Source organism: Serratia sp. B501, assembly GCF_051172315.1.
Lineage (GTDB): Bacteria > Pseudomonadota > Gammaproteobacteria > Enterobacterales > Enterobacteriaceae > Serratia > Serratia ureilytica.
This window is the reverse complement of record NZ_JBPIZB010000001.1, coordinates 728,465-786,135: the sequence shown is the minus strand read 5'-3', so window position 1 is coordinate 786,135 and position 57,671 is coordinate 728,465. Positions and strand designations below refer to the sequence as shown.

Genomic DNA, 57,671 nt, shown 5'->3' with positions numbered 1-57,671 from the left:
TCACGTGGTGATCCTGGAGGCGCTGCTCGCCGCCAAAGGCATTGAAAGCTCGCCGGTGCTGATCGGCATGGATGAAGGCCCGATACTGCCTAAAGTGCCGCTGCTTGGCCGCTTCAATCACGCCATCACCTACGTGCCGGAATTCAAACTGTACCTCGATTCCACCAATCCCTGGGCGCGTTTCGGGCAACTGCCGGAGGGCGATTTGGGCGCGCCGGTGCTGCTGACGCGCGACGCCAGGCTGGCGCGCACGCCGGGCAGCGATGAGCAGCCGGTCAAGAGCGCGCTGAACGTCGATTTCGTGTTCGACAAGGCGGGCAATCTGCGCGGACAGACCGAGCGCCGGCTGAGCGAAGTGGAAGAAATTGACCTGCGGGGCTACTTCTCGCAGATCAACCGTCAGAATCGGGCGCAGGCCGAAGCGACGATCATGTCCGCTTCCGGCATCGACGGCAACGGCGAAGTGGCGATGAACAGCGATCCGCTGGATCTCAAAAAGCAGTTCGGCTATCGCTTCCGCTTCAAGGCGGACGACTACGTCGATTTCGGCGTGGTGGGCGGCATGACGTTGCCCAACCCGCCCGGCGGCAAATCGTTCCGCACGCTGTATACCACCACGGCGGCGCCGGGCAACGAAACGCCGTTCTACTGCACCGCGCAGCGCTACGACGAAACCTACCGTCTGCAGCTGCCGGCCAACGTGCCGATCATCGCCATTCCGAAAGATCGGCAATTCCGCAATGCGGCGGGCGACTATCGCGTCGAGTGGCGGCGCGACGGGCAGCAGGTGACCGTCAATCACCGCCTGCAGGTGAATGCCATTCGCGGCAAGGAAGCGCTGTGCCAGGCGCAGGATTACCCGGCATTCCGCGAGCTGTTCCAGCAGGTGCGGCGCGGTTTCCGCGGCCAGGTGGTGTACGGTGAATTGGCCAACGGCAAATAGGCCGCTGTTCTTACTCTGATAAAAATGGCCCCCAACCAGACGCCGGTTTGGGGGCCGTAGTGTGCCCGTCAGGCGATATCGACCGCACGCACCTCTTTGGATCTCAACTTCACGCGGATCGGCACCGATTTATACGAAGGCGTGCCGCTCTCCTCATCGATGTAATGCAGCGGCACCAGCACGTTGGCCTCCGGGTAGTAGGCGCCGACCGAACCGGCTGAGATGTTGTAGGCGATCACCGTGATGCCTTCCAGGCGCTGGGTGCTGCCGGGCAGCGCCGTTTCCAGATCGACCACGTCGCCATGTTCCAGCCCCAAACGTTGCAGATCGCTGTCATTCATGAACAGCACGTCGCGCCGGCCGAAGACCCCGCGGTAGCGATCGTCCAGAGCATAGATGGTGGTGTTGTACTGATCGTGGCTGCGCAGCGTGATCAGCCGCAGCGTGTCTTTGTCTGCTGTTGTCTCGTCCTCATGCAGCCCGCTGAATACGGAAAACATCGCCTTGCCCGTCGCCGTCGGCCACTGGCGCTCGGTCGGCGGCAGCGGCATGCGGAAACCGCCGGGTTGACGAATGCGCGCGTTGTAATCGTCGAAGCCGGGGATGGTTTTTTCGATCAAATCGCGGATCACGTCGTAATCTTCGATCAGTTCATCCCAGGGCACCTTGCTGGCAGGCATCACCGCTTTGGCCATGCCGGCCACAATGGCGGGTTCCGAACGCAACAGCTCCGACGCCGGTTTTAATTTGCCGGACGAGGCGTGAACCATCGACATCGAATCCTCCACCGTCACCGATTGTCGCCCGCCGGCCTGCATGTCCAGTTCGGTACGTCCCAGACAGGGCAGAATGAGGGTTTCTTTCGCCACCAACAAATGGCTGCGGTTGAGTTTGGTGCCGATATGCACGCTTAATTCCAGCGCTTTCATCGCCGGGAAACTCTGCTCGGGGTCCGGCAGCGCCACGGCGAAGTTGCCCCCCAGGCAGATCAACGCCTTCGAGGCGCCGTCGATCATCGCCTGCATGCATTTCACGGCATCGTGACCGTGGGCTTTGGGCGGCGTGAAGCCAAACACCGTTTCCAGCTTCGCCAAAAAATCGGCCGAGGGTTTTTCGGTGATGCCGACGGTGCGGTTGCCCTGCACGTTGGAGTGGCCGCGCAGCGGGCAGATGCCGGCGCCCGGTTTGCCGATGTTGCCGCGCAGCAACAGCAGATCGGCAATCAGGCGCACGTTGGCGGTGCCTTTATTGTGCTGCGTAATGCCCATGCCGTAGGTCACGATGGTGGCGTTGGATTTCGCGTAAGCGGCGGCGACCTGTTCCAGATCCAGGCGCGCCAGGCCGCTCTCCGCCTCAATCGCATCCCAACCGGTGGTCTTCAGATCGGCGGCGAAATCCGCAAAACCTTCCGTGTGCTCGGCAATAAAGGCGTGGTCCAGCGCATTGCCATGTTCGTCATCCAACTGCAGCAGCGCTTTGGCGATGCCTTTGAGCGCTGCGGCGTCGCCGCCGGCTTTGACCTGATAGTAGGTGGAGGCGATAGGGGTCGAACTGTAGGTCGCCATTTCGATGACGTTTTGCGGATCGGTGAAACGCTCGAGCGCCCGCTCGCGCAGCGGATTGAACACGATAATCGGCACTTTTTTGCGCGCCAGCTCATGCAGCGTGCCCATCATGCGCGGGTGATTGGTGCCCGGATTGTGCCCGATGGAGATAATCAGCTCCGCGCTGTCAAAGTCGTCCAGCGACACGGTGCCTTTGCCGATGCCGATCGACTGGGGCAGGCCAACGCTGGTCGGCTCATGGCACATATTGGAACAGTCGGGGAAGTTATTGCTGCCAAATTCCCGCGCAAACAGCTGGAACAGATAGGCAGCCTCATTGGACGCCCGGCCGGAGGTATAAAACTCCACCTGCTCCGGCGGCAGCGTCTGCAAAACGGCGGCAATGCGTTGAAACGCCTCATCCCAGGCCAGCGGGCGCAGCGTGTCGGTCCCGGCGTCATAGAACAGGGGCGTGGTCAGGCGACCATAATCCTCCAGTTCATAGTCGGTTTTCCGCAGCAGTGAGGTCACTGTATTTTGCGCCAGGAATTCGGCCGTCACGCGTTTGCTGGTCGCTTCCCAGGTCACGGCTTTGGCGCCGTTTTCGCAAAACTGGAAGGTGGATCGATGTTCTTTATCCGGCCATGCGCATCCCGGGCAATCAAACCCGTCGGGCTGATTGGTGCGCATCAGCGTTACCGGCGCCTCCAGGGTATCCATCTGTGTGCGCACGGCGATGGCCGTCGCTTTCAGCGCGCCCCAACCGCCGGCGGGCCCATCGTAGGGATGAACCCCGGGAACTGCTCGTCTTTTCGCCATTATTGATTGCCTCCGACACCGCTTACGATAAATGCAGGTGATTGATTTACTATGAATATTATCCTTATCGTCCAAGGCGGACCGCAGGCGCCGCCGTCGTTGAACGCAGGCCTGTCGATTCAGTATAGATGAGTGAAAAAGGAGACAGCGGCCATCTGTGCGGGGAGAGCGGCGGCCCGTCTAATCGGAGGCGGGCCGCCGGAGGGTTACTTTTTCACCACCAGCCCCACGCCGCGGCCGCGCGGATCGGACGCGGTTTCCGGCGTGCGGCCATCGATGCGGATAGCCTGAATATCCCCCATGTTCCAGCCCTGATCTTCCAGGGTGTAGCCCATGGCTTTCAGCTCGTCCGCCGGTTTGCCGGTCAGCGGCGCGAAGCTGTCGTAATAAACGGTGTCCTTCGGCAACAGTTGGTGATGCACGCGCTGGGCGGCCACCGCCTGCGCCAGCGGCAGATGGTAATCGTAGAGATTGTTGATCACCTGGAAGATCGAGGTGAAGATGCGCGATCCGCCCGGCGTGCCGATCACCAGGGTGACGTCGCCGTCGCGGGTGATGATGGTCGGGCTCATCGAGGAGAGCATGCGTTTGCCCGGCTCGATGGCGTTGGCGTCGCTGCCCACCACGCCAAAGGCGTTGGCGACGCCGGGTTTGGCGCTGAAGTCGTCCATCTCATCGTTGAGCAGGAAACCGGCGCCTTTGACCACCACGCCGCTGCCGAAGTCCCAGTTGAGCGTATAGGTGTTGCTGACCGCGTTGCCGGCCGCATCGACGATAGAGAAGTGGGTGGTTTGGTGGTTTTCCAGCCCCGGCCGCACCTGCTCGGTCGGCGAGATCGCCGTCGGGTTAATCTCGGCGGCGCGTTTTTGCAGGTAGTCGGGGGCGATCAGCTGCGCTTCCGGCACGTTAGTGAAATCCGGGTCGCCGAGGTAGTCGGCGCGATCGGCGAACACGCGTTTTTCGATTTCCGCCAGCAGGTGGATATAGCGCGCCGAGTTGAGCGGCACGCCCTTGAAGTCGGCGGCGCGATCTTCTTTGATCCCCAGCAGCTGCGCCAGCGCGATTCCGCCAGAGCTGGGCAGCGGGGCGGTATACACGGTGTTGCCGCGCCAGCTGATGCGCATCGGTTCACGCCATTTCACCCGGTAGTCGGCCAGATCCGCCGCGCCGATCAGCCCGTTGTCGCGCTGCATTTGCGCCACCAGCAGGCGGGCGGTTTCGCCGTGATAAAAATCGTCGGCGCCCGATTTGGCGATGCGCTCAAGGGTGGCGGCCAGCTCCGGCTGTTTGAACACCGTGCCGGGCTTCATGGCGCCGAAATAGTCGCCGAAGTTGGTTTTACCGGCAAACAGCTTGTTGGCGTCTTCGCGGTACTGATACTGCTGATCCGCCACGGTGAAACCTTGCCGGGCGTAGCCGATCGCCGGCGTCAGCAGTTCGGCCCACGGCAGCTTGCCGAAGCGTTTATGGGCTTCCCACAATCCCAGCACGGTGCCCGGCACGCCGGCGGCGCGACTGCCCACCAGGCTGAGATTCTCGATCACTTCGCCTTTCTCGTTCAGGTACATAGTTTTGCCGGCGGCCTTGGGCGCCACTTCGCGGTAGTCGAGGAAATAGGGTTTGCCGTCGACGTACAGCGTCATAAAGCCGCCGCCGCCGATATTGCCGGCTTCAGGGTAGGTGACCGCCAGGGTAAAGGCGGTGGCGACCGCCGCATCGACCGCATTGCCGCCGGCCTGCAGAATATGCGCGGCGACTTTTGCGCCATACTGATCCGGAGCGGCGACCGCGCCAGCGGTCAGATCGGCGGCAAAGGCGGCGGGAACGGTGCAGGCCAGGGTCACGCTCAGAGCTATCGTTTTCAATAAACCGGCAGACATAGAAGATCCTTTTAGCGATGTTCAGTTATCAGGTGAATTCAACTAATTATTTTTGAAACAGCGGGTTAGCGCGTTTTATTCGGGCTGTTGCGGCGCTTTATTGAAAGTAGCAGCGGTCAGGCGGGGCCGCCTGACCAGAGTAGCAAATCGTGATGTGGCGCGTTATGCGTCGGCCGGCAGCGTCGATTGCAGCCATTGGCAGAAGTGCCGGGCGAGCGGATTGTGTTCGCTGTCGCGATGCAGCAGCCACGCCCAGTTGGCGCCGCGCACGCGTTGCTCGGTTAACGGATGCAGCAACCCGGCGTCACGCGCTTGCTGCGCCAACAGCTGACTGACCAACGCGATGCCCAGCCCCTGGCAGGCGGCGTCCAGCAGCAGGCCGGGATCGGAGAAATTCAGCCCGCTGTCGCGCTGGCCGACGTGCGCGCCGCCCGCCACCGTCCAGTGGCTCCAGTCCATTTCGCGTTCGCCGTGCAGCGTGACGCGCTGCTCCGCCGCCAGCGCCAATAGGCTGGGGTGGCAGGCGGGATAAAGCCGGTCGGTGCAGAGAACCTTAAAGGTGCAGTCCGCCTGCGCGCTGAGATCGTCGCGGATCGCCAAGTCGATGCTGTCCGTCGCCATATCCGGTGGCTCGAAGCTGGTGAAGAGCCACAGATCTATCTGCGGATGCCGCTGGTTGAACTCGCCCAGCCGTGGCGTCAGCCAGTGGCGGGCAAAGGCCGGCGTCGTGTTGACGATCAACTGATTGGGTTTGCGGTACTGGTCCAGACGACGAATGCCGACGGCCAATTGTTGCAGCATCACCTGCGCGGTGCTGAACAGATCGTGGCCGGCATCGGTCAGCGTCACGCTGCGGCCGGTGCGGAAAAACAGCGGCTGTTCCAGAAACGCCTCGAGGCTGCGGATCTGCTGGCTGATCGCCGACTGGGTAAGGTGCAGCTCTTCGGCGGCCTGATGAAAACTGCCCAGACGCGCCGCCGCTTCAAAACCGCGCAATGCGCTTAACGGGGGCCAGTGTTTTAACATTATCAATAAGCCTGTCTAATCAGATATCCACTAAATATATCGTTTGTCGCAGCGGCAGGGGAAGACTAGCATGAGATTCAATTCCCGGAGAGCGAAAAAACCGGTTAACCAATTGAATTTAAATTAATTAAAAGAGGGCGTTTATGTCAACGCGTCGCACCTTTATCAAGCAGCTTTCGGCGGTGGCCGGCGTTGGCTTGACGGCATCATTGGGTATTTCGTTACGCGGTCACGCAAAAGCTGCGCTTAATCCGGCCTGGCGCTTGCCGGATGAAGGGGAACCGCAACAGCGGGCGTTTATCGCGTTCGGCGCGCAGCGCGCGATTTGGGGCGACTTCACGGCGGACGTGCGGGCGGCACAGGGGCGTATCGCCCGCGCCATCGCCGAATTTCAGCCGTTGACGGTTTTTTGCCGCGAGCGTGAACGGCAATTGGCCGAGGCCATCTGCGGTAGTCACAACGTCAGCTATGTCGTCACCGAGCTGGATGATATCTGGATGCGCGACATCGGCGCCAATTTCGTCGTCAATGATGCCGGCGAACTGGGCGCGGTGGATTTCAACTTCAACGGCTGGGGCGATAAGCAGCAGCATGCCAGGGATGCGCGTCTGGCAGGGTTTGCCGCCAGGCGATACGGCGTCGCTCAACCGCGCCGCAGCGCACTGGTAGGCGAAGGCGGCGGCATTGAAGTGGATGGGCGCGGCACCGGCATCATGACCGAGAGCAGTTGGGTTAATGCGAACCGCAACCCGGGCTGGAGCAGGGATCGGGTTGAGCAGGAGCTGAAGGCGATGCTCGGCCTGCGTAAAATTATCTGGCTGCCGGGCATTAAAGGCCGGGACATCACCGATGCCCACGTCGATTTTTACGCCCGTTTCGTGCGGCCGGGCGTGGTGGTGGCCAATCTGGACACCGACCCGACCTCTTACGATCATGCGGTCACCCAGGCGCATCTGGCGATCCTCAAGACAGCGACCGACGCCGACGGCCGCACGCTGCAGGTGCATACGCTCTCGCCGCCGCAGGCACCGCGCGACAGCCGTTTCAGCCGCCGCAATCCCGATTTCGCGGCGGGCTACATCAACTATTTCGTTATCAACGGCGCGGTGATCGCCCCGGAGTTTGGCGACCCGCAGGCGGACAAGGCGGCGTTTGCGCTGCTGTCGGCGCTCTATCCGCAGCGCAAGGTGGTGCAACTGGAGATCGACGCGATCGCCGCCGGCGGCGGCGGCATTCACTGCGTGACCAGCCAACTGCCGGTGCATGGCAAACCAGACCAGTGAATGTTCAAAAAATGCGCGTGCGGTTGTTTGTCATCATCGGGTGTGGTTGGCTGAGTGGAAACATAAGGAGGCCATAATGAACGACTCATCCTCGAGCATTCCCACCTGGTATCGCGATCCGCACGCAGAACAGGCTATGGCCGAAGGCCATGCGCCCATCTGGCGGCATCTGCTGAGCCTGGTGCCGGAACGCGAACTGTCCGGCGTCAGGGTGCTGGACTTCGGTTGCAATCAGGGCGGTTTTCTGCGCCTGTTGCATCAAATTCGGCCATTTAGTGAGGGGATCGGCGTTGATATCGCCCGCCAATCCGTCGAACAAGCCAACCGCCTGAAAGGAAACCTGCCGATCGTTTATCAGACCGACACGCGGTTGACGGGCTATGAGAATCACTTCGATATCGCCTTCAGTCATGAAGTCATCTACCTGATTGAAGATATCGCGCAGCATGCCGCCGATATGCTGCGGGTGCTGAAGCCGGGCGGCGTTTATTATGCGGTGACCGGTTGCCACACCGATAACCCGCAGTGGCCGCAATGGCGCGAAAGGGTGGCTGAACAGACGCATACCGTGGTGCAGGATCGTTCTCTGGACGATTATGCGCGTATTTTCTCCGCCGCGGGGTTCCAGGTCTCTGCCCGCAGGCTGGGTTTTTCCGGCTTCGTGCCCTATGAGCCGGACGACTGGATGCCGACTATTTCGGCAGCGATCGACTACTATTGGCACACCAAAACGGTGTTTAGGCTGGTTAAACCCTAAAAATCCCACGCGGCGCTGCCCCCGGCTGAAGTGGAACGCTTTATTGCATTGGCTAAAAACCGCTGCGGCAATGTGCTGAAACCGCGCTGAACGAGATTGCGCCACTGTTTTCCGCTTCGAAAAGATTTTACGCAATCCTTACGCAACCCTTTCAGAAGCGCATTCCGGCATTCGATATATTGAGAATAGTCATTCTCAATAGGATCGTATTGCAATGCAGAGGAAAACGCTTTTGGCGCTGGGGCTTTCGCTGTCGCTGGCCGCCTGCGATGGGCAAAACGCCGGCGCGCCGACGGGCGCAGGCGGTGAACGGGAGGTCGGCGTCGTCACGTTGCGCAGCCAGTCTGTAACCCTGAGCAGCGAGTTGACCGGCCGGGTTAACGCCACCATGACCTCCGACGTGCGGCCGCAGGTCGACGGCATCATCAAGCAGCGGCTGTTTACCGAAGGGGCCGAGGTGAAAGCCGGGCAGGTCTTGTATCAAATTGACCCCGCCAGCTATCAGGCCAGCTACGATCAGGCCGCCGCCCAGCTGAAAAACGCTCAGGCCACGGTGCAATCCACCCGGCTCAAATCGCAGCGCTATGCGGCGCTGGTGAAAGAGAACGGCGTTTCCAAACAGGACGCAGACGACGCCAAAGCCGCGTATCTGCAGGCCGTGGCGTCGGTGGCGCAGTATCAGGCGGCGCTGGAAACGGCGCGCATCAACCTCGCCTATACCCAGGTGCGGGCGCCGATCGCCGGCCGCATCGGCATTTCGTCGGTGACGCCGGGCGCGCTGGTCACCGCCGGCCAGACCGATGCGTTGGCCACCATCCGCGCGTTGGATCCGATCTATGTCGATCTGACCCAGTCCAGCGCCCAGTTGCTTAAACTGCGCCGTCAGCAGGCCGCTTTGCAGCGCGGTGCGGTCACGCCGGTCGCCATCAAGCTGGAGGACGGCACGCCTTATGCCCACGCCGGCAAGCTGGAGTTGACCGAGGTGGCGGTGGATGAGGCCACCGGTTCGGTCACGCTGCGCGCGGTGTTCCCCAACCCCGAACATGAGCTGTTGCCCGGCATGTATGTCCACGCCACGGTGGATAACGGCGTCGATCCCAAAGCCATCCTGGCGCCGCAGCAGGGCATCACCCGCAACGCCAAAGGGGAAGCCACCGCGTTGGTGGTAAACGAGCAAAACAAAGTGGCGCAACGCACCGTCAGCGCCGAACGGGTGGTGGGCAGCAACTGGCTGATCGACAGCGGGCTGAACGACGGCGATCGCCTGATCGTCGAAGGCACCGGCAAGGTGACGATCGGCGCCGCGGTGAAGCCGGTAGACGTCTCGGTCGACAAAACCCAACGCGGGGAGCAGTGATATGGCGCAGTTCTTTATCCGGCGTCCGGTATTCGCTTGGGTGATCGCCATCATCATCATGCTGTGCGGTCTGATGTCGATCAATTCATTGCCCGTCTCGCAGTACCCGGACGTCTCACCGCCGCAGATCGCCATCTCCGCCACCTACCCGGGCGCGGACGCGGAAACGCTGGAAAACAGCGTCACCCAGGTGATTGAGCAGCAGCTCACCGGCCTGGACGGCCTGCTGTATTTCTCATCGACCAGCAGCGCCAGCGGCTCGGTCAGCATCAACGTCACCTTTGAGCAGGGCACCGATCCGGATATCGCTCAGGTGCAGGTGCAAAACAAGGTGCAGCAGGCGGAAAGTCGTCTGCCGAGCGCCGTCACCGCGCAGGGCGTGACGGTCAAAAAATCCCAGAGCAGCTTTCTGCTGATCGTCGGGCTGTATGACGAAAGCGACAAGGCGACGATGGCCGATATCTCCGACTATCTGGCCAGCAACCTGCAGGATCCGCTGTCACGCATCGAGGGCGTCGGTGACGTGCAGGTGTTCGGCTCGGAATACGCGATGCGCATCTGGCTGGATCCGACCAAACTGGCGAGCTTTTCGCTGATGCCTTCCGACGTGCAGACGGCGATCGAGGCGCAAAACACCCAGGTGTCCGCCGGCAAGATAGGCGATCTGCCGGCCGCCGCCGACCAGCAGCTGACCGCCACGGTGAAGGCGCAGTCGCGGCTGCAAACGCCGGAACAGTTCCGCAATATCATCCTGAAAAGCGACAGCAGCGGGGCGCTGGTGCGGCTGGGCGACGTGGCGCGGGTTGAGCTGGGCAACGAAGACTACTCCGCCAGCGCGCACCTCAACGGCCACCCGGCGGCGGGGATCGCGGTCAAGCTGGCGGCGGGCGCCAACGCCCTGAGCACCGCCAAACTGGTAAAGGCCAAGGTGGTGGAGTACCAAAGCGCCATGCCGCAGGGCTACAAGGTGGCCTACCCGAAAGACAGCACCGACTTCATCAACATCTCGATCGAAGAGGTGGTGAAAACGCTGTTTGAAGCGGTGGCGTTAGTGGTGGTGGTGATGTTCGTGTTCCTGCAAAACCTGCGCACCACGCTGATCCCGACCATTACCGTGCCGGTGGTGTTGCTGGGCACCTTCGGCGTGCTGGCGGCGTTCGGCTATTCGATCAATACCCTGACGCTGTTCGGCATGGTGTTGGCGATCGGGCTATTGGTGGATGACGCCATTGTGGTGGTGGAAAACGTCGAACGGGTGATGCGCGAGGATAAGCTGCCGCCGCGCGAGGCGACGGAGAAATCGATGCGCGAAATCACCGGTGCGCTGGTCGGCATCGCGCTGGTGCTGTCGGCGGTGTTTCTGCCGATGGCGTTCTTCGGCGGCTCCACCGGGGTGATCTACCGCCAGTTTTCGATCACCGTCGTCTCCTCGATGGTGTTGTCGGTGGTGCTGGCGTTGACGCTGGCGCCGGCCTTGTGCGCCACGTTGCTGAAACCCGCGCACGACGCGCAGACTGACACCGGGCTGCTGGGCAAATTCAACCGCGGTTATGACCGGTTGCAGGCGAAGTACGCCGACAAGGTCGGCGCAGTGATCCACCGGCCAACGCGCTATCTGCTGCTGTACGGCCTGCTGTTGATCGCCGCCGCCGTAATGTATCTGCGTTTGCCGACCGGCTTCCTGCCCAACGAGGATCAGGGCTCGGTGATGGTGCAGTACACCTTGCCGGCCGGCGCCACCAACTCGCGCACCTCGGCGGTGAGCGAGGCGGTGACCGCCTATTTTCTTGAGCAGGAAAAGGCCAACGTCAGCACCATTTTCACCATCAACGGTTTCGGCTTCAGCGGCAGCGGGCAAAACGCCGGTATGGCGTTCGTCAGCCTCAAAGACTGGAGCCAACGCGGCGGCAGCGAAAACACCGCCGACGCCATCGCCAAACGCGCCATGGCGCACTTCGCCTCGCTGCGCGACGCCCAGGTGTTCTCCATGAGCCCACCGGCGATCGACGGCTTTGGCCAGTCCGATGGCTTCACCTTCGAACTTCAGGCCAAGGGGGCGACCACCCGCGCCGAGCTGCAGGCGATGCGCGATCAGATCGTCGCCGCCGCCAGCAACAATCCGGCATTGCTGGCAGTGCGAGCCAACACCTTGCCGGACACCCCGCAGCTGCAGGTGGCGATCGACAACGGCAAACTGCAGGCACTCTGCCTGAGCGCCGCGGACGTCAACAGCACCCTCAGCAGCGCGTTCGGCAGCACCTACATCAACGACTTTATCGACCGCAACCGGGTGAAAAAAGTCTATATGCAGGGCGACGTGCAGTACCGCGCCAAGCCGGAAGACCTCGACCGCTGGTTTGTGCGCGGCACCAATGCATCGGGCGCCAGCAGCATGACGCCGTTCTCCGCCTTTGCGTCCTCGCACTGGATCTACGGGCCGGAGAACCTGTCGCGCTATAACGGGCTGTCGTCGTTCGAGATCACCGGGCAGGGCGCCGCCGGTGTCAGTTCCGGTACGGCAATGAGCGAGATGGAGAAACTGGCGGCGAAATACTCCGCCGGCAGCAGCTACTCCTGGAGCGGGCTGTCCTATCAGGAACGGCTGACCAGCGGCCAGGCGTCGTCGCTGTACGCCATTTCGCTCATCGTGGTGTTCCTGTGCCTGGCGGCGCTGTATGAGAGCTGGTCGATTCCATTCGCGGTGATGTTGGTGGTGCCGATGGGCGTGGTGGGCTCACTGCTGGCGATCACGCTGCGCGGGCTGGAAAACGACATCTACTTCCAGGTGGCGCTGCTCACCATCATCGGGCTGTCGGCGAAGAATGCCATTTTGATCGTCGAGTTCGCCGAGGAGATGCACCAGCGGGGGGAAACGCTGATTGGCGCGGCGGTTCACGCGGCGCGCATGCGCCTGCGGCCGATCCTGATGACCTCGCTGGCGTTCACCGCCGGGGTGCTGCCGCTGGCGGTATCCAGCGGCGCCGGCGCCAACAGCCGAATCGCCATCGGCACCGGCATTATCGGCGGCACGATCACCGCCACCGCCTTGGCGATCTTTTTCGTACCGCTGTTTTATGTGTTGGTGCGCCGCATGTTTACCCGTCGGCCCACCAACTCGCCGTCGCAGGCAGGAGAATAACGTGTTGCAACGAGTCATGATGTTAACTTTACCGCTGCTGCTGAGCGGGTGTCTGTCGCTGGATCCGCACTACCATCGCCCGGCGGCGCCGGTGCCCGCCAACCTGCCGCAGGGCGAGGCCGCCGGCAAACAGGCGTTGAGCTACCCGGACGTCGCCTGGCGCGACTATGTGCAGGACGCCAGGCTGCGGCAGGTGGTGGCTATGGGGCTGAACAGCAGCCGCGATCTGCGTGAGGCGATCGCCAATATCGCTTCGGCGCGCGCCCTGTACGGTGAGCAGCGCTCGGCGCTGTTCCCGACGATCACCGCCACCGCCGACGGCAGCCGCGGGCGTTCGCTGACCGGCAACGGCAATGCCACCGCCATCAGCCAGAGCTACGAAGCGCAGGGCGGCGTCAGCGCGTTCGAGCTGGATCTGTTCGGCAAGAACGCCAGCCTGTCGCGGGCGGCGTTCGAAACCTATCTGGCCAACTCGGAAGCGGCGAAAAGCACCCGTCTGACGCTGATCGCCGATATCGTCACCGACTGGGTGGCGGTGGCGGCCGAGCGCAGCAATCTGGCGGTGGCGCAGCAGACGATGGAAAGCGCCAAACGTTCGCTGGACGTGACGCGCAACAATCAACAGCACGGCATTTCGTCGCTGGTCGACGTGGCGTCGGCGGAAACCGTTTATCAACAGGCGCGATCGGACGCCGCCAGCTACGCCACCCTCGCCGCGCAGGCGAAAAACGCGCTGGATTTGGCGGTGGGGCAAAGCGTGCCGGAAAACCTGCTGCCCGGCGGTATCGATGCGCTCGGCGAAATCATGCGCAATCTGCCGGCCGGGGTGTCTTCGCAGGTGCTGCTGACGCGGCCGGACGTGCTGCAGGCCGAGCATAACCTCAAATCCGCCAATGCCAACATCGGCTCGGCGCGGGCGGCGTTCTTCCCGTCGATCAGCCTGACCGCCAGCGGCGGCGTGGGCAGCGGTGAACTCTCGGCGCTGTTCAGCCACGGCGCCGGCGTCTGGTCATTCGCCCCGAGCATCAGCCTGCCGATCTTCAGCGGCGGCTACAACACGGCTCAGCTCAACTACACCCAGGCGCAGAAAGACCTGTATGTCGCCACCTATGAGAAAGCGGTGCAGACGGCATTTCAGGAAACCGCCGACGCGCTGGCGCGCAAAGCCACGCTGCAGGAACAGCTGGCGGCGCAAACCGGCTATGTGGCGGCGGCGCAGCAATATTATCGCCTGGCCGAACTGCGTTACCGCCAGGGCGTGGACAGCTACCTGACGCTGCTGGACGCGCAGCGCACGCTGTATACGGCGCAGCAGTCGCTGATCGCCGCACAGCAGACCGCGTACGACAATCAGGCGACCCTGTATAAAGTGTTGGGCGGCGGGGTTGCCGCCGAGCGGCAGGGGAACGGCGTCATCGCCGATAAGGCGGCGCTCAGCCGCTAACCGTCGACCGCGCGCGCCGCGAGTTGGGCGGCGCGCGGTTTACTTATGGAAAGTGTAAAGAAACGGAAAACCCGCGCGGCGGCCCGAACTCGCCGCGGCGGGCAGAGTCAGACAGATAATTGCATTCACCTTTTCTTCATATCGGCTCGAGGTCGTCATGGCAGAAGACATTCAGCAACAGGTCATCGCGCTTATCGCCGCATTCAACGCACCAGGGCGGCAGAAGAAGGGGGCGGTCATCACCCCGGAAACCGAGATCAACACCGCGCTCAACCTGTCGTTCAGCGACTCCAACACGCTGATGCGCCGCTACTTCGATACCTTCGGCGTCGACAGCAGCAACTACAACCACGAGCTGTATTTCCAGCCGCCGAGCAATACCGGGCGCTGGTTTTCCCCCTCCGCCTGTAAAGAACACACCCGGCCGCTGTGCGTATCGATGCTGGTGCGCTCGGCGCGCGCCAAACGCTGGCTGTACGACATCCATTTTCTTATCGAGCAATTGCGCTAGCGCCAGGTTACTGCTCCAGCAGCTCGGCGAATTTCGCCAGCCACTGCGGATGCGCCGGCCAGGCCGGGGCGGTGACCAGGTTGCCGTCGACGTGCGCCTGATCGATGCCGATCTCCGCATAGTGGCCGCCGCCGAGCCGCACCTCCGGGGCGCAAGCCGGGTAGGCGCTGCAGGTGCGGCCCTTCAACACCCCGGCCGCCGCCAGCAGCTGCGGGCCGTGGCATACGGCAGCGATCGGTTTTTTGGCGGCGTCGAACGCCTGCACCAGCGCGATCACGTCGGGATTCAGGCGCAGGTATTCGGGCGCCCGACCGCCGGGGATCAACAGCGCGTCATAGTGTTCTTCTTTGGCGGCGGCAAAGTCGGCGTTCAGGGTGAAACGATGACCGGGTTTCTCGCTGTAGGTCTGCGCGCCGTCAAAGTCGTGGATCGCGGTCTGGATGTAGTCGCCGACGGCTTTGTCGGGGCACACGGCGTCCACCCAATGGCCAAGCATTTGCAATGCCTGAAACGGCACCATGGTTTCGTAATCTTCGGCGTAGTCGCCGACCAGCATCAGGATTTTTTTCTTGCTCATGATCACAACTCCTGCAGGAGGGGGAATGCCTAAGGTATAGCCCAGCGCCCCTGGGAATGCGAACCGCAAAGCGCCTATCTATACTCGTGATACTGCGGCGCTTTCTCGCCGCTCAACCCAGGGAGGATCCCCGATGCTGAATCTGGCTACCTTGCTTGAAGAAAGTGCGCGCACCTGGCCGGAACGGCCGGCGGTGATACAGGACGATATACCGCTCAGCTATCGGGCGCTGAATGAAATGGCCAACCGGGTGGCGAATTTACTGGTCGCGCGCGGCGTGCAGCCCGGTGAGCGAGTGGCGCTGGCCTGCCCCAATCGGCCGGAGTTTCCGGCTATCTATTACGGCATTCTCAAAAGCGGCGCGGTGGTGGTGCCGCTCAATATTCTGCTTAAGAGCGCAGAGTTCGACTATTACCTGGCGGACTCGGCGGCGGTGGCGTTGTTTTGCTTCGAAGGCAGCAGCGGCCTGCCGTTGGGGGAAGAGGCGCTGCGGGCGGCGGCGAAGGCGGAGCAATGCCGTGAGGTGTTTATCATCGGCGATCGGCTGCCGCTCGAAGGCGAACGTTTCAGCACGGCGATAGCCGCACAGGCCACCGAGTTCGCTTCGGCCGCGACGCTCGAAAGCGACACGGCGGTGGTGCTGTATACCAGCGGCACCACCGGCCGGGCCAAAGGGGCTGAGTTGACCCACGCCAACCTGGTGCTTAACGCGCTGGGATCGGTGAGGCTGTTCGACGGCTCGGAAACGGATCCCGATCGCCATCTGGTGACGTTGCCGCTGTTCCACACGTTTGGTTCGACGGTGCAGATGAATGCCGGATTTTCCGCCGCCGCCACCCTGGTGCTGGTCGAACGCTTCGACGCCGCGCAGGCCATCGCGCTGATGCAGCGGCACGGCATTACCTTTTTTGCCGGCGTGCCGACCATGTATTGGGCGTTGTTGAATGCGCTGGATGAGCATACGGATATCGAGCGCCTGCGCAGCACGCTGCGTATGGCGGTGTCCGGCGGGGCCAGCCTGCCGGTGCAGATCCTGGAGGATTTCTCGCGCCGCTTCGGCGTCAACATTCTCGAAGGGTATGGTCTGTCGGAAACCAGCCCGGTCGCCACCTTTAACCATCCGCACCGCGTGACCAAACCCGGCTCTATCGGCCAACCGATCTGGGGCGTGGAGGTTCGCTTGCTCGACGTCACCGGGCAACCGATCGACGGTGTCGATCAGGTGGGAGAGATCGCGGTGCGCGGCTACAACATCATGAAAGGCTATCTGAACCGTCCCGAGGCGACGGCGGAAGTGCTGGAAAACGGCTGGTTCCGCACCGGCGATCTGGCGCGCCGCGATGCCGACGGCTTCTATTTCATCGTCGATCGGGCCAAGGACATGATCATTCGCGGCGGGTTCAACGTCTATCCGCGCGAGATTGAAGAGGCGCTGATTCGCCATCCGGCGGTGTCGTTGGTGGCGGTGATCGGTGTCGAGCATCCTTCGCTGGGTGAAGAGATCAAAGCGGTGGTGGTGTTGAAAGAGACGGAGGAGCCGATCGAGGAAGAGGCGCTGATCGCCTGGAGCCGGGAGAGGCTGGCGGCGTTCAAGTATCCGCGTATCGTCGAGTTTGTCGAACGCTTGCCGATGACCAGTACCGGTAAGGTATTGAAACGCTGTTTGCGCTGAGGAAAATCCGGCCTGCCGGGGCAGGCCGGGAAACGGGCATCAACCTGGGTAGATGCCGCGCTCTTTACGTGCGGTCAGGATACGCTCACAGGCCACGATGTAAGCGGCGGTGCGCAGGCTGCACTCTTTCTCGGCGGCCTTGTTCCAGACGTGGACCATCGCGTCGGTCATGATCTTGTCCATACGCTCGTTGATCTCGGACTCGCTCCAGAAGTAGCTCGCCATGTCCTGCACCCACTCGAAGTAACTGACCGTTACGCCGCCGGCGTTACAGATAACGTCCGGAACCACGGTGATGTTACGGGAACGCAGAATGTCGTCCGCTTCTGGGAAGGTTGGGCCGTTAGCCCCTTCCAGCACCAGCTTGGCGCTGAGGATTTCGGCGCGCTGACGGGTGATCTGGCCTTCCAGCGCCGCAGGGATCAGAATGTCCATGTCAACCGACCAGAACGCTTCGCTTTCGATCTCGCTGGCGCCTGGGAAACCGGCGATCTGCTTGTGCTTGGCCTGGTATTCGGTCAGCGCGGCCAGATCGATGCCGTCGGCGTTGAACAGGGTTGCGGAGTGGTCCTGGATGGTGACGACGCGAGCGCCGACGCCGACGAACAGGCGAGCCGCTTCGCTGCCCACGTTACCGAAGCCTTGCACCGCCACTTTGGCGCCTTCGATCTGCACGCCCAGACGCTTGGCCACTTCGCTGCCGGTCACGAACACGCCGCGGCCGGTCGCTTTCTCACGGCCCAGGGAGCCGCCGAGGTGGATTGGCTTACCGGTTACCACGCCGGTGATGGTGGTGCCGTGGTTCATGGAGTAGGTATCCATCATCCAGGCCATCACTTTGGCGTTGGTGCCGACGTCCGGCGCAGGAATGTCTTTCTGTGGCCCGATGATGAAGCCGATTTCGCTGGTGTAGCGGCGGGTCAGTCGCTCCAGTTCACCTTCAGACAGTTTGAACGGATCGACGCGGATGCCGCCCTTGGCGCCGCCGTACGGCAGGTTGACCGCGGCGCACTTGATGGTCATCCAGGCGGACAGGGCCATCACTTCGTTCAGATCGACATCAGGGTGGAAGCGGATACCGCCTTTACCCGGCCCGCGCGACAGGTTGTGCTGTACGCGGAAGCCTTCGAAGTGACGGATGGTGCCATCGTCCATCTGCAGCGGGATATCGACAATCAAAGCGCGTTTAGGGTGACGCAGCGTATCAACCCAGCGTGAGAGGTCGCCGAGGTAAGGGGCGACGCGATCGATTTGTTGCAGATATGTAGCCCAAGCGGTGGTGCTGCTGTCTGAAGCGTAGGATAGCTTTTCCATAACCAACCTTTATATTTTAGAGGTATTTATTTCGTTTAACCGTGGATTAGCAAGCGCATAACACTTTGCGCCGCTAAATTTACCACTAATTATGCCGGTTGTTAGCCCCCCGCTCATCGGGCCAGCGGACGGTTTTTCGCCGCCTGCAGGGCGGCAAATGAATAGTTAATTACTTTTCGCCGGGCGTTAGCGGGCGCATGCATACTTTATGCATATAAAACGCATAAAAACCCTTTATATCTATTTTTCAGAAGCTTGAATGTGATCAAAAAGTTTCATTTTATTTAACTGCTATGTTGACAATGGCGTTTCCCCTCGGCAGCGTTAAAATCCTGTTAAAACGCCGTCTGCCGCCGCGTTTTGCCTGGGCAGCGAGAAGCGTGATTCGGGGTTGTTTTACTGTATTGCGGCAGAGAGTGGGCTGAAAAGCGTGTTCACCTGAAACGGACGGGTGACCGCGAGCGGCCGGCCACCCGTTCTGGTTTGGCGAATCAGCGTTTCGTTTAAAGAAGACCGCGCCGCGGTGGCGTGGTCATCCGATACGCATTAGGCGCCGGTATGCTGATAGCGTTGTAATTCCACCGGTTCAGCGCCGATACTCGCCAGATATTCTTTGACGGACGCCGGCGCGGAAGCTTGCGTAAATTGGTAGATGTTTTCATCCGCATCCAACAGCGTCTCCCATTTTACAATGTTCACCCAGCGAGGCTCATTGTCTACGCTGATGCCCGAGTCACGCGAAATAAACCCGTTCTGGTTCGAGATAAATTCCTCTTCAACGCGCTTGTCCAATACGGCAAACGCTTCAGGGCTGAGTGAGGCCGGCAGTTTAAAACTTGAAATTTCAATAATGTAGCTGTTGGCGGAACAGTCCGCCTTGGATTCATAATTCATAATAAAAGTCCTTTAAATTAAATTGCTTATACAACTCAAATTAAGCTGCATCCTTATTGCAGTACTGCAGGTTAAATTTATTCCTGATGTCTGAAATAAATAATTAGGAATAATCTGAATTGGCGCTTTGCCTTATGCAAAACATGATGATTTGTATGAGATTTTTCTTGCATAAGGGAGTTTGCTAATCAACTTGCCAACGGCCTTAAGCAATAATTCAATAACGGTGGTGCGGTTATTAATGTCATTGGCAAAGGGGCGGTTTTTAAATAAAAAAACGGTAGATGAACGGCGTGGTTAACCTATTTCCTTTTCCTCTTTGAAGGGGCGGGCGTTATTTCGCCGGCGACCGGCAATGGCCAATCATGCCCCCCCGTCGGGATAAAAGGTCACTTGCGGCGCAGCCGGTGGTGAGGGGGAAAACAACGCCATCCGCTCGGCAAGCGGCGGCAACTGCGGTATGCTAAGCGGCTGAACAACAAACCAAACCGGGCTATACGGAGACACCCCAGCGTGGCGAATTCTTCTTCTCAACTTGAACTGTTGCGGTCAGTCGCCGACGGCATCGCGGCCCTGTTTTTCCCGAATGCGGAAGTGGTGATCCACGATTTGGCCGCCAACAAGATAGCCTACCTGGCGAACAACCTGTCGAAGCGCAAACCGGGCGACGACGCGGGGCTGGAAGATTTCACGTTTGATGGCGGCGCCAACGTGACCGGCCCCTACGAAAAGCTGAACTGGGACGGCAAAAAGATGCGCTCGGTGAGCATCGCCGCGCGCGACGAGCAGGGTAACCCCAGCTATCTGCTGTGCATCAACCTGAGCACCGCGATGTTCGAGGACGCCCGCAACGCGCTGGATATGTTCCTGTCGGTCACGCGATTGCAGCCGCAGCCGCAACAGCTGTTCAAAGACGACTGGCAAGAGAAGATCAATACCTTCCTGCATGACTGGCTGCGGCGCGAGAACGCTGCGCTCGGCGCGCTGAGCCGCGAACAGAAACGTCGGCTGGTCAGCGATCTCTATCATCAGGGGGCGTTCAAGGCCAAAAGCGCGGCGGACTATATCGCCAACGTGCTGTCGATGGGGCGCGCCACGGTGTACAAGCATCTGCGGGAATTGAAGCAAGAGTAAACGCGGCGGGAAAGGTGGAAGAAAGGGCGGCGCTGGCCGCCCCTTTTCGTTACCAGCGGTAGTTCACCGAAGCGATGACGCTGCGGCCGCTGCCGTAGAAGCAGGCGTACTCGCCGCTGCAGGATGAAACGTATTTCTTGTCCGTCAGGTTCTGCACGTTGAGCTGCAGCGCCGCACCGCGCAGCGCCGGCGAGGCCTGGCCGAGATCATATTTCACCATGGCGTCGTACAGCGTGTAGTGCGGCACATCGTACTGGCCGGTGGCGTCGGCCGGCGCATCGCCGATGTAACGCACGCCGCTGCCGACGGTCAGGCCGTTGAGCGCGCCGCTCAGGAAGCTGTAGCTGCCCCAGGCGGACGCCGCGTGGCGTGGAATGCCCGCCGGGCTGTGGCCGATTTCGTCCGCCGCGTTAGAGTCTTTGGTCACCACGTCGGTGTAGGTGTAGGCGGCGATCAGCTTGATCTCCGGCGTCGGCTGAGCGTGCACTTCCGCCTCAATCCCTTTGGATTTCACCTCACCGATCTGCTCGTAGGCGGAGGTGAGACGGTTGTAAGACGCCACATTGCGTTGGGTGATGTCGAACCAGGAAAGGGTCAGCAGGGTGTTGCCGCCCGGGATCTGGTACTTCACGCCCACCTCGGTTTGTTTGCCGGTGGTCGGCTTGAGCGGGTCGGCGCCCGGCGCGCTCGGGTACAGGTTAGGATCGAACGAGGTGCTGTAGCTGACGTACGGCGAAATGCCGTTGTCGAAGGCGTAGAGCAGGCCCGCACGGCCGGTGAACTGGGCATCATTGTAGGTCTGCTCTTTGCCGCCGCTGGTGCGATCGCGGGTGTTGACCTGCGACCAGTCCTGACGGCCGGACAGCAGCAGGTTCCAGTTATTCCACGCCAGCTGGTCCTGCAGATACACCCCGACCTGATTCAGCGTCTTCAAATCGCTGGAAGCCAGCGCCAGCGTGCTGCCATCGATGCTGGGGCGAACCGGGTTGGCCCAGTCGATCGGGTAATCGTTGCCGCGATCGCGATACATCTTCGAATCGATATGGCTGTAGCGGTAATCCAATCCGCCCAGCACCGTGTGCTTCACCTCGCCGGTGTCGAACAGGCCCTTCAGCTGGTTATCCACGCCAAACTCGTTGGTCATCTGCGTTTCATGCTGCGCCATGCGGGTGACGGTGTGGTCGTTGACCTTCGAGTTTACGTTATAAACCAGATATTTATAGTCCTCATCACGGTGGGTGAAACGCAGGTTCTGGGTAAACGACAGCGCATCGCTGAAGTTGTGCTCGAGGCTGTAGCCGATCGACGCCTGCTCGCGCCGCGACTTGTTGAAGCTGGGTTCGCTGATGTTGAAGTCATAGGGCACATAGCCCGCGCTGGTCGGGAACAGCGTGCCGGCGCGCGGCAGGAAGTTGCGCGATCCGGCTTTCGGATCGTTCTGGTAGCTGGTCAGCAGCGTAAAACTGGTGTCTTCGTTCGGCAGCCAGGTGAAGGCCGGGGCGATGGCCACCCGTTGCTGCTTGCTGTCTTTGACAAACTCATGTTCGGTTCTGGCGATACCGTTCAGGCGATAGAACAGGGTGTTGTCGTCGTTGAGTTTGCCGCCGAAGTCGAACGCCGTTTCCGCCAGATGACGGTTGCCGGTGCTGAATTTAACTTCGTGAATGCTCTGGGCAGTAGGGCGTTTGCTGGTCATCACCACCACGCCGCCGGGGCTGACCTGGCCGTAAAGCACGCCGGCCGGGCCGTGCACCATTTCCACGCGCTCCAGCAACCAAGGATCGATCTGCCCGGCGCCGCCGTTTTGGCTAGAGAGGCCAAAGTGCAGGCCGTCGAGCAGCTTGGGCGCGTAGCGGAAGCCGCGGCTGATCACTTCGTCATTGCGGTTGGAATTGCCGCGATAGGTGGTGATCACCCCGCTGGTGTAGTTCAAGGCGTCGGCGACCGACGCCGGTTCCTGGTCGTTCATTTGCTCGCGCGTCACCACCGAGATGGACTGCGGGGTTTTGCGCAGCGGGGCGGCGGTTTTGGTGCCGGCGGCGCTCTCTTTGGCGACGATCCCTTTGACGGGCGCGGTCACGCTGCTCTGCGCGTCGGCAGTCACCACCATCGTCTCGTCCGCCGCGGCAAAAGCGTTTTGCGCGAAGGGCAGTAGCGCCAGCGTCGCCCCCAGCAACAGCCGGTTGGCGGACATCGCCTCTGCGCTATCGTTTTCTATCCCTTTGTTTCTAATATTCATTATCTCTCCTGCATGCCTACTTTTGTGTGTAATGCCACCCTGATAAACCCCGCAATGCCGATGAATACGCTTTCCCTCGTCGACGCGGAGACGTCGCGTTTGCACGACGGCAAAAATCCGACAAATAGTATTGAAAATGATAATGAGTATCAATACGATTGTCAGGTTTTGTAAAAGTCACGCACGTTATGTAAGGGGCGCTATGGAGTTTTTGCCGGAAAAGAGGCCAGAACACGGCCATGAGGGATTGGCGGCGCACTGGCTGCGTGAGGCGGCGGCGGGGCAACCCGCATGGTGGCAGAAGGTTGCCGCTCATGGCACGCCTGTCGTCGACGCGCACGATGAACAGCACGTCAGAATGACCTGGCTATGGCGCGATCCTGCCGGCGACGAGCGGCTCTCGCCGATATGCCGGGTCTATGCCGATATCAACGGCATTACCGACCATCACAGCACGTCCCCCAGCAGCCTGAAAAGGCTCCCCGGCACCGACGTTTGGTACGGCGCGGCCGTTGTCGATCGCCGCTGGCGCGGCAGTTACAGCCTGATCCCGATTACAGCGCGGGATCTTCCTCCCGTCTTCAGCGACGACGAAACGTTGCGCGATCGCCAGCAGCGCGCCTGGTGGGTATCGCTGTTCTCGTTGGCGATCGCCGATCCGCTGAATCGCACCTCGCTGGGGCCGGCTTATCGCCCGCGCGCCGTTTCCCTGGCTCAGGGGCCGGACGCGGACGACCAAAGCGCCTGGCAGGCCGCCGATCGGCCGTTGGATGAAGCGCGGCTACAGCTTTTTCACTGGCACAGCGCACGGCTGGGCACCCGGCGGCGCGTGTGGCTGTATGCCGGCGGCGAGGCGGCGGACAACGCGAACCGCCCGCTGGTGCTGCTGCTCGACGGCCAGAACTGGATCGAAAGGCACGCATTGCTGCCGGTGATTGAGAATGAGACCGCAAAAGGGCATCTGCCGCCCGCGTGCTGGCTGCTGATCGATGCGATCGATGGCGAACACCGGGAAAACGAGCTGCCTTGCAACGCCGCCTTTTGGCAGGCGGTGATCGACGAACTGCTGCCGCAGGCGCAGCGGCGCGAACCGTTCAGCGAAGAGGGGGCGCGCACCGTGGTCGCCGGCCAGAGCTACGGCGGGCTGGCGGCGTTATACGCCGGCCTGCACTGGCCCGAGCGCTTCGGCCATGTGCTGAGCCAGTCCGGCTCCTTCTGGTGGCCCACGGTGCAATTCGTTACCCAGTTCGAAAAACGCCACGAGTTGGAGGAAGGCTGGTTGATACGCCAGGTTCGGCAGCGCGGCGCGACCGCGCCGACGCTCACCGTGATTCAGCAAGCCGGCGATCGGGAGGCGGACATCGAATTCGTCAATCGCCAGATGCACCAGGCGCTGACGGCGGCCGGGCATCGTGCCGACTACCGCGTGTATTCCGGCGGACATGACGCGCTCTGCTGGCGCGGCGGTCTGGTGGACGGCGTGCGCCGGCTGCTTTCCGCAATGAAGTAATCCCACATTTTGACAGACAGGTAAGGCAAATGACTCAGGAACAACAAAACCCGTTCGATGACGAAAGTCTCCGTTTCTCCGTGTTGGTCAACGCGCAACAGCAGTACTCGCTGTGGCCGCAGTTTGCCGATACGCCGCCGGGATGGCGCGTGTTGATGGGGCCAGCGTCGCGCGGTGAATGTATCGACTATATCGAAGCGCACTGGCAGGACATGCGGCCGGCGTCGTTGAAAGCGGCGGATGCGCCGCGTTAATCGCCGCACAGCCACATCGCTACATTCCGTTTGAGGAAAAGGACAGACACCATGTCAGAAACGCTTTCTTTGCCGGATACTCAGGTCGAGTATCGGGATTATCCGCTGGTTGCGGCGCAACCGGGGATCTGGATTGCCGACCAAATCGCGCTGCGGCGCAACAGCTTCGCCGTGGCGCACTACACCGAACTGCACGGCGATATCGATCGTTCGGCGCTGGAGCGCGCGATTCGCCAGGGGCTGGCGGAGGCGGATACGGTTCAGGCGCGCTTCTTTGAGGCGCAGGACGGCCAGCCGGTGCAACGTTTACCGCTGAACGCGGATCCCGCGCGGGTGCTGGCGCCGGAGTGGTTTGACTTCAGCGCGCGGCCAGACGCCGAGCAGGCGGCGCTGGCGCTGATGCACGACGATCTGGCGCAGGATCTGCCCGCGGACGGCGAGCGCCCGCTCTATCGCCATGCGGTGATCCGCATCAGCGCCGATCGCTGGTTCTGGTACCAGCGCTTTCATCATCTGACCCTGGACGGCTTCAGCTTCGAGGCCATCACCCGCCGGATCGCCGATATCTACCGCGCGCTGCGCCACGGGCTGTCGCCGTCGGCCTCGCCGTTTACCCCGTTCGGCAAGGTGGTGGAAGAGTTTCAGCAATGGCAAACGTCGCCCGCACGCCAGCGGGCGGCCGAATTCTGGCGGCAGCATCTGCGCGATCTGCCGTCGCCGCTGTCATTGGCGACGGAAAACCGCGAGGTCGAACCGGGCGCTCGGCCGCTCAAACAGGCGCTGGTGCTGCCGGAGTCGCTGTTTGACGAAGCGCTGCTCGATGCGGCGCTGCAGTCGTTGCAACCGGCCGATATCGTCACGGCGGCGCTGGCGATGTATCTGGCGCGCATGAGCGGCGAAACCCGGCTCTCCATCGGTTTTCCTTTCATGCGCCGCATGGGCTCGCAGGCGCTGGCGGCGATCGGCCCGGTGGTTAACGTGCTGCCGCTGCTGCTGAACGTGACGCCGGAGATGTCGCTGGCGGACGTCTGCCAGGCCACCGCGGCGGAAATCAAACAGGTGCGGCGCCATCAACGCTATGAGGCGGAGCAGATCAAACGCGATCTCGGCCTGGTCGGCGGCCATCAGGAGCTGTACGGCCCGGTGGTCAACGTCAAGGTTTACCACAGCGCCTTGTCCTTCGACGGTCAAGCGGCCGTTACCCATACGCTGGCGATGGGGCCGGTCGACGACCTCGAGTTTGAGATCGGTTTTCGAAGCGGCGTGCTGACGCTGTCGTTGGTGGCCAACCCGGCCAAATACGCGCCGCGCACCTTGCAAGGCCATGCGGAGCGCATTGGCCATTGGCTGCAGCAACTGGCGCGGCGGCCGCATCAGCCTAACGGTCAACTGGCGCTGGTCAGCGAAGGGGAGCTGCGCCAACTCGCGGCCTGGGGGCGCGGCGCTGAGCTGACGCCGCCGGCGGGCATGGTGTCGATCATGGACGCTTTCCAGCGTCAGGTTGAGCGACAGCCCGAGGCGTTGGCGGTGACCTGCGGCGATGTGCGCCTCAGCTACCGTCAACTCAGTGAACGGGTGATGCAACTGGGGCGCGTGCTGATCGAAAGCGGCATCGGCGCCGAAGACGTGGTCGCCATCGGCATTCCGCGCTCGGTGGACACGCTGGTCGCGCTGTTTGGCGTGTTGGCCAGCGGCGCGGCCTATATGCCGCTCGATCTGGATTATCCGCGTGAACGTCTGGCGCTGATGTGCGACGACGCGCGGCCGGTGATGCTGCTGACCCACAGCGACACGCGGGCCAACATGCCGGATCTGCCGCAGATCATGTGCCTCGATGAGGCGCAATGCCGGGCGCGCTGCGCGGCCGCCGAGGCCGCGCCGATATCGGACGAAGAGCGGCGCGCGCCGCTGAACGAGGCGCATCTGGCCTACATGATTTACACCTCCGGTTCGACCGGCAAACCCAAGGGCGTGATGTCCACGCACCGCGGGCTGCTGAACCTGTTCTTGTCGCATCAGGCCTCGCTGTTCGGCCCGGCGATTGAAAAATTCCAGGCTCGCCGCGGGCGGCGTCTGCGCGCCGGGCATACCGCTTCGTTCTCTTTCGACTCCTCCTGGGAGCCGCTGTTCTGCATGATGATGGGCAGCGAACTGGTTATCTTCGATGAAGAGCTGCGCCGCGACCCCTGGGCGCTGCTCGAACAAACCCAACAGACCCCGATCGATCTGCTGGACATCACGCCGTCGTTCCTCTCGCAGTTGGTGGATTGCGGCCTGCTGAAGGGACAGTTCCCGCTGCCGGCGTTCGTGATGATCGGCGGCGAGGCGGCGACGCCGACGCTGTGGAACCTGATGCGGCAGCATCCGGAAGTCGAGATCCATAACTATTACGGCCCGTCCGAATACACCGTCGATACCCTCGGCGCGCCGGTCACGGCCGCAGACCAGCCGGTGATCGGGCGCCCCCTGGCCAATACCGAAGTCTGGCTGCTCGACAGTCGCCTGCAGCCGGTGCCGATCGGCGCGGCGGGGGAACTGTACATTTCAGGCAAGGGCATCGCGCGCGGTTACCTGCGCCGCCCGGATCTGACGGCGGCGCGCTTTGTCGCCAATCCGTTCGTCGACGGTGAGGTGATGTACCGCAGCGGCGATCTGATGCGTTGGAGCGCGGACGGCCAGCTGGTGTTCATTGGCCGTACCGATCACCAAATCAAAGTGCGCGGCTTCCGCGTCGAACTGGGTGAAGTGGAGAGCGCACTGGCTGCCTTGCCGGACGTGGGGCGGGCGGTGGTGATCGCCGAGCCGATCGGCGCCACCTATCGTCTGATCGGTTACTGCTCGGTGCAGGATGACGCGCGGCGCGCCTTACCCGCGCTGCAGAGCGAGCTGCTGGGGCAGTTGGCGCAGCGTCTGCCGGATTACATGGTGCCGGCGATCCTGGTGGTGATGCCGGAGCTGCCGCTTAACGTTAACGGCAAGATTGACCGTCAGGCGCTGCCCAAACCGCAGGAGACGCTGGCGCAAAGCCTGCGCGAGCCGGCCACCGAGCAGGAAAGGCTGATTTGCCGCGCCATGGCCCAGCTGTTGGGGATGGAGCGCGTCGGCGCCGACGACGATTTCTTCGCGCTCGGCGGCGACAGCATCTCGGCGATGGGGCTGGGCACCGCCCTGCGGCGCAACGGGTATCTGCTGCGGCCGCGTGAGATCTTCGCGCTGCACACCCCCGCGCGCATGGCGCAGGCGATGCAGCCGCTGGCCGTTGGATCTCAGGCCGCGCGCAGCGTGCAGCAAGGCCCGATCGACGGGCTGCCGATCCTGCACTGGTTTGCCGAGACGGGCGACATGCATCGTCTCTTCGCGCACGGCGTTTTCCTGCGCGTGCCTGCCGAATTGCAACCGGCACAGCTGCGTTATGCGTTGGAACAGCTGCGTACGGCACACCCGGCGCTGGGCGCGCGGATCCGCGACGGCCAGTTGGTGATTGAAACCGCCGCCGCCGGTGAATTGATGCAGCGTCATCCCGTATCCGGCGATCTGGAAACCGCGGCGGAACAGGCGTTTGATGCCGCGCTGGCGCGCCTCAATCCGGCCGAGGGCAGCATGATGCAGGCCATCTTGTTGCAGCGTGACGGGCAGAGCCTCGGGCTGGTGCTGGCGATCCACCACCTGGTGGTTGACGGCGTTTCCTGGCGCATCCTGCTCGACGAACTGCGGCAAGCGGCCGACAGCGCCATGCAGGGGCAGCCGATCGCGCTGCCGCCGGAGGAAACCTCGCTCTATGAGTGGTCCGCGCGTTTACGGGCCGACGCCGAACGCCGGGAAACCGAGCTGCCGTTCTGGCGGCAGATGCTGGCGGACGGCGTGCCGCGCTTGGGGCAACGCGCGCTGGATCCGCAGACCGATCGTCTCGCTTCGGTGAGCGAACGGCGCACGCTGCTCGACAGCCGGCTGACCGCCGCGCTGCTGGGCGCCTTGCCGCAGGGATACCGCGCTCAGGTCGAAGAGATCATGCTGTGCGCGCTGGCGCTGGCCTGCCGGCGTCATTTCCAGGCCGCTTCGCTGCGTTTTTCGCTGGAGTCGCACGGCCGCGCCGAACTGGACGATAGCCTCGATCTGGCGCGCACCGTCGGGTGGCTGACGGCGGAGTACCCGCTGTGCATCGAACTGCATGACGCCGAACACCACGAGGCCGTGCGCGCGGTGAAACGGGTGACGCGCGCGGTGGCCGATCGCGGCATCGGCTATGGTCAACTGCGCTATTTGCATCCGCAGCGTGACGAACTGGCCGCGCTGGCGCAGCGCAATGCGCCGGAGATTTTGTTCAACTACCTCGGGCGCTTCGGCCAGGATGAGGGACACTGGACGCCGCAGCGCAGCCGGACCCGTTTCCGCGACGCCTTCGCCGTGGCGCAGGATGCTCAGCAGGCGCTGTGTTACGGGCTGGAAGTGAACATCTTTGTCGAAGAGCGGCGCGACGGCGCGTGTCTGGCGATCAACTGGAGCTGGCTGGAGGGGATTTTCAGCGCGAGCGACATCGAGGCGCTGCATAGGGGCATCGAGCAGGCCGTGCGTGCGCTGTGCGAGTTTGCCGAACGGCATCCCGAACGCGCAGCGGCAACGTTGACGGCGGCCGAGATCGCCCAACCGAACGTCGACGATGAAACGCTGCGCGCCTGGGAGCGGGAGTATGGGCCGTTGGCCGATGCGCTGCCGCTGTTGCCCTTGCAGCACGGCTTGCTGTTCCATGCCCAGACGGCGCAGCAGGGCGGCAGTTATAACTCGCTGACGCGCCTGAGCCTCTGCGGCGAACTGGATACGCCACGGCTCCAGCAGGCGCTGGATGCGGTGATCCGCCGCCATCCGCAGCTGGCCGCCCGGTTCAACCGCGAGGGCGAACCGCTGCAGCTGATACCGCAGGAAAGCCATTGGCCGCTGGACAGCCTCAGGCTGCCGCCGCTGTCCGCCGAACAAGAAATGCAGGCGCTGAATGAGCTGGAGCAGAAAGAGCTGCAGCGCGATCTGTTTAACCAGCCGGGCGCGATGCTGCATGCGCTGTGGGTCAAACACGGCGAGAGCGAACGCTGCACGCTGTTCCTCAATGCCCATCACCTGATCGTCGATGGCTGGTCGACGCCGGTGGTGCTCAACGATCTGATGCTCGCATTACGTGAAGGGATAACGGCGTTGCCGCCGCTGCGTTCGAACTATGCCGATATCGTGCGCCGCCTGGCCGCGCGGGATGCCGACGCCTCGCGCCGCATCTGGCGCGAGACGCTGCAGGACGTGCGGCCAACGCTGCTGTTTGGCGAGACGCAGGACGACCGCGTGTTTAAGCTGGAAATGACGCTGCCGCCGGCGGAGGAACAGCGTTTGCTGACCCTGTGCCGCGAACGCGGGCTGACGCTCAATACCGTGATGCAGGGCATCTGGGCGCTGCAGCTGGCCGGCTGTTGCGGCCATCAGGACGTGGTGTTCGGCTCGCCGGTTTCCGGGCGGTTTGGCCATATCGACGGCGTGGAAGAGCACGTTGGCCTGTTCAGCAACACGCTGCCGGTACGCGTACGGCTGGAAAACGGCCGGCCGTTGACGGAACAGCTGACCGCTCTGCAACACCGGCAGATTGAACTGCTGGAGCACGACGATTTGGGATTGGGTGAGATCCAGCACCTGGCTGGCGCAGGCACGCTGTTCGATACGCTGTTGGTGGTGGAGAACTACCCGGACAACGACGCCTTGCTCGGCGGCACAGGTTCCCTGCGCTGCGACGCCATCCGCAACAAAGGCTATACCCACTATCCGCTGACGTTGCTGGTGCTGCCGGGCGAGCGTCTGCGTCTGCTGATGGAGTACCGCGACTCGGTGCCGCAGCCTGAACGCTTCGCCGCGCGGCTGATGGCGCTGCTGCAACAATGGATTGCGCAACCGGATCTGCCGTTGCCGCGCTGGCAATTGCAAACCCCGCAGGAACAGGCGTTGATCGCGGCGGTCAACCGCACCGCCCAGGCGGTAGCGGACACCACCTTGCATCAGGCGATCGCCGATCAAGCGCGGCGCACGCCCGAACGCATCGCGTTGCAGGATGCCGGGCACACCCTCAGCTACCGTGACATGCAGCGCCAGGCCGCGCTGTTGGCCGAACGGCTGACGGCGGCGGGCATTCAGCCGGGCGATATCGTCGCGGTGGCGTTGCCGCGTTCCGTGCGCCTCAGCCTAGCGCTGACGGCGATTGTGCAAACCGGCGCCGCCTGGCTGCCGCTGGATACCGGTTACCCGGATGAGCGTCTGGCCTACATGGTGGCAGACGCCAACCCACGGCTGATTATCACCGAGAGCGCCTTGGATGCCCGTTTTGCCGCGCTGGCGCCGACGTTGCGGTTCGATGCGCTGGACGACAGCGGGCGCGAACCGATGCAGCGCGCACCGGCGGGGAACGGCGATTATCCCGCCTACGTCCTGTATACCTCTGGCTCTACCGGGCGGCCGAAAGGGGTGGTGGTGAACCACCGGGCGATCGTCAACCGTCTGTTCTGGATGCAGCATGAGTATTCGCTCGATGCGCAGGACGTGGTATTGCAGAAAACGCCGTGCAGCTTCGATGTTTCCGTCTGGGAGTTCTTCTGGCCGCTGATGGTCGGCGCGCGCCTGGTGATGGCGCCGCCGGAGGCGCACCGCGATCCGCAGGCGCTGACGACGTTGATCGACGACTATGGCGTAACCACGCTGCATTTCGTTCCGTCCATGTTGGCTATCTGGGTTGAGGCGCTGAACGAACGTGCGCCGCAGCGCGCCGCCGCCAGCCTGAAATGCGTGTTCTGCAGCGGTGAGGCGTTGTCGTGTGAACTGGCATCCCGCTACCAGGCGTTGGTCGCCGCGCCGCTGCATAACCTGTATGGCCCGACGGAGGCGGCGGTTGATGTCACCTATCAACCGGCGTCCGGCGAGGCATTGGCGGCGGTGAGCGGCGCCGGCGTGCCGATCGGCAAACCGGTCTGGAACACCCAACTGAGCATTCTCGACGCCATGCTGCGACCGGTGCCCGTCGGCTGCGCCGGCGATCTCTACCTGCGCGGCATTCAGCTGGCCGACGGCTATCTGCATCGGCCGGGATTGACGGCGCAGCGGTTTGTCGCCGATCCCGCCGGCAACGGGGCGCGCATGTATCGCACCGGCGATATCGCCCGCTGGCTGGAAGACGGCAGCGTCGAGTATTTGGGGCGCAGCGACGATCAGCTGAAGATCCGCGGCCAGCGCATCGAACTGGGCGAAATCGAACAGGCGCTGCTGGCGCAGCCGGGAGTAGCGCAGGCGGCGGTGCACGCCATCGAACTGGGTGAGGGCGCGACGGGGCTGGGCGGCGCCGATATGCGGCAGTTGGTTGCCTGGCTGATCGCTCAGCCGGGCGTGACGCTGGATACCGCCGTCCTGCATCAGGCGCTGGAGGCGCGTTTGCCGGCGCACATGATGCCGGTCAGCTATGTCATGACCGACAGCTTCCCGCTCAGTGCCAGCGGCAAGCTGGATCGCAAGGCGTTGCCTCGGCCGCAGCTGAGCCCGCAGAGCGGCCGCGTGCCGCACAGCGACAGCGAGCGCCTGCTGGCGGCGCTGTTCAGCGAACTGCTGGGGCGCGAGACGGTGTATGCCGACGACGACTTCTTCGCGTTGGGCGGCCACTCGCTGCTGGCGATGCGCCTGGCGGCGGAGCTGCGTCGGCGCGTCACCCGGCCGTTGAGCGTCGGGCAGATCATGTTCGCCCGCAGTCTGGAGAAAATGGCGCACCTGCTCGATGACGCGCAGGCCGCCGGCTCGGCCGAGAGCCGTGGCGTCGGCGAGTGCCTGCAGCTGCGGGCGGGCCAAGGCCCGGCGCTGTTCTGCCTGCATCCGGCTTCCGGTTTCGCCTGGCAGTACTCGGGGCTGAGCCGGTATCTGCCGGGGAGTTACCCGATCATCGGTCTGCAATCGCCAAGACCGGACGGCGTCATCGCCACCTGCGAGGACATTGAGCAGATGGTCGATCGTCATCTCGCCACTCTGCGCCGCCTGCAGCCACAGGGGCCTTACTACCTGCTGGGCTATTCGCTCGGCGGCACGCTGGCGCATTCGATGGCCGCGCGTCTGCAGCAGCAGGGTGAAGAGGTGGCGTTCCTCGGCATGCTGGATACCTATCCGCCGGAAGGCCAGGACTGGACCGGCCCCACCGAGGAAGAGGCGCAGAAGGAGGTGGCGCAGGAACAGGCCGAGTTTATGGCGGAAGATCATGGCGATCCGGCGCTGATGGCGGAGAAGGCGGCGATGTTCGACAGCATCGTCGCCAACTATCGTGACGCGGTGCGCCTTCTTTCTCAGGCGCGCAGTCAGCGTTTCCACGGCACGGCGACGCTGTTTGTCGCCGACCGGACGCTGCCGCCATTGATGGACATCAACGCCGTGTGGGCGCCGTATCTGGATCGGCTGATCTGTCATCACCAAGGCTGCGAGCACGCGGACATTCTGTCGCCGGCCTCGCTGGAGACGCTAGGACCGCTATTGCATTCGCTGCTGACGCGGCAATACGGGTTGGTATAACGCAACCGGGCCGGGGCGTGCGCCACGGCCCGTACTAAAACATGATATGCAGGACACTATGGCCAGACCTTCTTTTTTTCTTGATTTCAGTTTGCTGAGAAGCAATGCGCATTTTCGTGCGATTTTCTGCGCCCGCATGCTGTCGGTGTTTTCACTCGGCATGCTGGCGGTGGGGGTGCCGATTCAGATCCAGGCGATGACCGGCTCCACGTTGCAGGTGGGCGTGGCGGTGGCGCTGGACGGGGTAGGCATGTTTATCGGCCTGATGTTGGGCGGGGTGCTCGCCGATCGCTACGATCGCCGCAAGCTGATCCTGTTCGCGCGCGGCACCTGCGGGCTGGGCTTTGTCGCCCTGAGTCTGAACGCCTTCGCGCCGGCCCCGTCGCTGTGGGCGCTCTACCTGCTGGCTGCCTGGGACGGGTTCTTCGGCGCGCTCGGCATGACGGCGCTGATGGCGGTGATCCCGCTGCTGGTCGGGCGCGAAAACCTGGCGGCGGCGGGGGCCTTGAGCATGGTGACGGTGCGCATCGGCGCGATCCTGGCGCCGGCGCTGGGGGGGATCATCATCGTGTTCGGCGGCGTCGGTCTCGCCTTCGCCGTCGCGGCGGCAGGGACGCTGGGCACCCTGGTCCCGCTGGTGCGCTTGCCGACGTTGCTGCCGCAGCAGCAGGAGCCGGAACACCCGCTGCGCGCGCTCGCCAGCGGCTTCCAGTTTGTCTGGCGCAATAAGGTGGTCGGCTCGGTGGTGCTGCTGGGGATGCTGATGAGCATCGTCGGCGCCGTCAGGGTGCTGTTCCCGGCGTTGGCGCAGGACGCTTACCACGTCGGCGCGTCCTCTATCGGCCTGATGTACTCCGCGGTGCCGCTCGGTGCGATGCTGGGCGCGCTGACCAGCGGCTGGGTGGGGCGTTTCTCTCGCCCTGGCGTGCTGATCCTGATCGCCGCTATCGTCGCGTTTACCGCCATCGCGTCACTGGGGCTGTTCAGCCATCTGGCGCCGGCGCTGCTGGCGCTGGTGTGTTACGGCTACGCCAATGCTATCGCCTCACTTCTGCAGTTCATGCTGATCCAGAGCAATACGCCGGATCATCTGCTGGGGCGGGTGAACAGCCTCGGCACCGCGCAGGACGTGACCGGCGATTCGATCGGCGCGCTGGGGCTCGGCGTACTGGGCAGGGTGTTCACACCATTGATGAGCGTGCTGTCGTTTGGCGCACTCGCCGCTGTGCTCGGCGTGCTGGTGGCCTTCAGCGTGCGCATGCTGCGCCAGTGCCGGCCGGCGGACGCGTTGGTCGAGCACGATGAGCCGGCTCCGGCAACCTCAGCGGCGGCGGACAACTAACCCCTCACGGCGCTGGCTGTTCCGGCCGGTGCCGCTCCCCCCAGTCGCACATCATGTCGATCACCGGGATCAGCGAACGCCCGCGCTCGGACAGGCTGTACTCCACCTTGGGCGGGATCTGCGGATACTCCTTCCTCACCACTAGCCGGTCTTTTTCCAGCTCTTTCAACGTCGAGCTCAGCGTCTTGTACGAAATGGTACCGATGCAGCGCTGCAGTTCGTTGAACCGCAATACCGGCTTATACAAGGCCAGCCAGTAGAGAATAATCATTTTGTATTTACCGTTGATCACCGACAGGGTGTAGCCATAACCGGTGTCTTCAAGGCTGATGCCCGTAGGGCTGCAGTGGGATTCGGCGGCCATTTACACTTTCTCCAGGGTAAGTATGTGTCGTGAGTGTGCGTATTTTACATTCTGTCAGCATACCCTAAGATGCGTCGAAACACCTGACTGGAGAGATCAGTATGAAAACGTTGGTGGTAGTGACACATCCCGATATGGCGAACTCGGTGGTCAACAAACGTTGGCTGGAGGAACTGCGCCGCTATCCGGCGCTGTATACCGTGCACGAACTGCATCAGGCCTATCCGGACTGGCAGATCGACGTCGCCAAAGAACAGCAGTTGATTGAAGCGCATGACAACATCGTGCTGCAGTTCCCCATTTACTGGTTCAGCAGCCCGCCGCTGCTGAAAAAATGGCTGGACGACGTGCTCACCTACGGCTGGGCCTACGGTTCCCGCAGCGGCTATAAGATGCAGAACAAGAAACTGGCGCTGGCGGTCACGGCGGGCGTACGCGCAGAAGATTACGCGCGCGCAGGGCGTTATCGCTACTCGCTGGAGGAGATCTTCCGGCCGTTTGAAGTGACCGCCGATTACGTGCGGGCCGACTATGCTTCGTTCTTTGCCTTTTACGGCAAGGAAGCCGCTTCGGACGGGACGGCAGAGCAGGTTCAGCAGCACGAGTTGGACAGCAGCGCGCAGGGCTATCGGGCATTTCTCGCCGCCCTGAATTAACGAGACTCCCCGGATGCGCCTGATAGTGCTGTTGCGAATGTCCGGGGAGGAATATGATTGCCGTATCCTTTGACTCGCCGGTGATAACCCCATGCCTTCAGTCGAAACGTTTATTGCTTTTCTTGTTGCACTTACCCTTCTGGAACTGTCTCCTGGACCGGACATGATGCTCACGTTGGCCCGAGGTATCGGCCAAGGCCGCCGTATCGCGCTGCTCAATGTTTTCGGCATGGTTTTTGTCGCCGGTATGGTGCAGGTTTCCATGCTGGTGCTCGGCCTCGCCACGCTGCTGCATGCTTATCCGCTGGCGTTGGACGTATTGCGTTGGGTTGGGGCCGCCTATCTGGTCTGGCTGGGGATAAAAATGCTGAAGGTAAGCCGGCAGCGTTCCGATGCCGTGCGAAAACCCCGGATGATGACCGAGTGGCAGGCGGTGAAAGAAGGAGCGATTAACAGCCTGACCAACCCTAAGTCGCTGCTGTTCATGTTTGCTTTCCTCCCGCAGTTTGTTAACCCTGAAACCGGGCCGGTTTGGCTGCAATTGCTCGTTTTAGGTTCCATTCAGAAGCTGGCCGGGATCCTTTCGCTGGGTTCTGTCGCTATGGCCTCCGGCACCGTGGGACAATGGCTCGCCCGCAATCCCCGGTTGTTGGTGTGGCAGCAGAGATTCACGGGCTTGGTCATGATGGGATTGGGCGCCAAACTCCTCCTCGGGGGCGGCGCTGCGTCAGCGCCGCGATAAGGGGAGCGGCTCGCGCTATTTCAGGTGAATGCTAAAACCGTCTTGCCCCGGCGCGAGATGCGCTTTCAGCGTCAGCTGCGGGATCAGGTAGTCACCGGCGTTCTGCCGCCGAAACGGAATCGGCTCGGTGTGCCACAGATTATCGAGCCGCTGTCCGAGCTGCTCGCACAGGGTGGCGAAGCGCGTCTCGTCGGTCTTTCCGGCGCGATAGGTGACGAACGGCGGCAACACCTCGAACCCCGGGTAATGCAGCATGCCATGCTGGATAGGAAACAGAATATCGTCGATCGGCCCGTTGATACCGCGCGGGGCGTAATGGGATTCCCACCCGCCGGCGCTGACGATCAGCATCGCCCGTTTGCCCGCCAACATACCCTCGCCGTAACGGTCGCCCCAATGCGTATCGGAATGCTCACCGACGCCATAGGCAAAACCATAGGCATAGACACGATCGAACCAGCCTTTCAGAATCGCCGGCATCGAGAACCACCACAGTGGAAACTGCAGCAGCACCGCGTCCGCCCAGCGCAGCTTTTGCTGTTCCCGTTCGATGTCGGCGCTCTGCACGCCGTTGGCGAACGCGCGCTGGGAATCCAGCGAAGGAACGAAACGGGGCCCTGATGCGCCTTCCAGGCTGTCGTCGGCGTCGATCGCCGCTTTCCACTTCATAGCGTACAGATCGGACACCTGTACCTGATGGCCGGACTGCGTCAGACGCTCAACGGCGAAGTTTTTCAGTGAGCCGGTCAGCGACTGTGGCTCCGGGTGGGCGTAAACAATCAGCACATTCATAACAACGCTCCTTGGGGTGAGAGCTGCAGGTTAGGGCGTCGCAAGGTATATTAGAAATGAATTACCGTTATCACAGGTATAACCATGAATAATTTAAGGCGGCTGGATCTCAACCTGCTGGTGACGCTCGACGCGCTGCTGGCGGAGCACAACGTCACGCGCGCGGCGCAGCGGCTCAATTTCTCTCAGCCGGCGGTCAGCGTGCATCTCGCCAAACTGCGGGCGATCTTTGACGATCCTCTGCTGTTGCCCGGCCCGCGCGGCATGCGTCCGACTGCCAGAGCGGAGCAACTGCGGGAACCGCTGCGTCAGGCGTTGGCGGCGCTTGAGTTGGCGGTGACGCCGGCCACGCCGTTCGATCCCGCCGTGGCGACCGATACCTGGCGTGCGGCCGCCTTCGACTACGGCGAATCCACCATCGTCCTGCCGGCGCTGAACGGTTTGCGTACGGCGGCGCCCGGCACCCGGCTGGCGGTGCTGGAGATCGCGCCGTCACGCATCGCCAAACTGGCGGAACAGGGAGAGATCGATCTGGCGTTTCACACCCGCGAAGGGGCGCCGCCCGGTCTGCGTCAGCGCACGCTGTTCAGTGAACGCTATGTGCTGGTGGGCAGAGTCGGTCACCCTAAGCTGCATGAAAACCTGACGCTGGAGCAATTTTGCCGATTGGAGCAGGTGATGGTCTCACCGGACGGCGGCGGGTTCTACGGCATCACCGATCGGGCGCTGGCGGACGTGGGGCTGACGCGGCGCGTGGTGCTTTCCGTGCCGCATTTTCTCTTCGTTATCTCGGTGCTGACGCAGTCCGATTTGGTGGCGATGCTGCCGGAGCGGCTGGTGCGCAACCAGCCTTTATTGCAACAGCTCGAGCCGCCGCTGGCGGTGCCGGGTTTTGAAATGACCATGCTGTGGCACGAACGATCGCATCGGGATCCCGCGCACCGGTGGCTGCGCGAACATATCGTGCGGTCAGTGTGAGCGGGTTAAACTGCGCGGGAAATTACATGAACAGGAAGCGGTCGGCCAGCGGAACGCCACGCTCAAGGCGCGGTGGCAGCGCGTCGTCGCGATCGTCAGGCTGAGCAGCCTGCGGCGCGGCGTCTTCGGCTTTTTCAATCATCAGCTCGCCGAGCAGGGCCAGAAAACGAGTGAGCTTTTGCATATTCCCTCCGGATCGTTGATTACGTTGAGAGTGATAGTAATCGCCGCTAAACCGAATGGGAAAAACTTAAAACTCATATCCTAAGAACCGGATCGCATATCGCGTAACCGGGCGACGGTTGCCCATCGCCCGATGGATGGCTTAGAAGGTGACGTTAACCTTGGCCCACAGGGTGCGGCCCGGTTCATTCACCGCGCTGTTGGCCGAATAGCCGAAGGCGCTGTTGCCCGCCAGGTTGAGGTGCTCGCTGTAGGTCTTGTTCAGGATATTATCCAGACCGGCGCTCAGCTTGACGTTTTTATTCACCTTGTAGGCGGCGTTGGCGGAGAGCACGCCGAAGCCGGCGCTTTCGGCAAAGTCTTTGCCTACTACGTTGCCTTCGTTGATCGCCACGCGGTGCTGGCCGCTGACCAGTCGCCACAGGCCGGTGCCGCTCCAGTCGCCGTACTCATAGGTCAGCCCCAAGCGTGCCTCCAGCGGCGGGATCTGAGGCAGCGGGCGGCCGTCGCTGGCGTTTTTCCCCCAGGAGTAGGCCAGGCTGGCGTCGGTTTTCCAGTGCTCGCTCAGTTGATAACCCATGCCCATTTCGCCGCCCATGATGTTGGCGTTGACGTTATCGGCCTGGCTGAGACGCGCATTGTGCGGATCGTATTTGAACAGGATGAAATCATCGACGCGGCCCACATACGCGGAGACCCAGCCGTTGAAGCGCTTGCCGTTGTACTGCGCGCCAATGTCGAGCTGCGTGGTTTTCTCGCTCTTGACGCTGGAGAACGGATCCTTGCTGCCGTTCGGACCCAGCTTCGGCGAGAACAGCTCCCAGTAATCCGGGAAGCGCTCGGTATAGCCGACGCCGGCATACAGCATCAGCGGCAGCTCGGCCAGCGTATGCTCCAGGCGCATAAAGCCGCTCGGCAGGGTGTCTGAACGTTCCCCGTCGCTGCCGCTGCGGAAGTTCTCCACCAGGGTGCGATCGAGACGCGCGCCGCCGATCAGCTTATCCTGCTCGCTGGTGGACCACGTCAGCTCGCCGAAGGCGCCGTAGCTGTTGAACTGGGCGTCTTTTTCCCAGCTGCCGCGGCTCATGCTGCGGTGGGTATTGGTCTGCGTGTCCAGGCCGCTTTCAAGCTTCACGTCCTGCCACTGCCAGGTGCCCATCACGCGGCCGCCGACGGTGCGGCGATCGAGCTGCATCGTCATGCCGGAAGACATCATGTGCCCGCCGTGGCCCCCCATGCTCATGCCGCCATGCCCACCGTGGCCACCCATGCCGCCGCTGCCCGGTGAACGCAGGGTCACGTTGTCCATCACGTGGTTGGCGTAGTTGTAGTAGACCTGCGCTTCCAACTTATCCAGCACCTCGCCGATGTTGGATTTCTCCACCCGCATGCCCAGGCTTTCGCGTTTGAACTGCGAACCGTCCATGCTGCGGCCGGCATAGCGCGCTTCGCCGTTGCCGCGCCCCATCGTCACTTCCAGCAGCGTGTCGGCATCCGGTGTCCAGCCGAGCGCCAGATCGCCGTTCCATTTGTCCCAGCGCGATGGCACGCGCGTATTCGTTCCGTCCTGGTAATCGTTGGCGCGCGACTTGTTGGCCATCACCCGCAGGTAACCTTGCTCGGCGCCGAGGCTGGCGTCGACATTCTCGTCCCAGCGGCCATTGGAGCCGGTCAGCACGCTGGCGTTGCCCTTGATGCCCGGCTTGTCGAAGCGCGGACGTTCACGTTCGAAACGCACCGTGCCCGCCGACGAACCCGGCCCCCACAGCACCGTCTGCGGCCCTTTGGTAATGGTCAGCAGATCGAAGCTTTCCGGCGAGATGTAAGAGGTGGGCGCATCCATTCTCGATGGGCAGGCGCCGAGCATCTCCGAACCGTCAGTGAGAATTTTCAGCCGCGAACCGAACATGCCGCGAAATACCGGATCGCCGTTGGTGCCGCCGTTGCGGATCTGCGAAAAACCGGGGATGGTTTTCAGATAGTCCGAACCGTCGCTGGCGGGCACCGGCTGACGCGGGGTTTTTGGTGACGTCACGATGGTCAGCGGAGAGTAGAGCGGTGCGGTGACAGTGATCACGTCGCCATCATTAACCTGTGCGTCGGTAGGGTGCTGATGCGCCTGCGCCGCGTGGCCGGCCAGCAGGAACAGCGGCATGGAGGTGGTGATGGCGCGGGTGACGGCGTTCTTTTTATAAGCGGGTTTAAACATCATCTTTCCTTAAGCTAACTTTTTTCCATTATTCTCCGGCGATTTATTCAGGCGTGGGGATGCCTGGCGAAAATCACCATCGGAAAATACGGGGGTTAATTCCCTCAACGTGGAAATAACCGGGCTAATAATGTCGTCTCAATGCATAACCATTGGGCGTATTAATTCCGCCATGTTGAAACGATCAACGGCAATACAGAAACGGCAATGGGGTATTGTTAAATCAGAGGAAAGAGACGGGCGGCGCGCGCGGCTGTAATTCGGTATGAACGACGTGGGCAAACAGGGGAACGAGATAATGAGTCGGCGGCGGGCGCGAGGCCAGAGATTGAGACCAGAACAGCGGGGCGTGGCTCACGTCCAGCAGCGGCGCGTGCAGCAACAGCACGCAGTAGCCGCAGGCGCTGTCGTCCATCATCATCGCCATGTTGTGGTGGCCGCCGCCGTGCTGCATCATCGGCGATGCGGCCTTTTCCGGCGCGGCCGGCGGCGAATGCATCTCATGATGCATCGGCATCGCCATGCCGCAGTCCGCCATGACGGTCGTTTCAGCACTTCCGGCGCGCGCATGCTCCAGGGATCGCGAGACCACCGGCGCAATGAACAACATCAGAATGGCGAACATCCCTAACCAGGCGGCGGCCCGGTTACGTGATGCAGGGGGCTGAATTAACGACACAATCAACCTAAAAAAGGGTTAACACAGGGGAGGGAATTGTACTGGTTTATGTCGAAATGTTAAAACCTTTTATTTCTGGTCAACGCTCTGTTGATGAATATATTATCGGATAAGCGCTTTAATTCTGACCAAAGGCTATTTTCTTACGCCAATAACGTGACGGGGACAATATTAATGACGGAAAAACTGACGAGCACGATTATTCCGCTTTATGACGATCTGGCTGGCGCAGAGGAGTGAGTAACAATGTCACGGGCGAGTTCACCGGAACCCGCCCGTAACCTTACTTCGCGCTGACGCGCCAGACAGTGTTGCCGACGTCATCCGCAACCAGCAAAGCGCCGGTCTTATCGACAGCCAACCCCACAGGGGCGCCATAGAGTTCCTTCTCATCATCGGAGACAAAACCTGTCACCACGGCCTTGAGCTTGCCGACCGGTTTGCCTTGCTCAAACGCCACATAGCTGACCCGGTAGCCGTTCAGCGGCGAACGATCCCAACTGCCGTGTTCGCTGATAAAGGCGCCGCCGTGATAGTCGGCCGGCAGAGCGCTCGCGGTGTAGAACAGCAGCCCCAGCGGCGCGACGTGCGAGCTGAGCGCGTAATCCGGCTTGATGGCTTTCGCCACCAGGTCCGGCCGCGGCGGCTGTACCCGTCGATCGACGTGCTGGCCGAAATAGCTGTAAGGCCAGCCGTAGAAACCGCCGTCTTGCACCGAGGTCAGGTAGTCCGGCACCAGATCGGCGCCGATTTCGTCACGCTCGTTGACAATCGCCCACAGCTTGCCGCTTTGCGGCTCCCACTGCAGCCCGGTCGGGTTGCGCAGGCCGCTGGCGAAGATGCGGCTGGCGCCGGAGGCGGTGTCCACTTCCAGCACGGCGGCGCGCCGGTACTCTACGGCCAGGCCGTTTTCGGTGATGTTGCTGTTGGAACCGACGCCGACATACAGCTTTTTCCCGTCAGGGCTGGCCAGCAGGGCCTTGGTCCAGTGATGGTTGATGGTGTCCGGCAGGTCGGCCAGTTCTTTGCCCGGATCGCTGATGCGCGTTTCGCCTGGCTGATAGGCGTACTGCATGATATTGCCGGTATTGGCCACGTACAGCGTATTGCCAATCAGCTGGACGCCGAACGGGGAATCGAGCCCCTCGAGGAAGACGTGCTTTTCCCAGTTGCCGCCGGCGGTTGGGCGCAGCAGGGTGATGCGATTGCCCCCTTTGCCGCCTTTACCGGATTGGCCTTTCACCAGGCCGGCGATCAGCTGCTTGGGCGTGCTCACCGCTTCCGTGCCCGGCCCGTTGGCCTCCACGACCAACACATCGCCATTGGGCAGCGTGAGCAACTGACGCGGATGAAGCAAATCGTCTGCCACCTTATCGATTTTCAAGCCTTCCGCCACTTTCGGCGTCTGAACTTGTTGCCAGCCAACGCCCTTAGGCACCTGCATCGGCGGCATCAGAAAGTCTTGCGCCGCCGGCAACGTCGGGTCCGGGCCCATTTGTTGCTCTGGCGAAATGACGGCGCTGTTATCGCAGCCGGCCAAGGCCAAAACGGCGGAAAGGGTGAGCGCCAGAGATGAGAGCTTCATGAAAACCTCCTTATTTTACGCGGGCGCCAAGGGCCAGAAGAATATTCGCCAGGCTGAGCAGCGCGACCACGATGGCAGACAGCACCAGGCCTTGGGGCACCACGGCATACGCATCCCGGCTATGCACGAAAGCGTTGATAATGGCGAGAACGATGGCCAGCAAATTCAGCCAGAAATGGAGTTTGACCGACGATCCCCGCAGCCGAGCGCTGCCGAACCACACCTGCACCAGGTTAATCAGGCGGGGAATGATGGCAAAAATCAGGCCGATGGCAATTAGCCAACTTGCGCCATTGACCCACTGAATATTAGCGGTACAGGCATAAATGATGTCGAAAATCAGCGCCGCGGTGAAAAATCCGTAAGGTATCGGGTTGAGCCATTCATAGACGGCCACTGCGGCCGTTGAAGGCCTTGCTGTCGTTTGCGTGGTCATGCAGGCATCTCCATGAAAAATGATGGGTAAAAAGGCCATTGGCCCCTTAAAGCTTTGTTCAGATCCAGCGATTTGAACAATTTTGATTCTCATTTTTAGCATGCGATGTTAAAACCGAAACCATCACTTCGGCATTATCAATGGTTTAGCAATATCAGGAGGCAGGGCATGAGCATAGAACGCGTTCAGCGTTTTCTGGCCGAGCACGCACCGGAGACGACGGTGACGGTGCTGGCAAAGAACACCGCAACGGTGGCGCTGGCGGCAGAAGCCTTTGGCGTGGAGAGCGGGCAGATCGCCAAGACGCTTTCGTTTCGCGTTAACGGCGATGTGGTGCTGCTGGTGATGGCGGGAACTGCCAGAATCGACAACAAGAAGTACAAGCAATTCTTCGGCGTGAAGGCGCGTATGCTGCCGGCGGAAGAGGTTGAAGCATTAACCGGCTATCCGCCCGGCGGCGTTTGTCCCTTTGCTGCACCTGAGGCGGTGAGGATCTACTGCGATCATAGCCTGCGCGCTTTTGATGAAGTGCTTCCGGCAGGCGGCAGCGAAAACTCCGGCGTGAGAATTGCGCCACAGCGGCTGGCCGGCATCACGGGAGCGGAGTGGATTGACGTGACGGGGTAACTAATAGTGACGCCGTCACAATACATTATGTTAAATACAGAGTCTTTTCTCTGTATAATTATTTGTTTTAAATGGAAAACTAGGCTATCGCGTTGTGGCAAACCGCCTCGATATTATGGCCATCCGGACCAATCACAAACGCCGCATAGTAGTGGGCATGATAATTGGGGCGTAAACCGGGCGCGCCATTGTCTTTGCCGCCGGCGCTTAACGCGGCGTGATAGAACGCATCGACCTGTTCACGGCTGCTTGCGGTAAATGCCAGGTGCAGATGCGCCGGTTTTTCATCGGTCTGAAACAGGCATAATGACACGTTACCCCGATCGGGACACAGCTCAACGCCATAATCGGGTTCACCTTCGGCAACGATCTTTACGCCCAGTGGCGCCAGCGCATTAAGGAAAAACGCTTTGCTCAGAGCAAAGTCGCTGACGCCAAATTTCACATGGTCAAACATGGGGATGTCCTGGAGTGTGGAAGAATGTTCCCATTCAGTATAGCCAACGCCATGAAGGCCACCGGAAACGGTGAAGACGAACGCCAGTACGCATTTGGCAGGCAGAAGTTGTTCATTTTTATGGCGCGTTTTGGTGAAATCTGCAGTATCGCAATAGCCATGTTTTATCAGATTTCACGTAGCGCGATCAAAAAAGCGGGGGGATTTCGCCTCAATATCCCCAGAGATGCATCGACATAAGCATGCCCGGTCATCATTAATGGCAGAACGCATTTATCTATGATCCTCAGTGGGTGGAACGTGATAAAGCTGAAACTTCGCGAGATACTGGCTGGCGTGTTAACGGCTGTCCATCACATCGGCAGAGTTGGCTGGCGGCCAAACCAACGATTGATAATTTTGCTGGTAGGTTAAGCGGCGTTGGAACGCCAAGTGCCGAAATCCTGGGAAGCGGCAAACGCACGCCCCACATGACAGCTTAAGACCAGCTGAAAAACGAATTCGTTCAACGGCATGAGCAACGGGCGTTGAAATGGTTGGCCACAGGAGAAAACCCATGATCAAGCCAGGACGCCAGAATCCACGTATAACCACATGGGTGCGCATAATGTATATTATGTTAAATTGCATTATTGGATACGCACCGCCGTTAGCCTGGCCGTCCTTTCTCACCTCACCTTCAAGCCTTATCAGGCTGCTAACCTTTTTTATGTTTAAGCCCATCATCAGCCCGTTCAGTTTCAGCACCTCAGTTTAATCCTCGGTCGGTGTGCCCTGATGAAACCGCATCTGCCAACCGGCCTTTTCCGTCAGCATCCAAATCGACGACCGTTCTGTGCAACGAATGGTGTTGCCCTGCGCGTTGCGTTGAAAACTCTTATACGTCAGCAACACTGTGCCTTCACTGATTTTCGCCAGCGTAAAACCTTCGGCAACAATCTGCGGATGCTCAGTTTCCATTTCCAGCGCCGCAACGGTCTGGCGTTTGTCATAACGCAGACCTGAGCGAGCAATCTCTTCAAAGTCTTCATGCAGCAATGCCGCGACGCGCTGCGGATCGCGGCGCACCGATGGCTGATGCAGTTCAACCTCAAGCGTCTGGATTTGGCTAAACAACTTTGCAGAATGCGTCAAAATGCCCTCCTTTTTGATCGCGCTATGTGAAATCTGGCAAACTTCGGCAGTCAATCTACTCCAGAATGACTCTCGTGAAACCTGACTATTCCCAGGATTCCTTCTCATAGGGTTTTTGCCAGTTCTTTTCCGTGATGGGCACGAGTTCCCCGTTGAACGTATAGGTACAACAACGGCATCTCACCGGCACATCTTCTGCGGTGAATGCCGGGTTCACTTTCTGCAGTATCCCGTGGTCATCTACGCATAGACCACTGTAATAGCTCGACTCACCACAACAGACATAACTGCGCCAGTTTTTACGGTGCAGCGCCACCAGGTAAAAAATAGGCGCTTCTTTATCTAACCGACTAATCGCTTCGCTGTGTACTTCATTCCAGGGTTGGCCCACTTTACTGAGCAAAAATTGAAATAGCGGCGTGTAATCCATGCCATGTTGTATCCGCCCATGCATGCTTTCACGCAGCGGCAACTGCTCATCGTCCGCCTGTTTGCCATGGCGCCCCCAGCGGTACTCGCCACCGCTGGCGATGGGACCTCTGGATGCAACGCTTTCTCTTCTATAGAGTTTCTTCTTTCCATCTCGATGTGCTCTCATCAAGCCTCAATAGTGACAATGTCACACAAAAAGAAATCCTTACGCCGGTTTCCCAGCCAAATGCGACTGCCGAACCCGCAATTCCCCATGCCGCCAGGCGCCGTCTGCCGTGGCACGATTGTCGATCAGGCGATTCAAGGCCTCCTCGACCAGCCGATCGATGCGTTGGCTGTAGCTGGTCAGCGCCCAGTTGGCTGAGCCGGCTTCGTCGATATCGTCGAAACCTACCACGGCCATTGCAGACGACGGCGCCACTTGCCTTAGCGCTTCGAGCGCCCCCAGTGCCAGCACGTCGTTCTCGCAGAACAGCGCCTCAACCCGCTCGCTTTCCGGCGTTGCCTGCAGGTATTCGCTCATCAGCTGGAAACCGCGTTGGCGATCGTAGTGGCCGGCGGTGAGCACCCGATCCAGCTGAAAGCCAGAGGTTATCAGCCTATCGCGGTAGCCTTCCATGCGCAGCAAATGGCTGCTTTGCGTATCCGGCCCCTTCATATAGCCAAAGCTGCGATGACCTTGTTCTATCAGCAGCGCGGCGATCTCTTCGCCGGCACGATAGCCGTCGATATTGACCACATCGATATGTTCACTTTCCGTATTGCGGCATACCTGCACCAGCGGGATCTGATGCAGATCTTGCGCGATCGCTGCCCACTCTTGGGTTAACACCGTCGCCAGGAACAGAATGCCATCGACCTGCAGCTGATCGGCCATCGCCATCACCGCCCGGTAGTTTTCCCCGGCGGTGATGTTCAGCAGCAGCGCCATATAGCCGCGTGCTTGCAGCTGTTTGGTGACCATATCGAGCATCATCATCGAATGCGGGTTCTTCATTTCGTCGATGGCCACGCCGATGATGTGCGTGCGTTTTTGCGACAGGCTGCGCGCCAGCAGATTTGGACGATAGCCCAGCTCTGCCGCCGCCGCCAACACGCTTTCACGCGCGTTGTCCGAGATCGACGCACCGGGCGTAAAGGCGCGCGATACCGTCCATTTAGAGACGCCGGCCTTTTCGGCGACGTCGCTGGCGGTGGCTTTGTGGTGTTTCGTCATGGTTGCGTCGATCCCTGCTTCGGTGAAGTCACACTATAGCCCTGCTCGCTCAGATCCCCTAAGCGCCTGCCGGCATACCTGCTGCGATTATGTCCCGTTTTTGCACCCGATTGCAATTTGTTATGCAACCGGGTGCAAAACGTAAAGAGTTTGTGATCGTCCACGCTGTTTTCACCTTTCCCCTGTTGACCAAGTTTTATCCATGGCCGACATTCACGGTGGCATTCATAGACTCATCGCCGTTTTGTCCCCTGCTTTGCACCCGGTTGCAAAGCACTGTTTTTACATAACACCTCTCTTCTCAACAGGATACCGTAATGAAAAAAACCAGACTGTTGTTGATGTTAGCCTGCTCGCTGTTTGTCGTGACCGCCCAGGCCAAGAGCTACCAGGTCGGCGTGGCGTTGGCCAACTTCGATCTCAACTTCGTCTCCATCCTGCGCAGCCAAATGGCGCGGGAACTGGCTGCGCAACAGCTGCAAGGCCAGTTCGTCGATGCCAAAGGCGATGTCGCCCTGCAGGTGCAGCAGGTTGACGATCTGATTAATCAGGACGTGGACGCCATTATCCTTAACCCGGTCGATACGCAAGGCGTTCAGCCGATGATAGCGGCCGCCCAACGCGCCGCGATCCCCCTTATCTTCGTCAACCGCAAACCCGAAGTGCCGCTGAGCGGCGCGACGGCCTACGTCGGCTCCGATTCGGCGCTCAGCGGCCGCCTGCAGATGGAGGCCCTGGCGAAAAAAATGCATTACCGCGGCAACGTGGCGATCCTGATGGGCGCCCTCTCCAACGAAGAAACCCGCGAGCGCACCCGCGCGGTGGAAGCGGTGATCGCCAAACACAAAGAGCTGAAAGTGATAGAGAAACAGACTGCGAAATGGCAACGCAATGAAGCGGTCGACGTGGTCTCCGGCTGGTTGCTGAACGGCGTACCGATCGATGCGATCGCCGCCAACAACGATGAGATGGCCATCGGCGCGATCATGGCGCTGAAGCAGGCCAAAAAGAACGGCGTACTGGTTGCCGGTATCGATGGCACGCCCGATGGCCTGCAATTTATCAAAAACGGCGACCTGGCGGTGACCATTTTCCAGGATGCCAAAGCCCAGGCGATCGGCGCGGTGCAAGTGACCCGAGCGATGTTGGATCACGCCAAAACCGAGTCTTACAACTGGGTGCCTTATGCCACCGTGACGCGAGAAAACTACCCGCAATTTGCGCAAATGAACCAGAAATAAACCGTTGCCACTCTCTTTTTCAACCCACTTTGCACCCGAGTGCAAAACCACAGTATCAGGAGTCAGCATGTTAAATGGTGAAAGAAGCATCCCTCGCCCGCTGCGTTGGGCGATGATCGGCGGCGGCCGCCTCAGTCAGGTGGGCTACAAGCACCGTTCCGGCGCACTGCGCGACAATACCGCCTATCGGCTGGTTGCCGGCGCTTTTGATATCGACGCGGCGCGCGGGCGTGAGTTTGGCGTCAATCTCGGCGTGCCCGCTGAACGCTGCTATGACGACTATCAGCAGTTGCTGAAACAAGAGGCCAACCGCGAAGATGGCGTTGAGGTGGTGACCATCGCCACCCCTAACGGCACCCACTATGAAATCACGCGCGCCGCGCTGAATGCCGGCCTGCATGTCATCTGCGAAAAACCGCTGTTCTTCACTACGGCGGAGGCGAGAGAAATCAAGGCGCTGGCGGCGGAGAAAGGCCTGATCGTCGGCGTAACCTACGGCTTCTCCGGGCATCCGCTGCTGATGCAGATGCGCGCCATGATCGCGAACGGCGACATCGGCGAAATACGCATGGTCGAATTGCAGTACACCCATGGCTTCAACGCCAACGAAAGCGCGGACACGTTCGAGGCGCAAAAGTGGCGCGTCGATCCGAAAATCGCCGGCCCCTCCTTTGTGCTGGGCGACATTTCTACCCACACCTTCTACATCTCACAGCTGGTCATGCCCGACATGAAGATTGCCTCACTGCTGTGCGATCGCCAGAGCTTTATCCCTTCCCGCGCCCCGCTGGAAGACAATGCCATGGTGCTGATGCACTACGAAAACGGCGCCGTCGGCCGCATGTGGGCCTCCGCCATCAACGCGGGCGCGATGGATAGCCAAAGCATTCGCGTGGTGGGCGCACGCGCCAGCCTGCAATGGAGCGATTCCACGCCCGGCGAATTGCGCTATGAGATCCAGGGGCGGCCCAACCAAACGCTGCACCACGGCATGCCCTATCTGGACGACAGCGCGCTGGCCGAAGAGCGGCTCGGCGCGCTGCATACCGAAGGCCTGGCCGAATCCTGGGCCAATATCTACCTCAAGTTCGCCATCGCCATCAGCGCCAGCCAGCGCGGCGATCGGCAAACTCTGGCCACGCTGATCTATCCGGATATCGATGCCGGGTTAGAAGGCGTGCGCTGGATTGAAAACTGCGTTCGTTCCGCCGACAACGGCGCCACCTGGGTCAATTACCGATAAGGAAAGCATCATGAAACTTTCATTCTGTACCGACAGCCTGGGCCATTTGCCCTTCGAGCCGATGCTGGATCGGTTGCTGGAACTGGGGGTACGCGGCGTGGAAATGACCACCGGCGGTTGGTCCCCGGCGCCCCATCTGGATACCGACGATCTGCTGGCCAACCCGGCCAAACGCCGGCAGCTGCAGCAAGCGCTGGGAAGCCGCGGCATGGAGATCGCCGCGCTCAATGTCTCCGGCAATCCGCTCGATCCGGGCGAGCTGGGGCAGCGCCATCTGCGCCAAACCGACAATACGCTGGAGCTGGCCGGCCTGCTGGGGGTGAAGAAGATCGTCATGATGAGCGGCCTACCACCGGCCAGCCCGCATGACACCATCCCCAACTGGATCACCTATACCGTCAGCTGGCCCCCTACGGTGAAAAACTGTCTGGACTATCAATGGAATGAGGTGGCGATCCCCTATTGGCAGGCGCTGGTCGCCCGAGCCAAAGCGTGCGGCGTCGAGCGCTTTGCGCTGGAAAACTTCAGCGCCATGCTGGTGTGGAACCCGGAAACGCTGTTCCGGCTGCGAGAGGCCGTTGGCCCGATGGTGGGTCTGAACCTCGATCCCAGCCACTTGATCTGGATGGGGGCCGATCCCATCGCGGTGGCCCGCGCCCTTGGCCCCGCGATTCACCATGTGCACGGCAAGGACGTGCGCCTGGAGCGCGGTGTCGTCGAGGTTAACGGACTGCTGGAAACCAAACCGATCGACGAGGTGGCCGGCCGGGCCTGGAACTATGTCGCCGTCGGCTGCGGCCGGGATCTGCAGTGGTGGAAGGAATTCTTCTCGGTGGTACGCATGATGGGCTACAACGACTGGGTGTCACTGGAAATGGAAGACTTGACCATGTCGGTCGATGCCGGCATCGCCTCTTCCGTTCAGGCGCTGCAGCAAACCCTCAGCCAATAAATATCCTGCGCGGCGGCCACGGCCGCTGCGCCACCCAGTGAATTGCCAACCGCTTACAAACACCATACCGGCCGGGCGCCCACCGTCGCACTGGCATGCCCAGCGCCATGGCTCAGGCACAGCGTTCTCAGCCCGGCACCCGCACCGGAATACCAGGCGCCGCCTCGCATCAGCATGCGTTCGCCGTAGTTGCGCAGATAAACCTGATCGCCGTCCGCACACCGGTGATGCGGTGCAACGCCGAGGATTTTCAATATATCCGGCACCGACTCTCCACTTGCCGCACCAATACGCCCGAACTCATCATCCATCAAACCTGGCGGATACCCATTGTCTTGCGGATCGCCGTTAAAATGCTGAATAGAGTCGGTAATAAGCGGCGTGCCGGCATTGCCGGTAAGACTCGGCGATGAAGCATCGAATTTTGCGGTTCCCGGGCTGCCGGGAGGTAGCCACTCGCCTGTTGCCAGCTCGACCGCGCGCCAGCGTTCGTCTTCATTATCGGTCATCGGCATCGCGGCGTCATTGTCCGGTAAAAGCAGGATTTCCCCCGCGACCAATTTCAGCCCGTGTTGCCATTCCCAAAGGTTGCCGCAGAGATCGCCAATACCGTGCGGCGTACCGTCATGATACCAGGCGGCCGGGCCGGATGCGGTAAACGTTGTCGGATCGCCCTGCTCATCGCCCACGACACCGCCGTCACATCGCTTGCCATACTGGCGTCGATCGCGATGCGATCGCCCACTCTCGGTATTGCCTAACTCCGGCCATCCATGATGACGGCACCAGAACATCAACGCGGCCCATTCGGCGTTGGTGCCGATGTGCCAGCCGCGTCCATTGCGAGCCGCCGCCTGTCGAAATGCGGTCAGGTCATGCCAGCTGGCCGGGGCCGTCTCAGGTTGACTGACCAGTTCGCCATGGATCAGCGTGCCTGGGTAACAGCCGTAGAAGAAAGCCTCTTTTCGCTGACCGTTGACGATAAACGCCGGATGAACCGCCTCGCCTAACCCTGATGTGACCTCTTGCAGCGTAAAACGAGGTATCACATGCATATAGCTGGGCTGCCCACTTGCGGTGTAAAGCACGGTGCGACGCCCTTGCGATTCGGCCTCTACTTTGCAACGCAAAGCGTCTTTTACAATAATCATGGAGTTATGTGCCCGTTAAAAAAGCCGAGGCCGGGAAAGCGCAGGCTCCCCGGCCCATTTCTTACGCCACCATGGCGGCGGATTTGATCGGTTGCAACAATTGTCCAATATCGCAATTGAGCAGTTGAGCGCGCTGCAACAACTCCTCCGTCTTGGCGCCAATCACGGAGTGAACATAGGCGTTGACCTGCTCCTGGTTCATTTGGTTATAACGGTCGGTAAACGCCATTTCGATGCTGTCGCAGATCACTGCACCGGCGTTGCTGACGTAGTCCGGCAGATAGTGAATACCGCGCGCCAACAGCCGCTGTTCAGCCTGCGGCGTATTAAACGGTGAGTTGGCGCTGCTCACCACCCAGCGGGTATTCAGCTGTTCAATATTCTGTGCATTCAATACGTTGGACATTGACGCGATGCACAGCACCTCGCTGGGTTGCGCCCAAAGTTCCTCTTCGCTCACGCGGCGCACCCCCGCAGGAAATTGCGCTGCGGGGTTGATGTCATAGGCCGTCACCTCACAACCGAACAGCAGGCTTTGTTTCGCCACTTCAGTGCCGACCTTGCCCATACCGTGAATGGCAATGCGCGCGCGAGGCAAATGATTGAGCCTCAGCGTCAACACTTTTTTCATCGAACTCCAGACGCCGTAGCCGGTTGCCACCGATGTATCGACTTGTGGGCTGTCCATGGCATTCAGGATCCACGGCGTAAACTGCCGCAGATAGTCCATCTCTCGATTGCCGGTATTGATATCGCATCCCGTAAACATGGTGCCGCCATAGCGATTGAGCAGAGCGCCTATTGCTTCAAGCACTGCCGGTTGCTCTTGGGGAGAACGTTTGCTGTTCACCACGATTTTGCCGCCGCTGAAGCCGGTATTGTACAGCCCGTGCTTCAGCGACATGCGTTGCGCCAGCATGATCGCCTCCTCTTCCTGCTGCTGCCGGGACGCATAGTTTCGCCAACGGATACCGCCATTGGCCGGTAGCAGCTTGATCTGCGACGAGTAAGCCAGGGTGAATGACGTTTCGTCATCGATTACGACCGTTTCTATCTGGTATTGGTTATGTGTATTCAGCAATTCATTGTTAACTGACATAATTTGCCATCCTGTTTTAATGAGAATCTTGCTCGAATGCTCCAGCCTGGTCCAACTGTTGTTTAATGCCCCACGGCGTAGGCCGCTTAAGAAAATCGGCCATCCCTATTGCCTTGCCAAACTCTTGCTCCAACATCGCCAGCAGGCGCAGCGCCATCAGCGACTGTCCGCCGGCGTCAAAAAAGTCACAGTGGTTAGAATCGGGGTTCACGCCGGTCACATCCCCCCAAACGCGCCAGATACGCGCCATCTGGGGATCTGACTGGCTTGTTGCCGCCGGCGTTCGCTCGGCTTGCGGCCCCTGCCTGTCCCGTTCGCCCAACCACCAGTGCGCCGGATCGAAGGGATACATCGGCAATGCGATGCGCGAAGGCGGCAGTTGCCACAGGCGGCGCCAGTTAACGTTGACGCTGGCGCGCCAGATTTTTTGCAGCGCCTGGATCCATACGGCGCCTTCATTCTGCGCTTCGTCGCGACGCGGCAAGGTTCGCACCGCTGTCACAGAACCGGCGGATTTCAGCTGTGCAACCAACGCCGTGAGCGTCGAACCCGGCCCAACTTCGATAAACAACGTCTTGCCGCGCTGCGGTAGCTGCTGCAAGGCGCGGTGGTAATTGACCGGTTCACGGGCATGACGCGCCCAATAGCGGCCGTCAAGCGCCGAACATTCGACTTCGGTCGCCAGCAAGGCGGAGACGTAACGTACCCCCGTCGCCGATTCACGCGGCGGCGGCGCAATATCGGCCAGCTCGTCAAGAATGGGATCCATCAGGGTCGAATGAAACGCATGTGAAACATTCAAGGCTTTGCATCGCACGCCTCGGTCTCGCATCTGGCGTTCGCAGGCGCGAATGGCTTCAGCGGTGCCGGACAGCACGCAGCCGTCATCACTGTTTTCTGCCGCCAGCGATAGCTGATGACTCAACCAGGGCTGAACCTGTTGAACGCTCAGCTCTACCGCCAACATCATCCCGGACGGCAACCCGGCCATCAGACGCCCACGATGAGCGGCGAAAACCAGCGCCTCTTGCACCGAGAACACCCCAGCGGCCCAGGCCGCCGCAATTTCGCCGAGGCTGTGCCCAATGACCCAGTCCGGCTCGACGCCGTAATGCATCAACAGTTCGGCCACGGATATTTCGACGGCGATCAGCGCGGGCTGCGTCAACGCGGTATCGTTAATCGACTCGGGCGCGGCCTCTCCGGTAAATAACGCCGAGAGATCCAGTGCGGCTTGCGTTTGCACTATCTGCAGTTTGTCGTTCATCAGTTTTCTGAAGGTCGCGTCCTGCGCCATCAAATCGCTGGCCATACCGATAAACTGGCTTCCCTGGCCAGGGAATTGGAAAACTACCGACAAGCGCCCTTTCCCCGTATCCATCATGTTTTCTTTCACGCTCAACGCGCCCCGATCGTCTATCTGCAAGGTGCCGCGATAGCGCAGCGACTTTCTTCCGCTTTGCGCGCTCCAGGCCAAGCGTTCGTCGTTTTCGCCGTGCGGTCGCTGCAGATAGCGTTTTACCAGCCGATGCCAGGCCTGTTCTGACTGTGCGCTGATAGGTACGACGGTGGAGGACAATGAGGCCGCTGTTCGCGCCGGCGGCATGACAGGCGGTCTCGCCAGTACGACATGCGCATTCGTACCGCCAATACCGAATGCGCTGACGCCGATGGCCTGGCGCGGATCCTCGCGATCCCACCGTTGAGCGGAACAGATAAACTCAAACGGACTCTCCGCCAATGCCATTTCCGGATTCGGTGAGCCAATGTTGATCTGCGGCGTGAGCCAGCCATGCTGAATTTGCAGGGCGGCCTTAATCAATCCCGCCATGCCGGCGCAGGTTTCCAGGTGCCCGACGTTAGCCTTGACTGCGCCGATGGCGCAGAACCCCCGTCGTGTCGTATGCTCTCGGAAAACGCCGTTCAGCGCCTCGAATTCGATGGGATCGCCGGCCAGAGTGCCCGTACCATGGGCTTCGATGGCGCGAAAATCCTCAGGCGTCAACCGGGCATCGTCCATCGCTTGGCGCAGCAGGCGTTGCTGGCCATGCAAACTGGTGGTGGTAAAACTGACTTTGCGCGCGCCGTCATTATTCATCGCCACGCCTTTGATCACCGCGACGACGTCATCGCCGGCCGCCAGCGCATCACTCAGGCGCTTCAACACCACCACACCGACGCCGCTGCCGAATACCGTACCGCTGGCATCTGCGGAAAATGGCCGGCAGTGCCCATCGGTGGAAAACACCATGCCTTGCTGCGCAAAATAGCCGTCGTTTTGCGGGATCCTTAGGGTACAAGCGCCTGCTAACGCCAGGTTGCAACGGCCGCTGCGCAAGGCGTGGACCGCTTCGTATACAGCCACCAGCGAAGTGGCGCAGGCGGCTTGCACGTTGCACACCGGCCCCCCGATGCCCAGATGCCAGGCCACCCTGCTGGTGAGGTAATCTTTATCGCTCATTATTTGCCGCTCGAACGGCGAAGGATTGAGTTTATCGAGTAGCTCGGATCCTTGCGCCTGACGTAAATAGTCAGAGCTGCTACAGCCGGCGAACAGCCCGGTATCCTCAAGTTCCCCCGGTGTCACACCGGCGCTTTCCAGCGCGTGCCAGGCGCATTCCAAAAAGAGCCGCTGCTGGGGATCCATCAGCAGCGCATCGCGCGCGCTAATACCGAAGAATCCTGCATCAAAGCGAGATATGTCGCCGGCCACAGGCGCGGCGACGGGAATATATCCCTTGTCGACAGCATCATCCCGATCGTTATCGACGCGAACCAGGGATTCGACACCGTTGATCAAATTATGCCACCAGCTTTCGATGTCCTCGGCGCCCGGGAAACGGCAGGCCATGCCAACCAAGGCGATATCCCATTCATTGCTGTTCACCTGCTGCATGAAGGTTCTCCGCTCAGAAACGCAATGCGCTGATGTCCCAACGGGGCTCTCGTTCCGCCAGCAGATCGGCGCAAATTTGCCCCATCAGAGGCGTAAATTTGAACGCCCATCCCCCTGCCGAGACCACCAGATGTTCGCCGCCGTGGCAGCGGCCCTTGGCGCTGTCGAGATAGAATTGGCGCGCCGGATCGGTGGGCAACACGGCCAGACAGCTTGCAGCGGAATGCTGTTTATCCGGTTCGAGGAACGGCATATGCCGGCGGGCAAACTCCAACGCGCGCTCCACGTGCTGCGGGTTTGCCCTATAGCCAGGCGCATTGGCTTCGGTGATCGGATCCACTTCGAAGTCAGTCCCCAGCCGATCAAACCCGTTGACGGACCAAGGATTGGGCGGGAAGCCATAAAACAGGTTGCTGTCGCTCTCCACCGGCGGTTGGAAGGCAAACCAGAAGGGATCGTTGGCTCCCAGGCGCTGGCTGCGCAGCATGCTGATGCAGGCCATCTCATAGGTAGAAAGCGCAAGTTCAATATCCAACTGGCGCAGCAGTTTCTTGCTGCCCGGCCCACTGGCAACCAGGACTTTACGGGCGCGATAACGGTTTTGCGTCGTCAGCACCGTTGCGCCCCGAGCATCGGGCTCCACGGCCTTCACGCATTGCTGGAACTGGAACTCCACGCCGGCTTCGCTGGCCAGCGAGTAAAGCGACGCCAGGGTGCCTTTAACGTCGATCACGCCGCCGTCTTGCTGCAAGAAACCTTCATAGTTGCTGTCCAAGCCGGTGAAACCATAGCGCCGTTCGATTTCACGCATCGTCAGACGTTCATAAGGCAACCTCATTTCATCCATTGAAAGCATGGTTTGGCGGATTTGCCCCTCATTGGTCCAGACATCCGCATCGCCGAACCATAGGCTGCCAATGCGGTGGATCAGTTTTCTGTCCGCCTGTTGTTCCAGCTGCCGCCACAATTTGTCGGCCTCCAGGGTAAGGCGGAATATTTCCAGCTCCGAATATTGCAAACGCCAATGGCGCTCCTCCCCGCTGGTGCCGGCCAGTTGCGTAAATAGCGCATGTTGTTCCAGAACCAAAACCTTATGGTCGCGATGCTCTCGCGCATAATTCCATGCGGCGGCCAGCCCGATGGGGCCAGCGCCGATAATAATGACATCCCAGTGTACCGACGTGTGCATACCTATCCCTCGTAATGGATATTGTGTGTGTTTGATAAAATTATTTTTTAATTAAGCTTTTAATCTGATCCAGCGGCAACAGGACAATCAGCGTCAGATATTTTTCTCGAGGAATATCCTGATAGAGCTGACGAACGCCGATCTTCCCCATGACATCCCCGCTAACGCCGGCGGCGAACAACGATTGCCATTGCCCCGCCCAAATCGCACTGGAATTCCAAATGCCGGCGGTTTCGATTCGCCCCAGCGGCGTCTCGGCCGTCTCGTGGTACCAGGAAACCACGCTGTCGTCCGGCAGTGAGGCGATTTTCCACCCCTGGCCCTTCATCGTGCCGATATCATGCCCCTGCTTATCCACCAACCGATCGATATGTGAATTGGCATCGCCAACGTTAGGGACATTATCCGCTTTTGCTTTAAAGGTAATATTTGCCATTTCGATAACGGAAAGCACGGTGGCATTGTTATAGCCGTCTTTCGTCGCCAAAATATGCTCAATATCGTTGGCCTCTTTACCTGAACTTATTAACTGGCGAACATAATCGCCAAGCGCGATCAGCTCAGACAATACATTATTATTGCCCTGTATAATTTCCATGAAATATTCCTTTTAGACGTTGTTAAACGGTCAAGGCTTCAGATTGTTTGAACCACTCGCACCCTTTTTCTCGATCGATATCGGAACCGGCGTCGGCAAAGAGTGTGACAACCCGTTGATCCGCACTCAGCGTTTCTGCCAGCTTACAGGCCGTTTTCCAGTTGGCGGCGGAAGATGCGCCGATTTTAACGCCGGTCAACTGATGGAACTCGTGCATCGCGCTGAGCGCTTCCCGATAGGAAACCGGATTGAAAGGCGGTTCCTGCGGCATCAACTTACTGATGAAAGGCTGACGGAAACCGAAGCCCAACCCGCCGGCTCCGGCAAATTTAGGTTCACCGTTCGGCGCAGACAGCGTACCGTAAGGCAATTCGCGCGGCGTGCTGCCCCATACGATCAGCTGTGGGTTATCCTGCCGCAACGCGGCGGCCACCCCCGATAAGGTCCCGCCGGTCCCTACCGCCGATACCCAACCGTCGATACGTTCACCCTCCAGCTGCCGGCGAATCTCTGCGCCCGTCGCATGCTGATGTACGGCGGTGTTGACCAGGTTAAGATGCTGAGAAAGCAGCGTCCAACTGCCATCTTCATGCGCAATCTGCTGGCTGCGT

Annotated in this window: 46 protein-coding genes (2 of these 46 running past the window's edge); 21 read left to right on the top strand and 25 right to left on the bottom strand. The window is 60.9% G+C overall.

Going from position 1 to position 57,671, the window contains the following annotated elements:
* Window positions 1–943: the 3' portion of a DUF3857 domain-containing protein gene (locus ACSBQV_RS03920; RefSeq protein ID WP_089191781.1), read on the top strand. It extends 983 nt beyond the left edge of the window; the window shows 943 of its 1,926 coding nt (coding positions 984–1,926); its start codon lies off the left edge, out of view; the stop codon is at window positions 941–943.
* A 68-nt stretch (window positions 944–1,011) separates the two neighbouring features.
* On the opposite strand, the gene ACSBQV_RS03915 is transcribed toward ACSBQV_RS03920, so the two are convergent.
* From ACSBQV_RS03915 to ACSBQV_RS03905, 3 genes are all read right to left on the bottom strand, one after another.
* A complete protein-coding gene (locus ACSBQV_RS03915) occupies window positions 1,012–3,309 on the bottom strand; it encodes an FdhF/YdeP family oxidoreductase (protein WP_099783217.1) in 2,298 nt (765 codons plus the stop codon).
* 203 nt (window positions 3,310–3,512) lie between these two features.
* On the bottom strand, window positions 3,513–5,186 hold the full coding sequence (gene ggt, locus ACSBQV_RS03910; RefSeq protein WP_099783134.1) for a gamma-glutamyltransferase: 1,674 nt from the start codon (window positions 5,184–5,186) through the stop codon (window positions 3,513–3,515).
* A 162-nt stretch (window positions 5,187–5,348) separates the two neighbouring features.
* A complete protein-coding gene (locus ACSBQV_RS03905; protein ID WP_033650363.1) occupies window positions 5,349–6,212 on the bottom strand; it encodes a LysR substrate-binding domain-containing protein in 864 nt (287 codons plus the stop codon).
* A gap of 143 nt (window positions 6,213–6,355) precedes the next feature.
* On the opposite strand from ACSBQV_RS03905, the gene ACSBQV_RS03900 reads away from it, so the two are divergent.
* The 6 genes from ACSBQV_RS03900 (at window position 6,356) to ACSBQV_RS03875 (ending at window position 14,703) form a co-directional block, all read left to right on the top strand.
* Window positions 6,356–7,495: an agmatine deiminase family protein gene (locus ACSBQV_RS03900; RefSeq protein ID WP_099783132.1), complete on the top strand. Its 1,140-nt coding sequence runs from the start codon at window positions 6,356–6,358 to the stop codon at window positions 7,493–7,495.
* Between the two features lie 76 nt (window positions 7,496–7,571).
* Window positions 7,572–8,252 (top strand): class I SAM-dependent methyltransferase, encoded by a 681-nt coding sequence (locus ACSBQV_RS03895; RefSeq protein ID WP_099783130.1) that lies wholly within the window; start codon window positions 7,572–7,574, stop codon window positions 8,250–8,252.
* Between the two features lie 214 nt (window positions 8,253–8,466).
* Window positions 8,467–9,609, top strand: a complete 1,143-nt coding sequence (locus ACSBQV_RS03890; protein ID WP_099783128.1) for an efflux RND transporter periplasmic adaptor subunit — start codon at window positions 8,467–8,469, stop codon at window positions 9,607–9,609.
* A gap of 1 nt (window position 9,610) precedes the next feature.
* Window positions 9,611–12,748 (top strand): efflux RND transporter permease subunit, encoded by a 3,138-nt coding sequence (locus tag ACSBQV_RS03885; RefSeq protein WP_099818261.1) that lies wholly within the window; start codon window positions 9,611–9,613, stop codon window positions 12,746–12,748.
* Window position 12,749: 1 nt separating this feature from the next.
* Window positions 12,750–14,192, top strand: a complete 1,443-nt coding sequence (locus ACSBQV_RS03880) for an efflux transporter outer membrane subunit (RefSeq protein WP_143557057.1) — start codon at window positions 12,750–12,752, stop codon at window positions 14,190–14,192.
* Between the two features lie 157 nt (window positions 14,193–14,349).
* Complete coding sequence (locus ACSBQV_RS03875) at window positions 14,350–14,703, top strand: DUF1493 family protein (protein ID WP_033643122.1); 354 nt, start codon at window positions 14,350–14,352, stop codon at window positions 14,701–14,703.
* Between the two features lie 7 nt (window positions 14,704–14,710).
* Here ACSBQV_RS03875 and ACSBQV_RS03870 read toward each other — a convergent pair whose 3' ends face one another.
* A complete protein-coding gene (locus tag ACSBQV_RS03870; RefSeq protein ID WP_033643121.1) occupies window positions 14,711–15,280 on the bottom strand; it encodes a DJ-1/PfpI family protein in 570 nt (189 codons plus the stop codon).
* Between the two features lie 133 nt (window positions 15,281–15,413).
* On the opposite strand from ACSBQV_RS03870, the gene ACSBQV_RS03865 reads away from it, so the two are divergent.
* Window positions 15,414–16,952 carry a long-chain-fatty-acid--CoA ligase gene (locus tag ACSBQV_RS03865; protein ID WP_046898328.1) on the top strand — a complete coding sequence of 513 codons (1,539 nt, stop codon included), beginning with the start codon at window positions 15,414–15,416 and terminating at the stop codon, window positions 16,950–16,952.
* 39 nt (window positions 16,953–16,991) lie between these two features.
* On the opposite strand, the gene ACSBQV_RS03860 is transcribed toward ACSBQV_RS03865, so the two are convergent.
* Both ACSBQV_RS03860 and ACSBQV_RS03855 read right to left on the bottom strand, forming a co-directional pair.
* On the bottom strand, window positions 16,992–18,266 hold the full coding sequence (locus ACSBQV_RS03860) for a Glu/Leu/Phe/Val family dehydrogenase (RefSeq protein ID WP_004937972.1): 1,275 nt from the start codon (window positions 18,264–18,266) through the stop codon (window positions 16,992–16,994).
* Between the two features lie 546 nt (window positions 18,267–18,812).
* Window positions 18,813–19,160, bottom strand: coding sequence for an antibiotic biosynthesis monooxygenase family protein (locus tag ACSBQV_RS03855; protein ID WP_033643118.1), 348 nt, complete (start codon window positions 19,158–19,160; stop codon window positions 18,813–18,815).
* Window positions 19,161–19,673: 513 nt separating this feature from the next.
* On the opposite strand from ACSBQV_RS03855, the gene ACSBQV_RS03850 reads away from it, so the two are divergent.
* Window positions 19,674–20,294: a helix-turn-helix transcriptional regulator gene (locus ACSBQV_RS03850; protein WP_042784528.1), complete on the top strand. Its 621-nt coding sequence runs from the start codon at window positions 19,674–19,676 to the stop codon at window positions 20,292–20,294.
* A gap of 49 nt (window positions 20,295–20,343) precedes the next feature.
* Here ACSBQV_RS03850 and ACSBQV_RS03845 read toward each other — a convergent pair whose 3' ends face one another.
* Window positions 20,344–22,533: a TonB-dependent siderophore receptor gene (locus ACSBQV_RS03845; RefSeq protein WP_099783122.1), complete on the bottom strand. Its 2,190-nt coding sequence runs from the start codon at window positions 22,531–22,533 to the stop codon at window positions 20,344–20,346.
* Window positions 22,534–22,735: 202 nt separating this feature from the next.
* Between ACSBQV_RS03845 and fes the strand changes: the two genes are divergently transcribed.
* The 4 genes from fes to entS are packed head-to-tail and all read left to right on the top strand — an operon-like array spanning window position 22,736 to window position 34,201.
* Entirely contained in the window at window positions 22,736–24,043 is a 1,308-nt protein-coding gene (gene fes, locus ACSBQV_RS03840) for an enterochelin esterase (protein ID WP_241900207.1), read from the top strand.
* Window positions 24,044–24,072: 29 nt separating this feature from the next.
* Window positions 24,073–24,297 carry an MbtH family protein gene (locus ACSBQV_RS03835; RefSeq protein ID WP_033643114.1) on the top strand — a complete coding sequence of 75 codons (225 nt, stop codon included), beginning with the start codon at window positions 24,073–24,075 and terminating at the stop codon, window positions 24,295–24,297.
* A gap of 51 nt (window positions 24,298–24,348) precedes the next feature.
* Window positions 24,349–32,859 (top strand): amino acid adenylation domain-containing protein, encoded by an 8,511-nt coding sequence (locus ACSBQV_RS03830; protein WP_434991417.1) that lies wholly within the window; start codon window positions 24,349–24,351, stop codon window positions 32,857–32,859.
* Window positions 32,860–32,917: 58 nt separating this feature from the next.
* Window positions 32,918–34,201, top strand: a complete 1,284-nt coding sequence (entS, locus tag ACSBQV_RS03825; RefSeq protein WP_099783116.1) for an enterobactin transporter EntS — start codon at window positions 32,918–32,920, stop codon at window positions 34,199–34,201.
* 4 nt (window positions 34,202–34,205) lie between these two features.
* Here the strand turns inward: entS and ACSBQV_RS03820 are convergent, their stop codons facing one another.
* The gene (locus tag ACSBQV_RS03820; RefSeq protein WP_099783114.1) at window positions 34,206–34,565 is read right to left on the bottom strand and encodes a winged helix-turn-helix transcriptional regulator; all 360 of its coding nucleotides are present in this window, start codon (window positions 34,563–34,565) and stop codon (window positions 34,206–34,208) included.
* 101 nt (window positions 34,566–34,666) lie between these two features.
* Here ACSBQV_RS03820 and ACSBQV_RS03815 point away from each other — a divergent pair, with 101 nt between their 5' ends.
* A complete protein-coding gene (locus ACSBQV_RS03815) occupies window positions 34,667–35,221 on the top strand; it encodes an NAD(P)H-dependent oxidoreductase (protein WP_099783112.1) in 555 nt (184 codons plus the stop codon).
* Window positions 35,222–35,312: 91 nt separating this feature from the next.
* Complete coding sequence (locus tag ACSBQV_RS03810) at window positions 35,313–35,963, top strand: LysE family translocator (protein ID WP_099783110.1); 651 nt, start codon at window positions 35,313–35,315, stop codon at window positions 35,961–35,963.
* A gap of 15 nt (window positions 35,964–35,978) precedes the next feature.
* On the opposite strand, the gene ACSBQV_RS03805 is transcribed toward ACSBQV_RS03810, so the two are convergent.
* Window positions 35,979–36,755: an NAD(P)H-dependent oxidoreductase gene (locus tag ACSBQV_RS03805; RefSeq protein WP_099783108.1), complete on the bottom strand. Its 777-nt coding sequence runs from the start codon at window positions 36,753–36,755 to the stop codon at window positions 35,979–35,981.
* A gap of 84 nt (window positions 36,756–36,839) precedes the next feature.
* On the opposite strand from ACSBQV_RS03805, the gene ACSBQV_RS03800 reads away from it, so the two are divergent.
* Window positions 36,840–37,733, top strand: coding sequence for a LysR family transcriptional regulator (locus ACSBQV_RS03800; RefSeq protein WP_099783107.1), 894 nt, complete (start codon window positions 36,840–36,842; stop codon window positions 37,731–37,733).
* Window positions 37,734–37,755: 22 nt separating this feature from the next.
* On the opposite strand, the gene ACSBQV_RS03795 is transcribed toward ACSBQV_RS03800, so the two are convergent.
* The 5 genes from ACSBQV_RS03795 to ACSBQV_RS03775 all read right to left on the bottom strand — a co-directional run bounded on the left by ACSBQV_RS03795 (window position 37,756) and on the right by ACSBQV_RS03775 (window position 42,825).
* A complete protein-coding gene (locus ACSBQV_RS03795; protein WP_162838235.1) occupies window positions 37,756–37,917 on the bottom strand; it encodes a hypothetical protein in 162 nt (53 codons plus the stop codon).
* A gap of 141 nt (window positions 37,918–38,058) precedes the next feature.
* The gene (locus ACSBQV_RS03790; RefSeq protein WP_099783105.1) at window positions 38,059–40,125 is read right to left on the bottom strand and encodes a TonB-dependent copper receptor; all 2,067 of its coding nucleotides are present in this window, start codon (window positions 40,123–40,125) and stop codon (window positions 38,059–38,061) included.
* A 223-nt stretch (window positions 40,126–40,348) separates the two neighbouring features.
* Window positions 40,349–40,750: a DUF2946 domain-containing protein gene (locus tag ACSBQV_RS03785; RefSeq protein ID WP_071845141.1), complete on the bottom strand. Its 402-nt coding sequence runs from the start codon at window positions 40,748–40,750 to the stop codon at window positions 40,349–40,351.
* A gap of 337 nt (window positions 40,751–41,087) precedes the next feature.
* Window positions 41,088–42,389, bottom strand: coding sequence for a PQQ-dependent sugar dehydrogenase (locus ACSBQV_RS03780; RefSeq protein ID WP_099783103.1), 1,302 nt, complete (start codon window positions 42,387–42,389; stop codon window positions 41,088–41,090).
* Window positions 42,390–42,399: 10 nt separating this feature from the next.
* Window positions 42,400–42,825 carry a DUF2231 domain-containing protein gene (locus tag ACSBQV_RS03775; RefSeq protein ID WP_099783101.1) on the bottom strand — a complete coding sequence of 142 codons (426 nt, stop codon included), beginning with the start codon at window positions 42,823–42,825 and terminating at the stop codon, window positions 42,400–42,402.
* 168 nt (window positions 42,826–42,993) lie between these two features.
* Here ACSBQV_RS03775 and ACSBQV_RS03770 point away from each other — a divergent pair, with 168 nt between their 5' ends.
* Window positions 42,994–43,452 carry a YbaK/EbsC family protein gene (locus ACSBQV_RS03770; protein WP_434991416.1) on the top strand — a complete coding sequence of 153 codons (459 nt, stop codon included), beginning with the start codon at window positions 42,994–42,996 and terminating at the stop codon, window positions 43,450–43,452.
* 79 nt (window positions 43,453–43,531) lie between these two features.
* Here the strand turns inward: ACSBQV_RS03770 and ACSBQV_RS03765 are convergent, their stop codons facing one another.
* Window positions 43,532–43,909 carry a VOC family protein gene (locus ACSBQV_RS03765; protein WP_033643102.1) on the bottom strand — a complete coding sequence of 126 codons (378 nt, stop codon included), beginning with the start codon at window positions 43,907–43,909 and terminating at the stop codon, window positions 43,532–43,534.
* A 24-nt stretch (window positions 43,910–43,933) separates the two neighbouring features.
* Here ACSBQV_RS03765 and ACSBQV_RS03760 point away from each other — a divergent pair, with 24 nt between their 5' ends.
* Window positions 43,934–44,149: a hypothetical protein gene (locus tag ACSBQV_RS03760; protein ID WP_099783099.1), complete on the top strand. Its 216-nt coding sequence runs from the start codon at window positions 43,934–43,936 to the stop codon at window positions 44,147–44,149.
* A gap of 99 nt (window positions 44,150–44,248) precedes the next feature.
* On the opposite strand, the gene ACSBQV_RS03755 is transcribed toward ACSBQV_RS03760, so the two are convergent.
* From ACSBQV_RS03755 to ACSBQV_RS03740, 4 genes are all read right to left on the bottom strand, one after another.
* Window positions 44,249–44,656, bottom strand: coding sequence for a hypothetical protein (locus ACSBQV_RS03755; protein ID WP_099789523.1), 408 nt, complete (start codon window positions 44,654–44,656; stop codon window positions 44,249–44,251).
* Between the two features lie 6 nt (window positions 44,657–44,662).
* Window positions 44,663–45,043: a DUF4440 domain-containing protein gene (locus ACSBQV_RS03750; protein ID WP_117188295.1), complete on the bottom strand. Its 381-nt coding sequence runs from the start codon at window positions 45,041–45,043 to the stop codon at window positions 44,663–44,665.
* Between the two features lie 85 nt (window positions 45,044–45,128).
* On the bottom strand, window positions 45,129–45,641 hold the full coding sequence (locus tag ACSBQV_RS03745) for a hypothetical protein (protein ID WP_117188297.1): 513 nt from the start codon (window positions 45,639–45,641) through the stop codon (window positions 45,129–45,131).
* 39 nt (window positions 45,642–45,680) lie between these two features.
* Window positions 45,681–46,691 carry a LacI family DNA-binding transcriptional regulator gene (locus ACSBQV_RS03740; protein ID WP_117188299.1) on the bottom strand — a complete coding sequence of 337 codons (1,011 nt, stop codon included), beginning with the start codon at window positions 46,689–46,691 and terminating at the stop codon, window positions 45,681–45,683.
* Window positions 46,692–47,008: 317 nt separating this feature from the next.
* On the opposite strand from ACSBQV_RS03740, the gene ACSBQV_RS03735 reads away from it, so the two are divergent.
* From ACSBQV_RS03735 to ACSBQV_RS03725, 3 genes are all read left to right on the top strand, one after another.
* Window positions 47,009–47,932, top strand: a complete 924-nt coding sequence (locus ACSBQV_RS03735) for a substrate-binding domain-containing protein (protein WP_197785241.1) — start codon at window positions 47,009–47,011, stop codon at window positions 47,930–47,932.
* 67 nt (window positions 47,933–47,999) lie between these two features.
* Window positions 48,000–49,175: a Gfo/Idh/MocA family protein gene (locus tag ACSBQV_RS03730; protein ID WP_042784508.1), complete on the top strand. Its 1,176-nt coding sequence runs from the start codon at window positions 48,000–48,002 to the stop codon at window positions 49,173–49,175.
* A gap of 10 nt (window positions 49,176–49,185) precedes the next feature.
* Complete coding sequence (locus ACSBQV_RS03725) at window positions 49,186–50,127, top strand: sugar phosphate isomerase/epimerase family protein (protein ID WP_117188303.1); 942 nt, start codon at window positions 49,186–49,188, stop codon at window positions 50,125–50,127.
* Between the two features lie 53 nt (window positions 50,128–50,180).
* Here ACSBQV_RS03725 and ACSBQV_RS03720 read toward each other — a convergent pair whose 3' ends face one another.
* The 6 genes from ACSBQV_RS03720 to ACSBQV_RS03695 all read right to left on the bottom strand — a co-directional run.
* A complete protein-coding gene (locus ACSBQV_RS03720) occupies window positions 50,181–51,278 on the bottom strand; it encodes a hypothetical protein (protein ID WP_193160124.1) in 1,098 nt (365 codons plus the stop codon).
* Between the two features lie 61 nt (window positions 51,279–51,339).
* Window positions 51,340–52,377, bottom strand: coding sequence for a Glu/Leu/Phe/Val dehydrogenase dimerization domain-containing protein (locus ACSBQV_RS03715; protein WP_033643093.1), 1,038 nt, complete (start codon window positions 52,375–52,377; stop codon window positions 51,340–51,342).
* A gap of 16 nt (window positions 52,378–52,393) precedes the next feature.
* A complete protein-coding gene (locus tag ACSBQV_RS03710; RefSeq protein WP_197774895.1) occupies window positions 52,394–55,273 on the bottom strand; it encodes a type I polyketide synthase in 2,880 nt (959 codons plus the stop codon).
* 13 nt (window positions 55,274–55,286) lie between these two features.
* Complete coding sequence (locus ACSBQV_RS03705; RefSeq protein ID WP_033643091.1) at window positions 55,287–56,462, bottom strand: NAD(P)/FAD-dependent oxidoreductase; 1,176 nt, start codon at window positions 56,460–56,462, stop codon at window positions 55,287–55,289.
* Between the two features lie 40 nt (window positions 56,463–56,502).
* Window positions 56,503–57,060, bottom strand: a complete 558-nt coding sequence (locus ACSBQV_RS03700; protein WP_050440105.1) for an allene oxide cyclase barrel-like domain-containing protein — start codon at window positions 57,058–57,060, stop codon at window positions 56,503–56,505.
* Between the two features lie 22 nt (window positions 57,061–57,082).
* Window positions 57,083–57,671 carry the 3' portion of a PLP-dependent cysteine synthase family protein gene (locus ACSBQV_RS03695; RefSeq protein ID WP_285160292.1) on the bottom strand. The gene runs 440 nt beyond the window's last position, so 589 of the gene's 1,029 nt are visible here — the last part of the coding sequence; its start codon lies beyond the right edge, outside the window; its stop codon occupies window positions 57,083–57,085.

Excerpts from the sequence above, each read along its gene's own strand:
- ACSBQV_RS03715 (WP_033643093.1), bottom strand. The coding sequence starts at position 52,377 with ATGTCAGTTAACAATGAATTGCTGAATACACATAACCAATACCAGATA.
- ACSBQV_RS03740 (WP_117188299.1), bottom strand. The coding sequence starts at position 46,691 with ATGACGAAACACCACAAAGCCACCGCCAGCGACGTCGCCGAAAAGGCC.
- ACSBQV_RS03800 (WP_099783107.1), top strand. The coding sequence starts at position 36,840 with ATGAATAATTTAAGGCGGCTGGATCTCAACCTGCTGGTGACGCTCGAC.
- ACSBQV_RS03720 (WP_193160124.1), bottom strand. The coding sequence starts at position 51,278 with ATGATTATTGTAAAAGACGCTTTGCGTTGCAAAGTAGAGGCCGAATCG.
- ACSBQV_RS03730 (WP_042784508.1), top strand. The coding sequence starts at position 48,000 with ATGTTAAATGGTGAAAGAAGCATCCCTCGCCCGCTGCGTTGGGCGATG.
- ACSBQV_RS03765 (WP_033643102.1), bottom strand. The coding sequence starts at position 43,909 with ATGTTTGACCATGTGAAATTTGGCGTCAGCGACTTTGCTCTGAGCAAA.
- ACSBQV_RS03795 (WP_162838235.1), bottom strand. The coding sequence starts at position 37,917 with ATGCAAAAGCTCACTCGTTTTCTGGCCCTGCTCGGCGAGCTGATGATT.
- ACSBQV_RS03845 (WP_099783122.1), bottom strand. The coding sequence starts at position 22,533 with ATGAATATTAGAAACAAAGGGATAGAAAACGATAGCGCAGAGGCGATG.
- ACSBQV_RS03735 (WP_197785241.1), top strand. The coding sequence starts at position 47,009 with ATGAAAAAAACCAGACTGTTGTTGATGTTAGCCTGCTCGCTGTTTGTC.
- ACSBQV_RS03725 (WP_117188303.1), top strand. The coding sequence starts at position 49,186 with ATGAAACTTTCATTCTGTACCGACAGCCTGGGCCATTTGCCCTTCGAG.
- ACSBQV_RS03900 (WP_099783132.1), top strand. The coding sequence starts at position 6,356 with ATGTCAACGCGTCGCACCTTTATCAAGCAGCTTTCGGCGGTGGCCGGC.
- ACSBQV_RS03890 (WP_099783128.1), top strand. The coding sequence starts at position 8,467 with ATGCAGAGGAAAACGCTTTTGGCGCTGGGGCTTTCGCTGTCGCTGGCC.
- ACSBQV_RS03870 (WP_033643121.1), bottom strand. The coding sequence starts at position 15,280 with ATGAGCAAGAAAAAAATCCTGATGCTGGTCGGCGACTACGCCGAAGAT.
- ACSBQV_RS03745 (WP_117188297.1), bottom strand. The coding sequence starts at position 45,641 with ATGAGAGCACATCGAGATGGAAAGAAGAAACTCTATAGAAGAGAAAGC.
- ACSBQV_RS03780 (WP_099783103.1), bottom strand. The coding sequence starts at position 42,389 with ATGAAGCTCTCATCTCTGGCGCTCACCCTTTCCGCCGTTTTGGCCTTG.
- ACSBQV_RS03875 (WP_033643122.1), top strand. The coding sequence starts at position 14,350 with ATGGCAGAAGACATTCAGCAACAGGTCATCGCGCTTATCGCCGCATTC.
- ACSBQV_RS03865 (WP_046898328.1), top strand. The coding sequence starts at position 15,414 with ATGCTGAATCTGGCTACCTTGCTTGAAGAAAGTGCGCGCACCTGGCCG.
- ACSBQV_RS03785 (WP_071845141.1), bottom strand. The coding sequence starts at position 40,750 with ATGTTCGCCATTCTGATGTTGTTCATTGCGCCGGTGGTCTCGCGATCC.
- ACSBQV_RS03905 (WP_033650363.1), bottom strand. The coding sequence starts at position 6,212 with ATGTTAAAACACTGGCCCCCGTTAAGCGCATTGCGCGGTTTTGAAGCG.
- ggt (WP_099783134.1), bottom strand. The coding sequence starts at position 5,186 with ATGTCTGCCGGTTTATTGAAAACGATAGCTCTGAGCGTGACCCTGGCC.
- ACSBQV_RS03820 (WP_099783114.1), bottom strand. The coding sequence starts at position 34,565 with ATGGCCGCCGAATCCCACTGCAGCCCTACGGGCATCAGCCTTGAAGAC.
- ACSBQV_RS03860 (WP_004937972.1), bottom strand. The coding sequence starts at position 18,266 with ATGGAAAAGCTATCCTACGCTTCAGACAGCAGCACCACCGCTTGGGCT.
- ACSBQV_RS03855 (WP_033643118.1), bottom strand. The coding sequence starts at position 19,160 with ATGAATTATGAATCCAAGGCGGACTGTTCCGCCAACAGCTACATTATT.
- ACSBQV_RS03885 (WP_099818261.1), top strand. The coding sequence starts at position 9,611 with ATGGCGCAGTTCTTTATCCGGCGTCCGGTATTCGCTTGGGTGATCGCC.
- ACSBQV_RS03710 (WP_197774895.1), bottom strand. The coding sequence starts at position 55,273 with ATGCAGCAGGTGAACAGCAATGAATGGGATATCGCCTTGGTTGGCATG.
- ACSBQV_RS03705 (WP_033643091.1), bottom strand. The coding sequence starts at position 56,462 with ATGCACACGTCGGTACACTGGGATGTCATTATTATCGGCGCTGGCCCC.
- entS (WP_099783116.1), top strand. The coding sequence starts at position 32,918 with ATGGCCAGACCTTCTTTTTTTCTTGATTTCAGTTTGCTGAGAAGCAAT.
- ACSBQV_RS03770 (WP_434991416.1), top strand. The coding sequence starts at position 42,994 with ATGAGCATAGAACGCGTTCAGCGTTTTCTGGCCGAGCACGCACCGGAG.
- ACSBQV_RS03760 (WP_099783099.1), top strand. The coding sequence starts at position 43,934 with ATGTTCCCATTCAGTATAGCCAACGCCATGAAGGCCACCGGAAACGGT.
- ACSBQV_RS03775 (WP_099783101.1), bottom strand. The coding sequence starts at position 42,825 with ATGACCACGCAAACGACAGCAAGGCCTTCAACGGCCGCAGTGGCCGTC.
- ACSBQV_RS03895 (WP_099783130.1), top strand. The coding sequence starts at position 7,572 with ATGAACGACTCATCCTCGAGCATTCCCACCTGGTATCGCGATCCGCAC.
- ACSBQV_RS03700 (WP_050440105.1), bottom strand. The coding sequence starts at position 57,060 with ATGGAAATTATACAGGGCAATAATAATGTATTGTCTGAGCTGATCGCG.
- ACSBQV_RS03830 (WP_434991417.1), top strand. The coding sequence starts at position 24,349 with ATGTCAGAAACGCTTTCTTTGCCGGATACTCAGGTCGAGTATCGGGAT.
- ACSBQV_RS03790 (WP_099783105.1), bottom strand. The coding sequence starts at position 40,125 with ATGTTTAAACCCGCTTATAAAAAGAACGCCGTCACCCGCGCCATCACC.
- ACSBQV_RS03810 (WP_099783110.1), top strand. The coding sequence starts at position 35,313 with ATGCCTTCAGTCGAAACGTTTATTGCTTTTCTTGTTGCACTTACCCTT.
- ACSBQV_RS03835 (WP_033643114.1), top strand. The coding sequence starts at position 24,073 with ATGACTCAGGAACAACAAAACCCGTTCGATGACGAAAGTCTCCGTTTC.
- fes (WP_241900207.1), top strand. The coding sequence starts at position 22,736 with ATGGAGTTTTTGCCGGAAAAGAGGCCAGAACACGGCCATGAGGGATTG.
- ACSBQV_RS03805 (WP_099783108.1), bottom strand. The coding sequence starts at position 36,755 with ATGAATGTGCTGATTGTTTACGCCCACCCGGAGCCACAGTCGCTGACC.
- ACSBQV_RS03815 (WP_099783112.1), top strand. The coding sequence starts at position 34,667 with ATGAAAACGTTGGTGGTAGTGACACATCCCGATATGGCGAACTCGGTG.